Genomic DNA, 57,671 nt, shown 5'->3' with positions numbered 1-57,671 from the left:
AAATCCCCTCGCCCATCTTCGTGCCAGCAAAAGGTAATGAGGATCATTTCGTTTGATCCCCATAAACTCCGCTATGGATATCATAACCGGTATCCCTACCCCAATCGTTGCAAAAATAATATGGAATGCAAAGGTTGTCGACGTAAGCATCCTGCTTAAAATCACACTATCCAAAACCATTCATTACTCCCCCTACCGAATTACTTTTAATCGTAAACAGCTCTTTCCTACTGTTTATCACTTATTGTTCATTATAAAACCTAGGAATGAGTTTGTGAAGTATTGAACATGAATATTTTGTGACTTTTTTCACAAAGTTTTTTTAGCTTTTTCAGTTTTATGATTTATTTTTGCAATTTTCAATACGCAATATCGTCCGATATGCAATTTCCTACAAATACCGCACCCCACCATCACAAAAAAAACCCCACACACCAGTGCAGGGTCTTCAATTCTCTACATCACATCGCGTCCAACATTCTGAACTGCGACTTCACCAGTTCAAAATAGTCTCCCTGCTGTTCCATCAATTCCTCGTGGTTTCCGGACTCTTTGATTCTGCCATTTTCAAGGACAAAAATATTGTCGGACTCACGGATTGTGGATAGGCGGTGGGCGATGATGATCGCGGTACGGCCGTTCAGTAGTTTCTTCAATGCGTTTTGGATCTTGACTTCTGTTTCTGTATCGATGGATGCTGTCGCTTCATCCAGGATGATGATGCGAGGGTTTGCCAAAAGGGCACGTGCGAAGGACAGTAGTTGTCTTTCACCTACAGATAACACATTCCCCCGCTCCTCGACTTCCGTTTCGTAACCATTGGAGAGCTTTTCGATGAATTCGTTTGCCCCGATGGCTTCGGCTGCCTTCAAGACCTCTTCATCAGATGCACCCGGGCGTCCGAATCGAATATTATCCATGATCGTTCCTGAGAAGATGAATGTATCTTGCAGGACAATGCTGATTTGACTTCGTAAGCTTGAAACAGATGCATCCCGTAAATCCACTCCATCAATCTTCACCACGCCATTGGTCGGGTCGTAAAATCGGCTGATAAGATTCGCAATCGTCGTTTTTCCTGATCCTGTATGTCCGACGAGTGCAACGGTTTGCCCGGCTTTCATTTCCAGATTGATGTCCCTAAGTGCTTTACGTTTGGCATCATAAGAAAATTCTACATGTTCGAATTGAATTCTTCCTTTGATATCGGTCAGATTCAAGGCATTCGTCTTTTCGTTTACGATCGGTTGTTCATCCAGGAATTCAAAGATTCGCTCTGATGAAGCCATCCCGATCAACAGCTGATTATATACCTGGCCGAGTCTTGAGATAGGCTCCCAGAACATACCCAGATAGAATGCGAATGAGACGAATTCACCAAGTTCCAGTGATCCATTTTGAATGAGGTGGGCACCAAACCAGATGAGTACGGCAGTTCCAATGGCATTCGTTAATTCCACCAGGGGACGGAACATGGCATTTTTCTTTGTGGCCTCTCTCCAGCTATCGAAAGTCTCTGTGTTGATTCCATCAAAGAAGGCCATATTTTCTTTTTCCTGGGTGAATGATTGTGTCACCCGTATTCCCTGAATGCTTTCATTCAAATGGGAGTTTAGTTTTGATTGCTTGAGCCTTACCACTTGCCAGGATTTGCGTATTTTTTTGCGCAAGCTTGTAGAGATGAAGAACATGATAGGCAAAATAACCATGACTGCAAGCGTCAGTTCCGGACTTAACGTAAAGAGTATCACGATGATTCCGATGAGCAGAATGATGTCCATCAACAGATTGATGACGCCATTTGTGAAAAGCTCCTGAAGGGAGTTGATGTCATTCATGATCCTGACAAGGATGGATCCTGCTGAACGCTGATCAAAGAAACGGTGGGAAAGCCACTGTACGTGACTGAATAAATGTTTTCTCAGGTCATAGATGACCCCCTGCCCCAATTGATTCATCCATTTGATCCTGAGGACATTGGCTATATAATTCAAAACATACAGTCCCGCTATGACTCCCACAAGGGTAAAGAGAAGATTCTCATCTTTTTGCCTGATCGCTTTATCGAGTGTGTACACACCGATGAGGATCGGGATGATCAAACGGACAGCCGTTGTAATCAGAACGGTGATGATGGACAAGGGCAACAGTTTTTTTGAATATGGTTTTAAATAAGTCAGTAACCGATAGAGCTGTTCCCAGTTGAATGGCTTATCGATCACTTGATCAGTTGAGTAATGGAACCTGCTCAGAATGTTTTTATTCACTTTCTTTTTTTCACTCAAACCCTATCACCTACCCTTCCTGAGTTTGTACTATTTTTTTCTGATCTTTGTATTGAATATCATAGATTCGCTGATACGGTCCGTTATTTTTCAATAAGAAATCGTGAACTCCCCGTTCAACCACTTTCCCATTTTCCAGGACGATGATTTCGTCGGCATGCTTAAGTGATGAAATCCGGTGTGCGATAATGAAGGTCGTGCGATCGGACATGACTTCTTTCAGCGCTTTTTGGATTCTGAATTCCGTTTCCATATCCACTGCACTCGTAGCATCATCAAGAATGAGGATCGACGGGTCTGTGCAGATCGCGCGTGCGATGGCGATCCGTTGTTTCTGACCGCCTGAAAGACCCAATCCCCTTTCTCCCAATTTTGTGTCATACCCATCAGGCAATTCCGAGATGAAATCATGTGCCTCGGCACGTCTGGCTGCTTCGATGATTTCTTCCATGGATGCTTCCGGTCTACCATATGAGATATTGGCTTTGATGGTGGAGGAAAATAAGAATGACTCCTGGAGGACAAATCCGATATTTTGACGGAGTGATTTAAGCGAGTAATCTTTTACATCCCTTCCATCAATGAGGATTTCGCCTTCATCCGGTTCATAGAAACGTGTGATCAGCTGGGTGATACTCGTCTTCCCTGATCCTGTGCCCCCGATCAGACCAATGACCTTGCCTGGTTCTGCCTTAAAGGAAATATCCTCAAGAGCAGCTTCGTCATGCACCGTGTAATTCAGTGATACGTGCTTGAATTCCACTTCGCCTTTCAGTCGATCAACATGAATGACCTCATTGTGATCCTTTATCTTCTCATCCACTTCCAGAATCTCCAATAATCGCTCTCCCGACGCCTTGGATTGAGAAAAAAGGTTGATTGTAAATCCAAGATTCATGATCGGCCAGATGATATACCAGACCAAACTGTAAAAAGCGACAAGCTCTCCTGGCTGAAGATTTCCATTCATCACGAGGTATCCTCCATATGCAAGGAGAGTCACGACGCTCACATTCCCTAAGAACTCCATAAGCGGGAAATATTTCGCCCAAATGTCCGAGGTGAAAAGGTACTTATCTTTATAATCACCATTGGACCGGTTGAATTTATTGATTTGAAAATCTTCACGGGACAGTGATTTCACCGTGTTGATCCCGGAAATGTTTTCTTGTACATTCGTGTTCAGCTTTCCGAAGGACTTACGAATACCGCGGAAGGCAGGATGGACCGCCTTATCGAATTTGTATACGGCAATGGCCAGAAAAGGCAAGGAAACCAGGGTGACAAAAGTTAAAGAAGGTGAATAGTAGAACATCACCCCAAAGCTGACCGTCACCAGAAGGAAGAACCTGAGCAATTCTGAGAAACCAAATGATAAGAAAAAGCGGAAAGCTTCTACATCAGCCGTCAAGCGTGACATCAAGTCCCCTGTTTTGGCGTTATCATAATAACTGAATGGGAGGAATTGAAGCTTTTCATACAATTCGTTCCTCATTCGGTAGACCGAAGTGATACCAAAAAGATCCCCATTGTACTGTTGGATGAATGTGGCGATCCCTTTCACGATCATGATACCGATAAATCCGAATGCAAGGTACGGAATCCACTTATATTCCCCTTGGAGAATAACATCGTCAATTGTAATTTGTAAGATTATTGGATATACCACTGTAATGCCTGTAACAAAAATCAAGAAAATCATTGAAATGATAAAATGCCTTTTATAAGGCCAGTAAAAGGCTTTCAATTTTTTAAATGTATCCATAATTTCTCTCCCCTCCGTGTTCCATAAAAAAACAACGTACTACTAAATATATCGGCTTTCGAAATATTTATCTACCCTTTTTTAGAATTTTTTCCTTTTTGTGAATTATCCTTCAAATCTCACTATTCATTTATATTGTAAAAATGAAACCACAAAAAAAGATCGGTCTTTTGACCGATCTCTCCTCCATATTACGTTTGATGCCTATTCGCTTTTTTCCATTTCATCCAGGACTCGGTTCACACGCTTTTCAAGCATCTTCATACCGCTTCCCCCTGCCTGGAAGTGACGAAGGTTTCCATCTTTATCAAATACATAATAAGCAGGGACGTATTGATTTTCAAATGCATCTGTCAATTTGTGCTCACTGTCCACAAAGATCGGCTGAGCGATATCGTGCTCAGCAGCCACCTTTTTGATTTCGTCCAGATTTAAATCCTCCTCTGAACGTGGCATATGAACAGCCATTACGTTCAGTTTATCACTGTATCGGTCACGAAATTCATTTACTTGGGGCATCGCTTCCTTACAGAGGTGACAAGAAATCGACCAAAAATGGATAAGAGTCGGTTTGTCACCAACAAGATCCTTTTTTGTCACTTCTCCATTCAACCATTCAGTAGCGCCGGAGAGTTCCGGCATAGGCGCACGCAGTTTCATAAATATTGCCTCCTTCAATCAGTCTCGATATTTTTTGCTTACAAGATGACTTTGTCCATTTATGGGTAAAAAAAAGACCTAACAAACGGTTAGGCCTTTATTCTTTTTGAAAATTATAAAGTTTTTTGACCTGGCTTCCAGTTCGCCGGGCAAAGTCCGCCGGTTTGAAGTGCTTGAAGGACACGTAATGTTTCTTCAACGTCACGTCCGATATTGTTATGGAATACAGCCTGGTATTGAAGCTCCCCCTCAGGGTTGATGATGTAAAGACCACGAAGAGCCACACCTTCTTCTTCAATCAGGACACCATATTCACGGGATACAGAATGGTTTGTATCTGCCGCTAATGGATAGTTAAGTTCTCCGATTCCATTTGCATTGCGATCGGTGTTGATCCATGCTAAATGGGTATGAATTGTGTCTGTAGAGACACCAATGATTTCTGCATCTAAGTCTTCAAACTCATCGTAACGGTCTGACATTGCTGTAATTTCCGTCGGACAAACAAATGTGAAGTCCATTGGATAGAAGAACAATACTGTCCACTTATCGTTTTTCATATTTTCCTCTAAAGATACTTTACCGAATTCTTTGTTTGGCATTACAGCGTCCATTTCAAAACGTGGAGCCTGTTTACCAACCATGCGTTCTGCCATGAATAAATCCCTCCAATGAGTGTTTGATGAAATAGTGTTTGTGAAAGGATGGCTTTATAAGCCTGTCCATTTCAACTCACAATTTTCATTATATAGGATTGGATTTTTTTAGTCAATTATAATTAATATAATATTATAATAATTATAATTTATTTCCATCATCCCTTAGTTGTTTTGCCCGAATCATATGTAATTTACTCTACCATTTCACTAATCATCTGGCAGCATTAAAGTTTATCATTTATCAACCAGGGAATAATCCAGTATGCTTTTAAAGGGGTATCTCCTTTGACATAACCTATGGAGTATTGTGTATACTAGAATGGTCTTTATTTAATAGGAAAGGATGTTTTGGTTTGGATTACATATTTGGTTTGACTGCTTTAAGTGATCGACTATCCAATTTTAATTGGGGCGGTCTATTAGTGACGATCGGAATAGGCGCACTGCAAATTTTAGCGATTTGGATCGCTTTTATTATTGTAAAAGGTGCTGCGAACAAAGTGATCGAAAGGATTTTTGACAAATATCGAAAGAGAAATGATGTATCAGTTGGTCGTGCTCAGACATTACAAAGTCTTTCAAAGAATATTGTCGGCTATATCCTGATTTTTATTTTCTTCGTTACAATCTTACAAATCTTCGGGATCCAGGTGACAGCGATCCTCGCCGGAGCCGGGATTGTCGGACTGGCCGTCGGGTTCGGTGCCCAAGGGTTGGTAAGTGACGTGGTCACTGGCTTTTTCATTCTTCTTGAAAAGCAGGTTGACGTTGGTGATTATGTGACGACCGGCAGCTTCTCTGGAATTGTGGAAGAGGTCGGTTTAAGGACGACTCATATCCGAGGCTTTGATGGGACTCTTCACTATGTGCCAAACAGGGAAATCACGAGTGTCAGCAATCATTCACGTGGAAACATGAGGGCACTTGTCGATATCGGTATTTCGTATGATGATGACATCGATAAGGCAATGGTCGTACTTCAGCAAGTATGCGATACTATTGCACAGGAAGATGATAACATTGTCGATGGCCCGAATGTGATCGGTGTTCAGACACTTGGTGCCTCTGATGTGGTTATCAGGGTGTTGTGCAAAACAAAGAATATGGAGCAATGGGGAATCGAACGAAAGCTTCGGAAAGCATTAAAGGAAGCCCTCGATCAAAATGGGATCGAAATTCCTTATCCTCACCAGGTTTACATTGAGAAAAAAGAAGACTGAGGTAAGTGGAAAAGAGAAGGCGCTGCCTTCTCTTTCTTTATTTCTCCCTTCTCTTTCTTGCATCAAGAAGACGTTTAAATCGGTCGTCATCATCATTTACTACAGGTGCCTCTTTTTTCTTTTCTCGATTCACTTCCTTGACGGATTCCTTTTTTTCTTTGGCCACTTCCGAAGCTGGCTGCCTGTCAGGTCTTTTCCCCTCATCATACCGGTGCTCCTTTTTGACTTTTCTGCCAAGCTGCTCGATGCTTGTTTTCTCTTTCACCTCATGTGATGTCTTCGGTGGTTTAATCAGATCAAACACCAACTTTATCGGTGCAACACCGAATCTTCTTATAAAAATCTCACAAAAGAATAATAGGAATCCTGCCGTGATCAACATGGTTTGAATGGACTGTTTTTTAAACGAGGGGGAATGCAGCTCCCTGAATGCCCCTTTAACGGAAGAAGCTTTCCTTCCACCCGTCTCTTCTACGATTCTATCAAGTGACTGATATCCCCCCTTGAAAGAGTATTCTTTCGAATAAGGGACTGAGAAACCTGTCTGAAATGAGCCACCTTCCTTTCCTTTTTTGGAAATGTTCATATTGTACAAACCAGGTGATAAACGTTCTTCAAACACGACTTCATAATCACCCGGTGCCTTTATCCTGATCGTTGCGGGAATCATTTTCCCATCTTCAGACAGGACCGCCACCTCAAGTGGCGATACGTTCCCCTCTGAAGATGACAACTTTAGTCGGGTATTTTCATTTTCTTCCTCCACATCGATAGAGAAAGGGTTCGAACGGATATCAGGAAACGAGCGGGTAACAAGCTCATTTAGAAATGCCGGCCATCCCTGCCACTGTGCAAAATCACCCGTCCATTTCCCACTCGTGTCAGACGTAAAGGCGAATGATCTTCCAAGACCGTATCTCCAGGTTGCCAGCACCGGATCGTTCTTTCCACTTTCCAATTCCATCCGGGCCGTCCCTTTCAGCGAGGTTGCAATATAGGCATTCATCTGAGGAACACCGTCTTTAAATAAGGCAGACCAATCGGAGGATGCAACCCTTGGATAAAACGGTTGGTCTTCTATATACGTCCTTGTCGTGATCACCGTCTCCCTCGTTAAGATGCTCGGTATCACACTGGCATCGGTAACATCATAGAATCTTCCTTTTCCCCACTGTGATAAATTGTTCAGCAGTCCCCTGTCCGCCCCTTCTCCGATTGCAACAGTGGATAGGGTGATTTGTTTTTCATGGCCGTCCTCTACAAGTGCCTGGTAACTCCCGGAAGAGGCTGATTGCCCGTCTGTCAAAAGAATAATATGCTTTCTTTTTAATGGGAGATTCAGAAGACTCCCATAAGCCTGCTGCAGGGAGCTGTAGATTTCTGTCCCACCTCCTGGCGAAATGGAACGAATCTTTTCTTCTGCTTTTTTGCGATCAGTGAGTGGCTTCGTTTTGACGATATCCCACGGCTTGTCATCGAATGCAATGACTCCCAGGGTATCTTTGTCCCTTAGTAGGGAAACGGTCCTGGCAGCTGCCTCTTTGGCCAGGGACAACTTTTGGCCGTCCATACTGCCGGAGCGGTCCAGAACGATCACCAGACCGAGAGAAGGCAATTCCTTCTTTCCCTTTACATCCATATCTACGGGAAGTAATCGTTCAATCGGTGTTTTAAAATACCCCCCAAGGGCAAAGCTGTCACTTCCACCGAACATAATGAATCCTCTTCCAAATTCTTTCACGCTTTTTTCCATTAGGAGCATTTTTTCCTCAGGGATGCTTGTAGCTGCTACATTATCAAATAGAATGGTTTGATATTGCAGATAGGATGTCACCTTGTCGGGTAGTTGTTCCGGCTTATATACATCGACGGTAAACCCTGCTGAGTTTAATAACGGTGTCAAGGCACTTTCCTCGCCGGCGTTTTCCACTAACAGGACTTTCGCGGCTCCTTCTGAGCGGGCCAGATGGTAGAGTGTGTTGTTTTCAGGACTCCCATCCCCCTTTGAGAACACTTCTGCCTTATACACCAGTAATCCCGATTCACCCACTACATGCTTGAACTGAAACTCGTTGTTGCCTTCTTGCACCTGAAGGTTTTTCTTTATGATAAGCTGATCATTCAATGTAAGGCGCATTTCAATTTCTTTTTTGGTCGTGCTATACGTATTGACCGTGAGAGTAGTTTCTTCCCCTTCATATTGGATAGATGGAGCAGACACCTCTGTTATGGCCACATCTTCCTTCGTATCGGACGTGAGGGGCACCCAGTCAACCTCAATTTTCTTTCCCTTTAATAGAGGAATGACGTCTTCCCCTGCCCCCATCGTTTCCTTCCCGTCTGTCATGGCGATAATCCTCCCTCCACGTGGAAGAAGATTCGATGAGAATTCCAATCCTTCCTGAAGATTTGTGTTTCCTTCCTTGATTTCTCCCGCAAGCTGTTCTGGATCGTCCCTCTCATCTGAAACGGTATGTTCAATTGCCGCATTTTCACCAAATGAAACAATACCGTATTGATCCCGTTCATTTTTGGAATGTACGCTACGATTGAGAAAATCAAGGATACGGTCCTCTTGCAAGGATACTGAAGCTGAATGATCCGCCAAGAAGATGACCGCCTTTGCCTTTTCAGGTAAAACAATGGACGGATTGGCAAGGGCAAGGATCAGCATGCCCATGGCGCATCCCCTTAATATGGGAATGATTTTCCTTTTCCTATCTATCCCCTGTTTCGCAAAGAGGAAGAGAACAAATCCAAGTGGAATCAGGAGCAATAGCCAGAGGACTTCTTCAAATTCGATTCCCACGCCTGTAAACCTCCCACTCAATAAATAAGATCATGATCGCCAACACGAGAAACCAGGAAGACAGGGTTTGGGGAATGGTTTCTTCCACTTCTTCACCCTTTTCTTCCGTTGGTTCCATTGAAAACGCCTCGCCTCCCGGCTGTTTTTCTCTGTCGTCAAGTACGACGCTGAAGTACTTCATCTTGTCTCCTCGTACTGCTTGATAAACCCCGGGGGTCAGTGGGGCTTTAAACCATTCCCCTTGGTCCCACTCTTCTATAAACTCATCTTCATTTGAATAAATATCCCATTTCCCCGTGGGAAGAGGGACAGTCCTTTCTTCTCCCGGCTGAAAATAACCGATGAACCCTTCATCTTCTGATAAATATTGATAGACGTTATGAAGAAAGATTGGAAACCCGGGATGCAGGGGGAAGTCTGTGTCAGTAAGCTTGAGGTTCAGGACCACCATTTTAGCCCCTTTGTGCTCACCTTTCTGGATAAGCGGTACGGAACCACTTTGAGCGGTGGTATACAGACCTTTCAATTCAATGGAACCTGCCTTTTCAACAAACACTTTTTCAAAGTCAACATGCTTTACAAGCGGGTCATATTTCACTTCCATACCTGTTTTAAGGGCAGTGGACTTGTCCGATGGACCCGGGATGATCAGGGCAGGGTTCTTGATGGATAGCTCTCTCCATTTCTCGTTTGTCGTCACAATGATTTCACCACCTGATTTCAGCTGGTTCTCTTCTATGGTCTTCACATTTACGCCAAGTGATTGAAAACCTTTTAACAAGAATGGATTGATCTCCCCTAGCATAAGGACAGACGGCTTTGAGGTTGTCTGAACGCTGGTAAGGATGTCATCCCCCATATAATCATCCTGAAAATCAATCTCGGCCTTTAGTACAGGGCTTGAAGGTAATTTATCCAGTGGAATGACGACTTCCTTCCCAGCATCGATTTTGAGTCGCTTAGAAGTCACTTTTTGTTTATCATCGTATATGGTGATTGTCCCGGATTGTAACTCATCGCTTTGATTTTCGATTACGGCGACCCCCTTATAGGTAGTCCCCAATTTTTCCACCCCGAAGCTTGTAAGAGAAACATTCGTCGGATCTGGAATGAAATTATGAACCCTGATCGGTGTATGTATCCTTTCTTCTTTAAGATCAGCTTTTAATAACGAATCAGAATAGACATGAATGATCGATTTGGAACCCTCCCCAAGTGCTTCACCCAGGCGAAGAGCTTTCTTCATATCCTCATGATCATTTGTTACTGAAAGATTCTCCAATTGGTTGATCACCACTTGATCGTTTGATTCTTTTGAAACAACGGTTGAGATGGAATTCCCCACTCCTAAGAGGATGACGTCCCCCTCGCTGTCTTGTATCAACGTTTGAATGTCCCTTTTAGCCAGTTCAAAGTGGGAGATCCCGTCCTGTGAGGCATTCATGGAGGCAGAGGTATCCAGTAAAATGATGACATGCTCTTTTTTCTCCAACTCATCGAGAGGATAAGGTTGGACCAGAGCGAACATCAACAAGGTCAGAATGAGAACCTGCAGGAGAAGAAGGAGGTTTTTCTGCAGGCGATGAAACCATGGTGATGCCTGCCATTCTTTCATTACCTCCTCCCATAATAGATTGGAAGGCACAATATAATCCCGGTACCGCTTCCTGAAAAAGTACATTAAAATGACAGCTGCTATAAAAAAAGAAAAGAAAAAAAACATTGGATTTCCTATTCCCATACCCTCACCTCACCTCAGCGGATCCATCCATTTTCTTTGAAATCCTTAAAGAATACTTTATTTAATGATGTAAGGGAGTTTGTACGCAGGTAGCCGAATCCCCATTTTTTGCATAACGATTCAATCATCGAGTTGTGTTCCATTAAGCGTTCCTGATACTTCCCTACTACATTTCGGTTCAATGATACATTCACTTCCTGGTGCTTTTCACTGTCAATTAATTTCACATCACCCTCATACGAAGGTGAGAGCTCTTCTTCATCCAGCAGTTGAATAAAATAGGTCATTTCTTTTTTAATAGACAGCCTTCTAAGGGCACCCTCAATCTCTGAAATAGATTCCATACCGTCCGATATGATAAAGGATACCGAGCTTTTATTCCGGACGCCTTTTATCAGGTCCCCAAAAAACGAAGTGCCCCCCACACTTTCTGCAGAAAGCTGCCTAATATCAAAGAGAATGCTTTTTGCGTCCCGGGATCCTTTTTTCATGAAACTCCTTTGAGCCCCGATACAATGCAGGGTAAGTCGGTCGTCATTCGAAAGGGCAAGGAAGGAAAGGGCTCCTGCCAACTCTCTCGCTCTCTCCCACTTTCTAACTTCGGTTACCATTGAGTTGGTGCAATCCAGATAAATGTGAACATTACATTCCCTCTCATCCAAATATCTTTTAATATAGATTCTTTCGGTTCTGGCATAAACGTTCCAATCGATTTGCCTGACATCGTCACCAAGTTCATAGAGCTGATAATCAGAGAATTCAAGGGAACTGCCCTGGTAGGTTGCCAGGCGGGAGCCTTTATGGTGACCCATTTTCAAGCGGCCCCCGTTGATCCTGTGCCTTTTTAACTGAGCTAAAAACTGGCTGTGAAAGTTCAAAGATGATCACCCTTTTGGACAAAATCGATTATTTCAAGGATAAGGTCATCGGTATGCACATTCATGGCTTCTCCTTCGAAATTCAGGATAATCCGGTGTCTAAGAACGAGAGGGGAAACTTTTTTGATGTCTCCTGTTGACACATGGTATCTGCCTTGTGTCAACGCACGGGCTTTTGCCATTAATATGAGGTTTTGCAGCCCTCTGGGTCCACTCCCATACTCGACATATTGTTTGATTCCTTCGGTTGTTTTCTCACAGGCCGGGTGCGTAGCGTCTATGATATCGATGGCAAAATCAATCATTTCATCCGTCACGACGATTTCTTTGACAAGTCCCTGAATCGTCAGAAGCTCCCCTTGACTCAGCTTTTTCTCAAGAAAGACTTCCTCTGTTCCCGTTGTCCGCTTGATGATTTGTTTCAATTCTTGTTTAGAAGGATAGGAAACAAGCACTTTGCTCATAAAACGGTCAACCTGAGCTTCTGGAAGAGGGTACGTCCCTTCAAGGTCGATGGGATTCTGAGTTGCCAGGACAAAAAACGGCTTTTCTAACGTCATTGTCTCCCCTACCACCGTCACCGTATGCTCGGCCATCGCCTCGAGTAAGGCACTCTGGGTTTTGGGCGTTGATCGATTGATCTCATCCGCCAATACCAGATGATGAAACAATGGGCCTTCATGAAAGATAAAAGGGTGTTGATCATCACGGACTTGCTTCATGACCATTGTGCCAGTTATATCTGTAGGCATCAGATCGGGGGTGAATTGAATCCTTGAGAAGCTAAGATCCATCACATCGGAAAGGGACCGTACGAGCAATGTTTTCCCCACCCCTGGCAGTCCTTCAAGGAGAGTATGTCCTCCCGCCAGAATGGTCCAAAGAACCGCCTCTACAATCTCCCCTTGTCCGACGATGAACCTTTGAACCTCTGCCTTTACTTCCGTTATCTTCTCAGAGGCTTCCTTGAACTGCTGTTCCTTTTCTACTATATTCATCCTCTTCACTCTCCTGGATCAATTTCACTGAAATACGATTCGATGATATGCTCTAAATCTTTAGGAATGGTGGCTCGATCTTTTCCGCTCCGATACGAGGAATAGTACTGTTGATACACCTCTTCATAGGGCCTCAGTGACCCTTTTTGAACCGGTCCATCTGCTTGGAAATGATCTCCCCTATAACCATCTCCCAATTTTCCCGTATCAAGTTCTATACGATTTTTCCCGCCTGTTTTTTCAGGAACTGAGAGCAATTCCCTCGCCCCCTGGCCACGGCCTGCGCCGGTGCCTGTTCCGTTGCCGTTGCTTCCTTTTCCGGTGCCAGAACCCGTCCCGTACCCTTTGCCTTCTTGTCCGGATGAGCTTGGTTTCCCGCTCCGTTTATTAGAAGAAGCAGCCTGCTTACTTGTTTTAGAATGGCTGTTGGGTTGATTGGAAGAAGCAGCTTCCTTTTGATCGGAGAATGTTTTTTGAGCTACTTGTCCGTATTCAGTTGTCATGCTTTTCCCGATTGCATTACCTAAGAGATCGGCTTCCTGCTGCAGCTCCTCCTGAAGGTTGGCTATTTCATTCATTTGACCGGACCCTTTTGTTTCCTTCATTAAATTCGACAATTCTTCCAGGGAATCAATACCCTTCTTTTTCATTGCCCCAAGCAACTGATCTTTCTGTTGGTCTGACAGTTGATTAAACCCTCGCTGAAGTTTATCACTGTCAGTCTCTTGTATGGCTGTTTTTATATGGGGTAAGTCAATTCCGTCCACCTCTTTCTTTACTTCCTGCAGCTTAGCCTGCCGTTTTTCCATCATTTTCTTCTGAAGGTTCAGTTCTTTCACTTTTTTGGTTATTTCTTCATAGCGCTCTGTTGCCGCCTTCTTTTTCTTAAGCTGTTCGTTTTCCTTTAACAGCCTTTCTTTAATAGAAGCATTCTCTTTCTTTTTTGCCTGTTTGGTTATTCTTTTGTCTGATTGGGCAATGATTTCCTTTTCCTTCTCCATTCGTTTTGCTTCTTGAAAAGTGGCATCCCGTTGGGTGAAGATCAGAAAGGATAAGAAAACAAGCAGCACGGTAGAAGTCAGCAACCCGGGATGAATGGTTCTTTTTCGGTACTTTTTCATTTCAGGAGGGGTTTCTTTCATTTTCACAAGGGCATCCCGGATGATCAGCGGTGATAATACATGACCTTCTTGAATACTGCTATAAGCGGCAGTGACTCTATTATCCTCAACGAACCGATCATAAAATATAGCACTTTCCTTCAAGGTTGGTCTTCTAGGAAAAGATACCACCACACCCGAAATCACAATGAAAAAGATCCCACTCCAAAGGATTCTATCCCAATAGGGAATGACGATGATTGATGCTAAAGTGGTCAAGCATAGAGCAAAGGCCCCTGCCAAAACAAGCAGGAGCTGGATGACATACCATAATTGCCTGATCAAGAGCTTTTTTCTTAATTGTTTTAGTAATTGAAGAAATTTTGCGTCCATCTTCTCACCCTTTATTTGTGCTCTTCACCTTCATGCTCGGTCTCAACTTCATAATGCTTAAGGACAGGGAAATCACAGCAAGTATTGAATAGATAATCAAGAATGAGATCCACAACGGAAACTTGATCCCGCTGCGTGAATAAATTTCATCAATCGCCATCGGTTCAAAATGCCCCATGATGACAATGGCAGGATTGAACATGGCTATGAGATAAGGCACCGGAGTGTTCTGATTCTGGTAAGGGCCGTTACCGATTGCCATGGAAAGCATAAAGAGAAACAACGTCCCCCCTACCAGAAATAGAACCGTCGCATAGGTTGTGACCATGGACACAATCGTTTTCCTTATGACTGTTGAATAAAACACGCCGATCGAACCAAATGTAAAGACGAGAAACAAACTGTATCCAAACACAGTGAGTAAATCGGAAGGAGATACGCCGCCGAATAAGAAAACAAAACTGTATAAGGGCAAGCTGGATATTACAAGCAATAACAAATAAGAAACGGATGAAACGAGCTTGCTTAAAATGATGCTCATGGAACTTTGTTCTGTCGTCAGCAACATGCTTAACGTCTGTTTCTCTCTTTCACCGCTGATCACGCCCCCTGTTAAACCCGGGGTGATGAATAATACGAGAGCAAGCTGCAGGAATGAGAGAACCATAAACATCACCCTGCTTTCTTCCGGGCGAAAATAGCCAGTATTCGAAAATCTGGTTTGCATATAGATGAAGCCGATCACCACGATCCCTACGGCAATCAAGTAGCATAACATCCCGATGAACGCTTTAAATGAACGGAAACGAAGCTTGAATTCTTTATTCAACATGGGATTGATGAGTAATTGTTTCATGAAAGGGTCACTCCTTTGGTGATCTCCATAAAGACATCCTCCAGATTCGTCTCGGTTTCTTTGAAACTCAAGATAGGAATATCATTTAGGATGGCTTTTTTGAGTAATTCAGTTTGCCCGGTCTCGTCACCCTTATAGAGAAATTGAAGAGTTCTGCTATCTTCATTCACTTCGATCTTCGAGACAAACGGATCATCTTCGAAAAATGCAACGGCGCTTTCAACCAGTCCCCTCACCTTTACCACGATCAGTTTATCTGCCTGAAGTTGAAATTGGATATCCGATACAGAACCATGGGCCACAAGCCTTCCATTATCGATGACCCCGATTTCATCACACATTTCTGCGAGCTCAGGCAGGATATGGGACGAGATCAAGATCGTTTTGCCCATTTTCTTCAATTCTTTAAGAATTTCCCTCATCTCGATTCTTGCCCTCGGATCCAGTCCCGAAGCAGGTTCGTCAAGTATGAGTACCTCCGGATCATGGATGAGACACCTGGCCAAACATAGACGCTGCTTCATCCCCCTTGATAAAAGATCCACATAGGAATCTTTCTTATGAGTTAGATTCACCAATTCCAATAGCTGAGGGATGAGCTTTTTTCTCTGGTCAGCAGGGATTTTATAGCTTGCACCATAGAAATCAAGATACTCTTCCGCTTTCAATTGATCATACACACCGAAGAAATCGGGCATATAGCCAATTTGTCTCCGGACCAATTTAGGCTCTTTGCTAATATTGAATCCATTCACCGTGGCCGTTCCGGTCGTAGGAGCCAGTAGGGTGGCCAGTATGGAAAACGTCGTGGACTTCCCTGCCCCGTTCTGACCGACAAACCCAAATACGGTCCCTTTTCCAATGGATAAATTCAGATCGTCCAGGGCCAGAAATGACCCATAACGTTTGGATAAGTTGTGAATTTCGATCATGGCTGTACCTCCCCTTTCAAAACAATGGCAGGAAGACGAACGAACGGATCCCCTTGAGAACGTTTTTCAAACTCAAAAACGATTTCCCCATTGTCATTCATATAGTTGTTCACATTCTCTTTAACCTCTATAGCACCTGCCGATGTCTCTTCAAGAGGGATCTTTTCGTCCGTGCGTGGTTCTACAAGTGAGAACTTAAGGACCCCACCCGTATGAAGCGTCATATTTAATGAATGAAGAGTGACCTTTGACAATTCGATTTGTTTAGGTATTTGAATGGCCATTTCATACGTTCCATCCTCCAGTCCCATTTCATCTGCCCCATTATGGGAATAGTGCTCGATGATTTGCCCTTTTACAGGCTTGACATCAAGATCAAGCTGCTCACTCCGAAGGGTAAAGGCTCCCTTATACGTACCAAGAGAAGGAAAATGCTGATAAAGCAGTGAGAAATTATCAGATTTCGATTCTTTATTCTTTATGCTCATATCGAAAATCCCAGCTTCCGTATATCCAAAAATGACGGGAGAGTTATTTTCATTATCGGAAGAAATCATTTGTGATGCGAAGTTTTCCAAGCGTTCTTTCTTTTGCTGCTTTATGCTCTGTTGATTCGGAAACGGTGCCGACATATTGGGATTACCGATCGGTGATGATAAATAGTCAGTCGAAAGCTTTTTATCGACACTAAGTGTTTCCCCTGCCTTCACTTCACCAACCCGGTAGATTCGGGCTCCCGACCATATATAGACATCGGTGAAATCGTAAGGGAAAGCATTTTGTATCTTACCCGAAATAGTTTTATCCTTCATACTTAATTCCGGGATGAATTTCCCCAGGTCCTCTCTTTCACTGGTTCCCAAAACAGTTCTCGTTGACCAGTACTCCACATTCCTGAACGTGATCTTTCTTTGATCCTTATTCAATTCTTCAATGGCGAATTTATACTGATTGCCCCCACCTGGATTATTTCTCATCCTTGCCGGTGTAAGCTCTAAATGATTCCTGTCATAAACAAAGTCGTAGTCCCCGCCTGTGTTTGAAAGGGCTGTGAATGCTGAAATCCCATGAGCACTCTTATCCTCTTCCACCTTCAAGATGTTCATTTGATTTAAATGAGGCTTTGAGATTCTTTCTTTAGCACCTGTTATGAATATTCCCGATGAGACAAGGATCGATATGACAGGGATGATCCACCATGCCTGTTCACGTTTATCCATTTTTCTTAATAGGAAATAAAGGAGTGGCACGATGATAACCAAGTACAGGATCAGAATGATGACTAATGTGCTTATTTTAAAATTTGTCGATGGAAAGAGTTCATTACTATCAGCAACTTCATAATAAATCCTCTCAAGGAAACTTTGGTCACCATTGTTCTGACCAAATAAGAAATATGGTTCTGTTTTAGAAAGCATGTTTGCAAACCAATCATCATAGTGTTCCCACCCGTTCAAAGCAGGATCTCCCAAGGAGAAAGATGTTTGCCAAACTTCACCAAGACCTCTTGCGCTCTTTACGACTAAAGGGATTTCCCCTTGTTCCGCCACCACTTCTGCTTCATGCTTCACTTCCCCTTTATAGATGGTTAAAGAGCTGAAAGAAGCCTTCATGTCTTTCTTTACACTAAAGGAAGACGTATCGGAAAGTGTCGCTTCTTCCTGTTGAGTTAGAGGAGCCATATCGGCTAAAGAACCAAGTGTATCTCTCAGATGAGGGGCAGCCCCTATAAATAGTACCCCTCCATTTTTAACCCAGCTCTTAAGGACCCCCTGTTGTTCCTGACTGAGTTCTGTTACGTTGAATTGGTCTATGACAATATAATCAAGCATCTGAAGACCGCCCTGTTCCTCAGGAAACGTTTCCTTTGTAAGTGTCAACGCCTCGACCCGGTTTCCTCCCATGGTTGAACCCTTGATTCCTTTCAAGCGATCAGGATTCTCACTTAATAATCCAATTGTTGTATTATTGTTATAAATGAAATTAGGTGTTAAGCGTTTATCTCCTTTAAATTTCACTTCTTTCCCATTTTCCCATGATCCATCAAACAGATGAATGGTCTGGAGATTTGAATTGTGTCTGATCTCATCATTGAATCCCGGAATGGAAAATGTGTATGTACGGACTGAGTTGGCAGGAACATCGATGGACAGCGCCCTCGCTCCCCCTGTCTGATAGGATGGCGCATAATCAAACAAAAGGTCGCCTTTGAAATCGGAACCTGTATTTTCTACGGTGACTTTAAGAGGAAAGCCCCTGCCTTCCTTTACTTTTCCGTCGATTCCTTCTTCTACTGAAATTTTTATTGGTCCTTTTGCAAGTGTTGTATCCTGTATGAACAGGAACATCAATAAGCCTAAGAACACAACGAATAATACTTTCCCCCACCTATTCACATGCATTCCCCTTTCTCTTTCTCTTTCTCTTTCTCTCTAGAACATAGACGAAATGTAACAGGAAAAAGTTTCTTTTTATTTTTCCTAAATTACCCAACTTCCACAAGTGTAATTTTACACTATTCTCACGTATTCGCAAGACCGTTTTTGAAATTAATGCCAAGTATTTTCTTTTGGGTGGGTTGAAAGCAAAAAAAATCACGGAAGGTATCCAAGATACGTTCCGTGATAAAGATGGATTATTTTAATGAACCGATAAAATCCGCAAGAAGGGTGATGGCAAAGTCAATGGCATCTTCGTTCGGGTTTAATCTAGAATGATGGAGTCCGTATGGTGAGTCGACACCGAGCCAGAACATAAAGCCGGGTATTGCCTCAAGCATATATCCAAAGTCTTCTCCAGTCATCGCTTCTTTGCAGATGACAAGATCCCGGTTGGTTTCCCTCAGGAAAGACATAAAGTGGTTTGTCCATTTGCGATCATTAAACACCTGCCGGTACATGCTGCCATAACTCACTTCGATTTCACAGTCATAGCTGATTCTCATTCCTTCGATCAATGCTTCCAACCGCTCTTTCACACTAATCATCGACTGGGGTGACAGGGTACGGATGGTCCCTTCCAATCTTGCCGTTTCTGCAATGATATTCTGGACAGTACCACTTTCCATTTTTCCGACTGTAATGACCGCACTGTCCAATGGATCAACATTCCTTGAGACGATCGACTGCATTTGGGTGACAAAAGAAGAAGCCACGACAATCATGTCCTTGGTATGATGGGGGTAGGCAGCATGTCCTCCTTTACCTTTAAAGTCTATGAATAGTTCAGACGTATTGGCAAATAGCAGCCCTTCTTTAACGGCAACCGTCCCCACTTTATATTCCGGGGCAATGTGCAGGGCAAATATACAATCCGGCATCCATTCCTTCATGATTGCACTTTGGAGCATCGGCTCTGCCCCACCTGGTCCTTCCTCTGCGGGTTGGAAAATGAAGAGAAGGTCATCTTCAATTGGATGGTGAACAAAATGGGTGAGAACCCCCAATTCGATTGTCATGTGAAAATCATGTCCACAGGCATGCATCTTCCCTTCATGTGAAGAAGGGAATTCAAGCCCCGTTTCTTCCTGGATCGGCAGGCCATCAATGTCCCCGCGGTACCCGATCATCTTCGTAGGTCTTGTGCCATGAACCTTAACAAAAAGGCCCGTTTTCCAAGTCTTGATCTCTAATCGGTCAGCAGGAAGGGTGCTCAAATAATTCATTATGTATGCTTGAGTTTTAAACTCTTGAAACCCAAGTTCCGGAATTTGATGGAGATCTCTCCTGATTGACTTAAAGTCTACTGTTGACATGGGAATCCTCCTTATAGGGAAAATAGAATGATGGATAAGGAAAACCGGAATCTACAAGAAAAGAACAGACGATAACCGTCCGTTCTTTCTTCATCCTCTATGATTGAATGAATTACAGTTGACGTAATTCTTGTTTGATTTCTGTCTTTGATTTTGTTTTGTCATCAATGTCTTTCAATTTCTTCGCAGGGGTACCTGCCACAACCGTGTATGGAGCCACATCATCCACCACAATCGCTCCGGCGGCCACAACAGCCCCTTTTCCAACCGTTACACCTTCGAGGACAACGGCATTGGCACCAATGACGACATCGTCTTCAATAACCACAGGTCTAGCAGATGGCGGCTCAATGACTCCTGCAAGCACTGCACCTGCCCCGATATGACAATTCTGTCCTACAGTTGCACGTCCACCCAGTACAACATTCATATCGATCATCGTTCCTGCGCCTACGACAGAGCCTATATTGATCATCGCCCCCATCATGATGACCGCATTGTCACCGATTTCGACCTGGTCGCGAATAATGGCACCTGGTTCGATCCGGGCCTTCACTCCTTTAAGATCAAGAAGAGGAATCGCAGAATTTCGACGATCATTTTCCACTACATAGTCTTCGATTTTATCTTTATTCTCTTCAAGAATAGTAGAAAGCTCACTCCACTCTCCGAAAACCACCCCTGAAGTTCCTTGAAGGAACGTTTGGGCAGAGCCGAAGTTGATTCCATCCAGATTACCTTTTACATAGACCTTAACAGGAGTCGATTTAGTACTATTTTGAATAAAAGAAATAATTTCGTTTGCATCCATCATGTTCATGAGAATTCCCTCCGTAATTATGTATATATTCAGAATTCGTTTCTTGAATTACTTTATCAGATTAAAGGGTGGAAGACAACCCATAAGGTTGAATCCTATGAGTTTTCATGGATGAATTCGTTTACAACTTTCACAAATGCTTCCACCTGCCGTAATTGAAAGGCAGACTCGTAACCAAGTAACCATGTATCACGGTGGATGAATGAATCATGCTCATCGATGAGGGGGATTTTATAAATGTTTTCTTCCATGCCGTCCAATGTGATGGCTGGCAGGATGGCGTAACCGATTCCGTTTAAAGTCATCTGCTTACACGTTTCAATTTGATCCACAACAATCGTCCGCTTAGGAGTGGTCTGGAATTGGCGATGCCACCAGTCTTGTATTTCCTGATAATAATTCGAATCACTTTTAAATTGGATAAAGGGACGATCCGTTTTCATGACTTCCTCTATGGATTGGATTTCTCTATCCACCAAGTACAGTGTGTCCTGAAATAAATGGTGTTTTGGTCCTTTCCAATCCGGCGTGCCCCGGATGATCCCGATATGTACTTCGTCTTCATAGATTGCTTTAAGAATTTCACTGCTCCATCCGGTCATCAAAGATATCTTGGCATGTGGATAGGTCTCCACAAAGCGCTTAAGAACCTTCGGAAGCCAATTTTGTCCTACGATCGACGCACAGGCAATCTTCAACGTTCCGTGCACTTTAAATTCAAGTGCCTGTATCCGCTCCCTCACACTTTCTTCCTTCTGCAGCATCTCATCGGCAAGCTCCACGACAAGTTCTCCAGCGGGAGTCAGTGAAAGGCCTTTTTGGGAACGGATAAATAATTTCGTCCCCCATTCCTTTTCAATCGTCTGCAGTCTCTGGGACAAAGCAGGCTGAGACACAAATAACCGTTCAGCTGCTTTCCTCATATTCATTTCCTGGGCAAGTACATGAAGCAGCTGATATTCCGAAAATGCCATTATGTTCACCTTCATAAGTTTTTCTTATATTATATCTTAACTTATATAAAATTTCATTATTAGCTGAAGTCGAATATATTGAGAGTAGATAGAAAAGAGGTGTGGCACTAATGGAAGTGATATTATTTTTTACAGGTTTGATTGTAGCTCTTATCGGGACGCTTGCCGGAAGCGGCGGCCTGATCGGTATGCCAGTCATGCTCCTAGTGGGGTTACCGATTCATACCGCGATTGCAACTGCTAAATTTTCAAATATTATCAGTTCATCTTCGAGTTTTATTTACCTGGTGAGGGAACGGAAAATTACATGGAAGGAATGTTTGCCCATTCTTCCCATTGCACTCGCCGGGGGGCTGTCAGGGGCCTTTCTATCGAATAAAATACCCGCTTCCCTCCTTGAATGGATGGCTTTCTCCTTCCTTCTCTTTGCCCTGGCATTAAGCCTGCTAAAGGGATTCCAGCCAAAGGAAAGAACACAGAAACACTACAGGGTCTACGGGCTTCTGTATTTCATAAGTACGTATGACGGATTGTTCGGACCAGGGCAGGCTACGATGCTCATGTACACATATTTATTTCATGGACTGTCTTATTTAAAATCAGTCGCCCTTACCCGTTTTCAAACGTTTGTCAGTTGCTTAGGGGCATTCACTGTCTATTGTCAAAATGGTCATGTTGAATGGGGTGTCGCCATTCCGTTTGCATTGGGGGCCCTAATAGGAGCTCAGCTGGCAGTAAGACTCGCATCAAGGCTTTCTATGAAACACCTCCGGATCCTTTTAAACATTTTGACATTCATTTTGATCTTGCAACTCGGTAAGAACTTGTTTCTTTAAGGAAGGTCCATAGAACAGCATAGAAGAAATGAAGCTAACGGTAGCTCTACCTTATCTAATGAAAGAACAAAGAGGATGACAAGTGTGCCATCCTCTAACATTTTCCCGGTATGTAACTGCCATAAAGGTTTTAATCCCTTTTAAACAGCTGTCGTTGAAGCTGCTTTAACACAACTCTTCTTGTCATGATTCCTTCAAAATAGCCATCGTCGGACAACACGCATAAGAATGGGTGGTCGACTAAAAAGTCCAAAGCTTTCTTGAAATCTGCTTGTAAAGAGATAATCGGAAAATCTGTTGTCATGACTTCCTCTACCTTTTTCGCTTCAAGTTTTTCAAACTCAAAACGTTCGAGACCCAGAATTGAATCGGTAATTAAACTTGAACTGATCAATCCCTGGAAACGGAACGATGGATCAAGGACAGGGATGGCTGAGTAACCGCTCTTTGTGAGTAATAGTAACGCATGTTCCAGGGAATTCCCCATTTGAACATGAGCCACCTTCTCAGAAGGAATAATGAAATCCTTAATATTCGTTTCTAATAACTCCTTGCTACTCAATGAAATCATGTATAACCCCTCATTTAATCAATAAGAATTTGCGTGACGCTTTTAGACAAAAGAAACTGACTCTACCCATTTTAACATACTGGAAGAAAAATGTATGTTAATACGATTGGTTTAAAGACTAAAAAAGATAACCGGATGGTTACCTTTAGCTTGTTTTAATCTTGTTGGGCTTCCTGTAGAAGTTCGAAAATTTCAATGGCTGTAATGTCTATGTTATCAAAAGGAAAGCTGTTTCCTTTTTCATTCATGACTTCAATCTCGAATGTATCCTGCTTGGGAAGATACTTCACCTCACAGATCTTCTTACCATTGTATTCAAAAAATCGTTGTTGAGTTTCCCCTTGTTCACCTTGTTCTTGTAATGATTTTAATCTTTGTATAATTCCAAGAAGCTGAGACATAATCACTCTCTCCTTTCCTGATCTAATTCTTGGTCATAGCTTTTGCATTGTACCAGATTCTATCCTGTGAAATCTAATGTTTTGTCCTTTTCTACTTAAATTCCTTTATAATGAAAGGTGATTACTATCTTCTCTCAATGAAAGGATTGATTCGATGAGTATTTACCGTATAGATTCCCGAATATCATTAGTTGATCTAATGGATTTATCCTTAAAGGAACGCACAGGCAGTTATATAATAAACGAAGAGGCACTGACCATTATCGAAACATCCGCCAGTCCTTCAATCCCTCATCTAAAAAAAGGTCTCTCTAAGTTAAACATTAATCCTGAAGATATTCAATACATAATTTTAACCCATATCCATCTTGATCATGCTGGAGGCGCAGGTCTTTTTCTAAAAGAGTGCCCAAACGCAAGTATCATAGTCCACCCGAAAGGAAGGCGTCATCTCATCGATCCCACCCGGTTGATTTCAGGAGCAAAAGCGGTTTATGGTGAAAAATTCGATGGACTATTTGACCCGATCGTACCGATTCCTGAAGAGAGGATACTGGTGATGGCTCATGAAGAAAAGCTGAGTCTCAGTGATACGTGCACGCTAACGTTCTATCATACCCCGGGACACGCCGATCATCACCTCAGTATCCTTGATTCCACTTCAAATGGGATATTCACAGGTGATACGTGTGGAATTCAATACACCATTGGGTCGAAGCGTTTTTATTTCCCTTCCACCTCCCCCAATCAATTTGATCCTGAAAAAATGAAGAATTCCATTCGCCTGTATAGAAGCCTTCATCTCGACCGGTTGTACTTCGGTCATTACGGGGTAAGCGAGGAAGTATCTTTTGCCCTTTCAGAAGTAGAAAAATGGCTGGATCTTTTCATAACAAAGAGTGAGGAACAGTACTCCTCCCATGTTACAATGGAGGAGAACGTAAGAACCATCACTTCTCTATTAATTGAACTTACAGGAAGGGAATTGGTGCAAAAAGGAATCGATCCAAATAACCCTATTTTCTCATTGCTGGAGTTGGATATGAACGTTTCTGCAATGGGGATCGTAGATTATTTCATAAAACAAAAAGGAGACCGTTCATCATGAAGGAAGTCACACTATATACTCAACCCGAATGCCCACCCTGCGAAGTGGTCAAAATGTTCTTGAAAGAACATAATGTGAACTATAAAGAAATCAACATAAAAAAAGACGAACAAGCAAGAAACTATCTTATCAATCAATTGAAGTCTTACTCCACCCCTACCGTCACCATTGATTCGGTAGTCATTTCAGGCTTCAACCTCGAAGCCCTGTCTGCTGCCTTAAACATATAGTTCCCTATATTAAAAAGGTGGCCCCAAGATGCTTTCAATCCTTTAAGCATCCTTTTGGGCCACCTTATCCTATTAGTGTGATTGTTGAGCCGATTCCGGTAATTCGTACGTTATCGAGGAAACCTTCCATGTCCCTTCTTCTTCACTCAACACGACGGCTTCGATGCCGTTTGTGCTGGAAACCGGCCCTTCCTCATCTTCTGTTCTTTCTTCCCAGACATACCATTTCCCATCTATGTATTGTGCCTTGGTGGAATCATCATAATGGAAATATGGTACATAGTGCGAAGCGAAATCAGAACCGAAAGTAATGTACCCACCGTCTACCTCATATACGTTTTCCTTCATAAAACCTGCTGTCAGACTATGTGTTAGATACTTTGACAGCTTCTCCTCAATTAGATTCTTCGATTGTGGTTTTTCACTCAAGGACACTTGAGTTTTAAAAGTTTCCTTAACAAGGGCTAAGGCATTCTCCTTCGTGAATCCGGATGCCTGTATTTGACTGGCCTGCCCACAAGCTGCTGTTACGAGGACTAAAATGAAAAGTAATAGCGATAATTTTTTCTTCCCCATGTATTTTCACTCCTATTCCAGTAGATTAAATTATTGTAGCAATAGAAAAATGTCGATAGCATACCATTCTTTCGCTAAATCATAACAATGACTGACATATTTTTTGGTTTGATTGTAAAATTCCCCCTGCCAGTGGCGCTTAAACACATTTATTGATGGTACAATTAACCAAAAAAAGGATGCCACATGATATTCATGCAGCATCCTCCATTTATTATGATAAATAGCGTATGGACCAATAAATGATGAATAATGTAATCAGAATGGTACCAATCAGGATGGATAAAAACACGGGATTGCGGATGAACGGGTGCTCTTTTACGACGTCGGGAATGTCCGTGTCAAAGTCACCTTTCAACCGTTTTTCCTGCCCCGCCAATCTAAAGGTGTACACAAGTGAATAACCAGCAAGCGCCAAAACAATCAACGAAAGCACAATCATAAATATACTCAAAATAGCCCCTCCTTACAAAATGTCCTTTAGAATAATTTGTCCCAACAACAGGTGGCTATTCAAGAAATGCATGCTAAAAAAGCAAACCGTCTTCTTCGAATAAAAATTCATACGAGAGATCCATGAAGAGATAAAGTCCATTTCCGAAAGGGTAGGAATACGTACGGATGGATTCTCCAGAATCGATGTCACTATAAATATCAGAAAGCAAACCTTTTTTATCGATTCTCATCCGGATGATATTTTCAAGGAAGTACGGACGCCAGCTCCAATTTTTCCCTTTATACCTTGGTTCAATCGTCCAAATTTGATCGGATTTCACTACGTTACTCGTGACTTGAAACCCATTTTCGTCACACATATAAGCCCGAAAACATTTATCCGTAAAATGCCTCGCCACCTCAAAAAGCAGATCATCGAATTCCACCGTTTGTTTCTTTAAGGTCATTAATTTTTGACTAATTTCTCTATGAAGGACGTCAGCGAATTCATAGCCTGCTTCCAGGTGCTTCTTTTCATATCGGATATAGTCCTGGCACTTTTCTTTCAGCTTTTCTTTTAACAGATCAGGTTTGAGAAAGGAGTCGGAAGGATGCTTTAGATAAAAGCCCTGGTAATACCTGCCCCCATTCAGCCAGGCAAATTGAAGCTGGTAATTGATTTCGATATTTTCGAACAACAGGGATGCCCCGATCTTTCTGGCAAGCATCGATAAGCTATATAAAATATCTTTATACACTTTATTCCCCGCATCATTACGAAGTTGATATAAATCCACTTTCAGTATATCCGGCGAATACTGTGAAAGCCGATCCAGTTGACCGCTACTACCACCGATATTATCGATGGCAATTTTTATTCCATATGTTTTGTAATAGAGGAGAAGGTGAACCAATTGATCAAAGTCCCCTATAAACGTTTTTTCTGACAACTCGATTACTGTCCGGTTTAAGACCAAACCCTTCTTTTCATATTCCAGGAGAAGCTCAAGGAAGGACTGACCATGATCCAGCATAAGTAACCTGGCATCCCGGTTCAAGAATATGAACCCCTCTTGTTTCTCTTCTAAAAATTTTCCGAGTGCAAGACGTGTGACACGTTCATCCACTTCGATTTTGTATTCATCAGGTATCTCATCGTCACAGAAGAATGGGCCAAGACTTTCGACCCCTTTATTCCCCAAATCCATTCTTCCAAATACCTCGTAACCAATGATTTTATGTTCATCTGCACTGAAGATCGGTTGAAAGTACGGAATCACTTTTTCTATATTGGATAATATCTCTAATGCGTCCATTCGCACTCCCCCACTATCACTCATATTTTTTTGCATAATTATAACACAACTATTCTGATGAACTAAAAGAGAAAAACCCAAAAAGCTTTCCCTTTCCTGTCAGTTGAACAGGAATGTGGAAAGCTTTTTTTAGTATTAACGCCTTTTATGAACATGTCAGATCAAAATGGAAACGGGTTCAGCCATTGGCCTCCATCCATCGTGATGCATTCTCCATTAATATAGGCAGCTTTTTCAGAGGCGAGGAAAAAGGCAAGGCCTGCAATTTCTTCCGGTGTACCCAAACGTTTTAATGGTACACTGTCGATGGTCCTTTTAGCAGCTTCTTCCGAGATCCACAGCTTCTCTGCTCCTCCGGTACGTTCGATCGGTCCCGGGGCAATCGCATTCGTGCGGATACCATACTTATGTCCCCACTCAACTGCCAGGGTTCTTGTCAACGATAAAACCCCGGCTTTAGCCGCTGCTGAATGAGCGACACCAGCACCCGCATTCCAAGCATATGTTGCTACCATATTGATGATGGATCCCTTTTGATCATTTTCGATCCAATAGTTCCCAACTGCATGTGAACATAGGAAGGTTCCATTCAAAACGATGTCAATGACGGACTTCCACCCATTGGGAGTGAGCTTTTCTACAGGACATATAAAATTCCCGGCTGCATTATTGATTAGAACATCAATTTTGCCGAATTTTTCTGCCGTAAACCCGACCATGGCCTTAACATGTTCCTGCTCCCTTACGTCCATTTGGAATACTTCGATTTTCCCTTTGAGAGAAGAGAATTCCTCCTTCACCGATTGAAGCCTCTCCTCATTCCTTCCCGTGACAACGACGCTGGCACCTGTTTCAGCGAAGTGCTTTGCCATATATTTCCCCATTCCATTCGAACCGCCTGTTACGATGACAACTTGTTCTTCTCCCATATGTAACTCCCCCTAGTAATGAATGAATACTCACTCATATTTTACCATACAACCATACTCTACAACCACGATTACCGTAAAAAAAGACTGATTTTTAAGAAAACATCTTTTTCTTAAAAATCAGTCTTTAGTGCTAACCATCCGGATTATTCACGATGAGCTCATGTAATTGGGCAAGTGCCTTAATAATTGTTTTATTTCGCTTATATCCTTTTGCTTCAACTGAAACATCATTATAAGAAACAACTACCTGACCTAAAGATCGAGGAGATTTAAAGCCGTATACATACACTCTGATCGTTCCTCTTTCGGTAGGGAGAAAGAGGATTTCCATACGTTTTGTCTTTTTCATAATCCCTCTCCTTCATAAAGCATTAGGAACCGTGATTCAATTTTGTAAAGGGATCCTTCCCTTATCCTTCTATGAACCTATTACTCTCCTCACTTTAAAATAAGTCATAGGAATTACTCTGTCAAACATTTAAGGTGATACTCTGTATTACCTGCATATCCTTACCTTGCAATTACATAAGGACGAATTGCTGCTGCTCAATTTCTTTTGGCCCTATCGGTTTACTAAAAAAGTAACCTTGAGCCTTCTGACAATTTGCCTTCTTCAAGAAGTCGACTTGACCCTCGCGCTCCACTCCCTCTGCTATGACTTCAAGACCCAGACTGTGGGCAAGATGGATAATCGTTGTCGTGATGGCTGAGTCTTTATGATTCATCCCGATCTCCTTGACGAACGATTGATCAATCTTTAAGATGTCGATGGGAAATCGTTTTAAATAATGAAGGGAAGAGTAACCCGTACCGAAATCGTCCACAGATATGAACACTCCAAGATTTTTCAGTTTCCTCAGCATTTTCAAGGTTTGCTGAGTATCTTGCATAGCTCCCTCCGTAATTTCAATTTCTATGCAGCAAGCGGGGATCGTATACGTTGATAAATAGAAATCGATTGTTTCCACCAATTGCTCCTGCAGAAATTGCTTCGGGGAAATGTTGATAGCGACCCGCACTGACCTGTATCCCTTGATCCTCCACTTTTGCAACTGAATACAAACCTGCTCCAACACCCATTCACCAATCTGATGAATCAGACCTGTTTCTTCTGCAAGCGGAATGAATTGGGCAGGTGACACGAATCCGAATTTTCGATTATTCCAGCGAATCAAAGCTTCGAAACTGTCGATGGTTCCAGTCGATAAATTGACTTGTGGTTGATAATGAACATACAACTCGCCTTTTTCTATCGCTTTTCTCAAATGAGATTCCATAATGATATAGTTTGGAAAACTCGATTTCATATGGGTTTGGTAAAAACGATAATGTGCCCTTCCTTTTTCTTTCACCTCAAACAGAGCCTGGGCGGCCTTTTGAATGAGGGAATTGGAATCATAGCCGTCTGCAGGATAACGACTGATGCCGATGGAGGGGGATATATAAAATTCCTGATTGTCGATTGTAAAAGGGTCGATAAATAACGCCAGGATCTCTTCTGCTTTTGTCTTTGTAACTTCAAAGCTGCTATTTTTCAAGAGGAAGATAAATTCATCTCCACCTTGCCTGTACAGTAAGCAATCCTCATTGGTGAGAGTGATCAAGCGCTCTGTGATGCTTTTCAGAAAACGGTCGCCACCCTTTAGCCCCAATGTGTCATTCACAAATTTAAACCGGTCCAAATCCAGATATAAAAGGGAAAGTTCTACTCCCCTTTCTTCCATGTTGTGAATGATCAAAGGGATATGATCATCGAGAGCCTTTCTGTTCCATATTCCCGTCAATTGATCATGAAGGGCCATATAATGGATCATTTCACTTTGTTCATGATGCTTGGTGATATCTTTCACGATGATATAACATCCGTCACATTTTTGGTTTACCACGATGGGGACCATTTTCAATTGAGTTATTCTTTCTTTGCCTTTTTCATTCAAAAGAAGACAATAATCAATGGAAGACGGAGCTCCCGATAACGTTTGGAAAAGGGCATCACCCAATGCCTTATGGTTCTGAGCCTTAATTAAATCAAAGATATTCATGTTGACGAGTGCGTCTTTTTTATATCCTGATAGTAAACATCCTGCTCTATTAGAGTCCTTAATGACTCCTTGTGAGTCCAAAATAAAAATTGCATCCAGATTATGTTCTATGATGGACTTGTATCGTTCCTTGGCTTTTTTCAATTTCATTTTTTCTTCTATTGAAGGTGTAATATCCCTAGTAATGGAGACGACATACTCAACTTTTCCACCTTCATTCGTAATTGGTGTCAAAATGGACTCATTCACTACTTGATTTCCATTTATGGCTTCAAAAGCGTCCTGATAGGTAATGCTCTCACCCATCTCCACTAAATCCGTATATCTCTTCTGTAAGTCGACTGCCACATCCAAAGGCATCACATCCTCCAATAGGCGCCCCATATCCTCCTGTTGGATGGATGTGTACCTCATAGCAGATTCATTGACATAGGCGTACCTGAAAATGTTTCCTTCTTCTACCTTCATAATGAAGATCATATCGTGTATATGGTCTAATATTAATTCTTTCAAGACTGTGTCGAGGCACTTCTGATCTTGACTGATGGTGGTGGTCAGGTCTTTCCATTTCATGGATTCTTCATCCTTTTATGCTTATGTTTTTATCTGTATCATGCATCCTGCTTCCATTTTACTCATTCACCTTTGATTTTCCTACATTCTTGTAAGAATATTCGTTGTATTTCCTGAGAGTCCATTTCTTTATGCCTGCTGCTTCCCTTTCATATGCCCAATATATTCGGGACAGGCGCACAGGTTGATCATAAACCATAGAATAATTAGAGAGAGGAGGTTTTCTTTAATTATGTACCAATATGCATATTACCCGCATCGAAGCTATCTGCCTTACAGGGGGGGCGATCAGCGTTTCTTCCCATTCTTTGGATTACCATTTTTAGCAGGAGGTTTAGCAGGATTGGCCATCAGTCCTTTGCTTTTCAATAGACCTTGCTACGGACCGGCATGCTACCCGCCTTATCCGCCTTATGGAGGGTATCCTTATCCTGCCTATCAACAACCCTATGGTGTCAACAGTTTTCAATCTTCACCGAATAACTTTACTGAGAATATTAATATATATCCCGGACGATAATCGCAAGGCTCTCCTGAAAAATGTACCCTTACATTGTTTAGGTAGAGCCTTTATTGTCCTTCCTCTCAATTCTCCCCATCGCACGGCCTGCGACCTTTACCATTAAACTCCCCTCGGTACCCTTTCCAATCTTAGGGAAAGGGGGTATAATAGAGATGAATACACTAGAAAGGAGCCAATAACTTGAGAAACACTAGTAAATCCACCCCTTCTTCCACATCTGTCATTACCCTCTCTCAAGCTATTTTCACTGTGAATCGTCATGCGAAAACAGCAGGTAACCCAAAATACTTATATTCATTAAAAAAACGAGCCTTAATGAAAATGATCAGGGAAGGCAAGGCCAAAAAAGTGGGACTTCACTTCTCTAAAAACCCAAAGAACAGCCAACAACAATCTGATGTCTTGATTGATTGCGGAGAATATACGTTCCATCTCCCTCCTGCAAAAGAAGATTTCAAAGAGCTTCCACATTTGGGATCACTCGATCAAAGCCTGCGAAACCCGAAATGTAAAATGGGGTTACAACAGGCAAAAGGAATTCTGGAACAGTATACAGGAATGTCAGATCATACCGATCAGATGCGAAAGACGGGAAAAAATCAATATCAAAAGCCTGTATTCAAAAAATTGGGCGATAGCTTCTTTTAATACCCACTGATTTTAGTACAGCAACGCATATATCCTCTAAAGGGTTTTGACAATGGTCAAAACCCTTTTTTAGTGGGATTACAGAATGTATTGATCGATTTTTAAAACAAGCTCAGCGATTTCGGGTTTGCTGATCTGATCTTCCGCCCCTACCTTCTCGCCTTTATGCTTTAAATCATTTGTAATAAGAGATGAAAAGATGATGACCGGAAGTCCATTAAGCTTTGGATGATTTTTGATTCTTTTTGTCAAATGATGCCCATCCATCTGTGGCATTTCAATGTCCGTCAGAACAAGTTGTACGCTTTCTTTCACGTCCTGATCCCCATCCACAATGGATTCTAAATATTGAAAGGCATCGGCTCCGTTTTCAAAGAACTCTACATCCTCATATCCAGCTTCTTTCAGAGTGTCGTTCAGCAGCTTCCGAAGTAATGGGGAATCCTCCGCTGCAATAATTCTCTTGTTCCTTCTCTCTCTTGGACCTAATTTTTTCACTTGATCTACGCGGATTCCTGTTTCAGGATTAATCTCTAGCATGATGCTCTCAAAATCCAAAAGTAGAATCATGGTTTCTTCCCTCTTGATCACCCCGATAATCCCCGAATGGATACCTGAATACATTTCAGAAGGTTTCTCGATTTGATTCCAGGAAATGCGATGGATTTGAGTGACGTTTTGGACATGAAAGATGACCTTCTGCTGATTGAATTCAGCTACAATATATTTTGACTTCGTTGTTTCCTCTTCTTCCGCCCCAAGTACCCTCGCCATATCCACGACCGGCAGTACTTCCCCTCTTAATTGAACTAGTCCCTTCACATGGGGGTGTGAGTGGGGAATCGGTGTCACCGCAGTAGGCTGGATGATTTCCTTCACTTTAATGACATTAATCCCAAATTTATTGTTTTGAACCTCGAATTCAACGATTTCTAGTTCATTTGTACCACTTTCGAGAAGTATTCCGTTTGATTGATTCAATGATTTTCGTCCTTCCATACATTATTGCCCTCCCTACTTATATCGAACAAACCAGGAACTTCTTTACATGCGGGCAAGAAAAAAGTCGGTTCGGGGATAACTGTTAGATGACAGTAGATAAAGATGTTTATAATTTGTTCTATCTAAGATGAGATAATAGTGAATACAAGGACCGTTCCTTTCCGCTCCAGGCACTTGCTTTCCGGAGGGGAGGAGGCTCAACTCACGCCCCGCGGAAAGCGAGCACCTGAAGCGGAAATCAACCAACCAGCACACGCATCGTTATAAGCAGTAAAGGTAAAGAAGACTAGAATTGAATTCCTAATCCATACTAAGGACAGGAGGTGTTGTTATGACGGATCGTAGAGGTTATGAAGGCAGGGGCCTGCCTGATTTTGATGATATTAGTGACCATATTCTGCCTGCACAGAATAATCTTCCCTTGATTGCTCTCGGGAAGAATGCAGAGGGCAAGGATGAACCGGATGAACTTTCGTATATTGAAGGACAAAAGCGCAGGAATCAGTCGGATGAAGATACCATGCCTTGATTGGGTCAAGCCAATAGAAAAAGCGATTGTATGGGAGCCCATCAATCGCTTTTCATCCTACACCCCCCGCTTGTTCCCCCATACCAATGTATGGAGCTGTGGTAGCACACGAACATTATTTAATTCTTTTCTTTCACACACTTTATCTATGAGTGTTTCATAATCCAACAGTAAATCGGAAACCAGCTTGGCTGTGTCACCTTCTGCAACGGCAGGATTGCCCGTTTGGATATAAAATGGTACACCGGGGTAGCGATGATGGATGCGTGTGGCATATTCTAAATCGGAATCGTCAAACACCACCACTTTTAAACTGAACTGTGAAGAGTTCTCCCCTAATCGATGAACAATCTCATCAAGTTTCTCATAGTCCGTCACCATGCCTGAACTTGGCGGCTTGGGAGATATGGTCAGATCACTGATATCATAAAACCAGTCCTGCCACTTGCTTCCCTGTGTTTCAAGGGCTGAATCTATGCCATTCTCCTTGAAAATGTCAATAAGTTCCTTCAAGCTGGCAAGTAGAGCAGGATTCCCACCTGAAATCGTTACATGAGAAAATTTATCCCCCCCTATTTCCAGCAATCTATGCCAAATATCTTCTGCCGTCATGAGCATGATATCTTCTTTGGCAGACCCGTCCCATGTAAAGGCTGAGTCACACCATGCACAGCTGTAATCACATCCGGCAGTCCTGACAAACATTGTTTTTTGGCCGATGACCATCCCTTCCCCTTGAATGGTTGGACCGAATACTTCCAGTACGGGAATTTTCTTCATGAGCGTTTCCTCTTTGGTCTGTATATACAATAGCTGGTAGGGGTTTCCCTTAAGAACACTTGAAGACACTGTGGCCGGTGGGGAAGCGTGTCTAAATGTTCCTGGATGATTTCCCACATGACTTTCGCCACTACTTCTGTCGTTGGAAATTCCGTCCCTCTCTCTGAAGAAAATCGTTCATCCTCATTGATCATCGTATGATCAAATCGTTTATGGATCAGTTTTTTTATATGTTGGAAATTAATGAGGAATCCTGAATCATCGAGTTGATCTCCTCCAATCGTAATATTGGCAAAGTACGTATGACCATGAACCTCCTGGCAGCTTCCTGCTTCCACATGAGGAATATAATGTGCAGCAGCAAAATGCATATCTTTATTTAATTCAAATTCATATGGATGATCGGGAACAGGGTATATCTGTTGAATCATGATCCCTTTCCTTCTTTCTTGCCACTCATATATTCATCCAATCCCCTTTGTCTCAGTTCACAAGCAGGACATTCCCCACAACCGCTCCCTTTCAAACCGTTATAACATGTAAGGGTATTTTCCTGAATATAATGGAACGCTCCTAAATCGTCGGCCATTTCCCACGTTTGGGCTTTATTGATCCACATAAGGGGGGTATGAATGACAAACTGTTCATCCATAGATAGATTGAGGGATACATTCAATGATTTCACAAAGATATCCCTGCAGTCTGGATACCCGCTGAAATCCGTTTCACATACACCCGTCACAATATGTTTCGCACCGATTTGCTTGGCTAAAATGCCGGCAAATGATAAGAATAATAAATTTCTTCCAGGAACAAATGTGGAAGGTAATTCCCCCTCGTGATGGGTAATTTCTTCATCCGTTCTTGTAAGCGCACTTGGCGCCAGTTGATTTAACAAACTCATATCTAATATATGGTGAGGTACATTCAGATCCTCAGCGATTTCTTTAGCACAGTCAAGCTCTGCAACATGTCTCTGTCCATAGTTGAAAGTCACTGCTTCTACTTCATTAAATGCTTTCTTTGCCCAAAACAAACACGTTGTACTATCTTGACCTCCACTGAATACGACTAACGCTTTCTCTGTGTTCATATAAGGTTCTCCTTTCTCTTCTACAGGCTTTTGCCATAAAAAGAAGAAAGAGATTCTGTCAGACTCTATAATATAGGCTTTCGCTTGCCACTAACAAAAAAATAACGACACCTAAGGATGCCGTTTTCCTTAGTTTTTTATAGAGGGTTGTGCTAGAACCTCTCGGGTATCGTATATATAGACCCAATTCTTCTTCTATTGTCTTCAATGTCCTCAACCAATATAACGTTTTTTCACAAAAAAATCTACAATTCACTAGCATATTTTTCGAAAATAAGTGGAAGATCAGGTGCCTGACTATTTTAAACGAAGGAGCCTTCTCCTCTTCCTTCTCTTTTTCGACCCGAAACGCAGCCAGCCTATTTTCAAAAAGGCCCCAAACATGATCAGTGCTATGAGTCCCATCACTCCCAGGACGATGAAATAACCATTGGGCTCATCGAGTTCAGGCATGTTGACAAAGTTCATCCCATATAAACCTGCAATAAAGGTAAGGGGCATGAAAATCGTCGTGATGACCGTCAATGTCATCATGATGTTATTCATTTTATCTGAATTGATCGATAAATAATTATCACGTATATCCGATGAGAATTCCCGATAAGATTCAAGCATTTCTACAAGCTTTATTAAATGATCATATACGTCATTGAAGTATAGCTGCTCTTCCTTCAGTGCATTCAATCTGCCCGAATTACTGATGCGATACATTAGATCCCTCATCGGCACCAGGGTGCGACGGAGCTTTGACATGTCATGTCGGATATCAAATAACTCATCCATTAGATCACTGTCGGCTTCTTCATTCGTGTTATCTTCAATCCTATTGAGGCGGTCTTCTATCTTATACACAAGGGGAAAATAATCATCCACGAGCCGGTCAACGATTCTATGCATGACTTTAAACGGGCTGAGCTCGCCCCCTTCTTCTTTCATTTCTTCCCATATTTGTTTTAACTGACTGACAGGTTCTTTATGGAACGTAACGATAAATCTTGAATTCACAAACATATTCACCTCATGGGAATCAAGGGTTTTTGAATTGATTCCGTGCATGAGCACAAAGATGTATTGATCATAAAAATCAAGCTTGGGACGTTGACTGAAATCATCCAAACAATCCTCAATCGCAAGTGGATGAAATCGAAAATATAACTTAAGCAATCTGATGTCCTTACTTGAAGGCTCAGAGAAATCCACCCAGTACCATTTTACATCTTTTTCCTTTATTCTTGATAAGGGAACATCACTTTGAATTTCCCCGTTTTCCATGATTATACTTGTTCGAATCATATGGCTCTCCCTAACTATCTTTTTTCATTTTTTATCCTTTCCCTTTTTCTCCTCGATCCAAACAAAACCCCTGCGTAACCGTTCAATTTAATGTTAAAATATGAATCAAACAATCAAAGTAGGTGTACATATTGGAACAGCACATTAACCCAAGGGTCAGGGACATACAAATTTCTGGTATACGACGATTTTTCAACATGGTGTCAGACATCGACGATATGATTTCCCTTACAATCGGTCAACCTGACTTCCCTACCCCTCAACATATTAAAGACGCAGGAAAAGCGGCCATTGATGGAGATTTCACTTCTTATACCCACAATGCGGGATATATCGAATTACGTGAAGCAGCTGCTTCATTCGTAAAAGAAAAATATCATGTAGAATATGACCCTGCAACAGAAGTTATTGTCACAAATGGTGCATCACAGGGAATCGACGTGATTCTGCGGACGATTCTGTGCCAGGGTGACGACTGCCTCCTTCCAGGACCCGTATATCCTGGATATGAACCCATCATCAAACTATGTGGTGCCAATCCGGTCCATATCGATATTACCCAAAATGAGTTTAAATTAGATGCAGCATTGATCGAGGGCAGCCTGACCCCTTCAACCAAATGCATCATTCTTCCTTACCCCTCGAATCCAACAGGGGTAAGCTTATCAAAGGAAGAACTGAAAGAAATTGCTGAATTACTCAAGAGCCGGGACATTTTTGTATTGGCTGATGAAATATATAGTGAACTTACCTTTGATGGTTCTCATCATTCCATTGCAGAGTATTTAAGAGAGCAAACGATCATCGTGAATGGATTATCAAAGTCACATAGCATGACAGGTTGGCGGATTGGCCTGATCTTCGCTCCTGAGGCCATTTCGAAGCACCTTTTGAAGGTACACCAATATAATGTGTCCTGCGCTTCGTCAATCTCCCAAAAAGCAGCTTATGAAGCTCTGACAGCTGGAAAAGACGACGCATGGGATATGAAGGAAGAGTATAAAAAACGAAGGGACTATGTATACGACAGACTTATTGATATGGGATTTGAGGGAATCGTCAAACCCCACGGTGCCTTTTACTTTTTCGTGAAAATACCGGATAACGTACTGTTAAGCTCATTTGATTTCTCCCTGGCCCTGGCTCAGGAGAAAAAAGTGGCTGTCGTTCCTGGTGATGCCTTTTCCCCACTAGGAGAAGGATATTTCCGACTATCTTACGCCTGTTCCATGGATCAACTCACAGAAGGACTCGACCGGCTTCAATCCTTCATCCAATCCTAATGAGAGGGACGGACCTTGCAACAAGGTCCGTCCCTCTTTGTCAATACCCTTTATTGTTCTTTTGATCCACTTAATTGATCAGCATATACTTATTATTCATCTTAAGTCCTATTTAATGGACAAACAACAAAAAAAAGAACCAACACAGTTACCTGAGTTAGTTCAATAAAAAAAGGAAAAGGGGGTGTTAGTGAGAAATTAATCTCCAATTTCATGCTTAGTAATAGAATACCCGCTTTTAAAGATGATAAACCGTCTTTCTACTTTTTTATAAAAAAATTTTTATTTATTACGAAACCCTCTACACTGAAGAAAATCGTCATCTAATGCAGGTTCAAACACAGCGGGTGTCCCAAAAAGTTATTTTAGTAAAACACTTTAAAAAAGCGCTTTCATACAGTATAATAAACAAGTGAATTCGGGTAATGAACTGAACGTGGTTTGTAAAATGAGAAATTCCCTTTGAAATAGAAAAAGGGATTGAAAGAACCAAGCGTTCCTTCAATCCACAAGAAAGGGGGAAATGAGAATAAAAAGGCCCAAAGGGTGTGTGCCTTATTCTTCTTAGATATATTACCCTCATTTCCACCATTTAAACCTACATTTATTCCATTGATGTCGCTTTTTTCACTGCAGAAATGACCGCATCATTGGTGTCTAATTGTAATGCCTGTTCAGCCAAATCTTTCATTTCAGCACGATTCAACTGACGGATTTGAGAACGCGCCTTCAAAATGGACGTTGCACTCATTGAGAACTCATCCAAACCTAATCCAAGCAGGATCGGTACGGCAATCTCATCTCCAGCCATTTCTCCACACATACCTGCCCATTTTCCTTCTTTATGAGCCGCATCGATCACCATTTTTACAAGACGTAAAATGGCAGGGTTATACGGTTGATATAAGTAGGAAACGCGCTCGTTCATGCGGTCGGCAGCCATTGTGTACTGAATCAGATCATTAGTCCCGATCGAGAAGAAATCAACTTCCTTGGCAAATACATCCGCCATGACAGCAGTTGAAGGAATTTCCACCATGATTCCCACTTCAATGTGATCAGCTACCGTTGTCCCATTTTCAAGAAGGGCTTTCTTCTCTTCTTCCAGGATCGCTTTCGCTTCTCTGAACTCTTGAAGATTTGAAATCATCGGGAACATGATTTTCAAGTTTCCGAATGGACTTGCCTTTAATAACGATCTAAGCTGTGTACGGAAGATATCCTGTTCATCTAAACAAAGACGGATTGCACGATACCCAAGGAAAGGGTTCATTTCTTTCGGCAGATTTAAGTAAGGAAGCTCTTTATCCCCACCGATGTCAAGGGTACGAACCACCACAGGTTTACCTTCCATTCCTTCTAAGACAGCTTTATACGCTTCATATTGCTCATCTTCTGACGGTAATTCGTCACGACCCATGTATAGGAATTCTGTACGATACAGTCCTACACCTTCTCCTCCGTGATTCTTTACCCCTTCAAGATCCTTAGGTGTCCCGATATTGGCAGCAAGTTCAACATGCTCCCCATCTTTGGATACCGTCGGTTCGTTCACGAGCTTCGCCCATTCAGCCTTTTGTTCCTCATAACGGGCATGTTCTTTCTTGTACTCTTCGATGACTTCCGGAGTCGGATTAATATGTACTTCTCCATTTAATCCGTCAACGATGATCATATCACCATTTTCAACAGAGGAAGTAATGGATTTCGTCCCCACTACAGCCGGGATCTCCATTGAACGTGCCATAATGGCCGAGTGTGATGTCCTTCCACCGATATCCGTTGTGAATCCTTTAACGAATTCACGATTTAATTGTGCCGTGTCAGAAGGAGTTAAATCCTCTGCAATCACGATCACTTCTTCTGTTACCATGCTTGGGTTTGCAATCTGCACGCCCAAAAGGTGAGAAAGGACACGTTTCGTCACGTCACGGATATCCGCCGCACGTTCCTTCATATACTCGTTATCCATGGATTCAAACATGGATACGAACATATCCGCTGTTTCTTTAAGGGCGAATTCAGCGTTTACATTTTCTGATTTTACTTTGTCTTCGATAGGTGTCAGTAGTTCTGGATCGCTTAAGACAAGAAGATGCGCTTCAAAGATTTGAGCTTTGTCTTCGCCTAAATCAACTCTCGCTTTATCACGGATCGCTTCAAGCTCTGATTTAGATGTCGAAATGGCATCCTGGAAGCGTGAAACTTCCTGTTCAGCATTGTCTACGCTTTTCTTTTCGAAATTCAGATCAGGTTCGACCAAACGATACGCTTTCGCTATGGCAATACCATTTGATGCCGCAATTCCTTTTAAGAGACTGGACATTACTCAGCTAAACCTTCTTTGTTCAATGTTTCCTGTAAGCTGTTTAACGCTTCTTCCTCGTCACTACCTTCAGTAATGATTGTGATTTCTGCACCTTTACCAACACCTAAAGACATAACACCCATGATTGATTTTAAATTTACTTTCTTTTCTTTGTATTCTAGATGTACATCGCTGTCGAATTTGCTTGCCGTTTGAACTAGAAGAGTTGCCGGACGAGCATGAATTCCTGTTTCAGCTGTAACTGTAAATGTTTTTTGTGCCATGTGAATCGACTCCTTCAATTATCTTGTTTTTAGTTGCTTCATAAAAGTAAAGGATTATAAAGAAAACGTCAACTATTTCTAGTGATTAATCCAATATTCCTATAAAGCTGTTCAATAAAAAAGAATAGCATGCTATGAGGATATACACAATTGTAAAGCTTGATTTTTTTAGTATTTCATAAATTTGCCACTGTTATGAACCTTATTATGTAAAATTTGATGATTTATTGTAAGCCTCATAGAATTAAACGTTCCGAAGACTCCATATCCATCCGATATGGAGTCCTTAGTATGAGCCAGTCCTTCCGTTGTCATACTATTCTTTTTCAACTGCTTCAGCCTTCATGAGGTTATAGCCGATCTTTGCTTTTATGACCGTTCCTTTCAATGTTATTTCATGATCTTCTGAGATATTTGAGTATACATTGACCAAGTCACAAATACATCGGGAGAATAATTCTGACAGCTGCTTTAGTTCTTGAACGCTATGCTTCCTGTCTTCTTTCATTAATTCTTCCATCACATCGATGGCAAGGCTTTTCACCCGCAGTGCCTGCTCTATTTCGTATTTCAAATGGAACCCTCCCCTTTCTATCATTCTTTCTCTAGCATATGCCGTGGAAACTAGATTAGAACGGGAGAGCTATCAAATATTCAATTGGGCATCCTTTGTAAATAGTCGCTTATACGCCATTATAATAAATAGGACGACAGTCAATGCAACGCTTCCGACAATTCCTAACAGAATGGCAATCTGATATTCAATGGCCACCAGGGGGCTTACTCCTGAAAGGATTTGACCTGTCATCATCCCAGGAAGAAAAATGATGCCCATCCCAAGCATATTATTCAGAGTGGGGAGAATGGCAGAATCAAATGCACTATCCAAATAAGTCTTAGAGGCTGCTTTAGGGGTTGCCCCGAGCATCAAAGCTCCTTCTACTTTTTCTCTCTGATCTATCAATCCTCCGAGGAGGGTATTGATTCCAAGTGTTATGCCCGTCATCGCGTTCCCCACTATCATCCCTGCAATCGGAATGAAATATCTTGGTTCATACCATGGGGAGAAATGGATGACAACCATATTGAAATAAAACAAGCTGATCAGTGTTCCTGCGCTTAATGAGATAGCTGTGATAAATTTCAGCTTTTGATCCATTTCATACTTGACCTGCTTGAATATATTCCTGATAGCAAATAATTCCATTACGACTATGATACTTAAGGTTAGCCAGGGGCTGGGATGATCAAAAATATACGTTAATATGTATCCCGCGATAATCAATTGTATGGTCATCCGGAAAGAAGCGAGTATGATTTGTTTTTCCCTTGAGATACCCCTCCATTTCACGATGAATAACAAGAGGAGGACAAAAAGATACGCTGCAATGAATCTCCATAATTCTATATCGATAATTCCTTTTTCCAATGTCGAACTCTCCTTCTGCTATTTTGAAATCCTAATGATTTCTTCGCCGTACTCGTTAGCTACATTGGTAGAATGGGTAACCATGATGATGGTCCCTCCATGCCCTTTTGCACACGTAATAAAACTCTTCATCACTTCAATCTCTGTTTCTTCGTCAAGAGCCGACGTAGGTTCATCCAATAAATAGACAGCAGGTTTCATTGCTAACACCCTGCCAAGGGATAATCGCTGGCGCTCACCGCCAGACAGCTGTTCTGCAGGAGTCTCCAATGGTTTATCCAGCTTGACAATGGTCAATATCTTCAATAGTTCCTCCCGGTTTGCCAGGGTCTTTTCTGAAAAGACCAGCCCTTTCTGAAGATTTTCTTCCACTGTTTCTCCAAACAGAAGAGGTGTTTGAGAAATCATGACAGCTTCTCTCCTATGCTTCACCGGATCCACCTTTTCCAAGGAATTCCCTTTATAACGGATATGTCCCCTATCTGGTATATTCATTTTATTCAACAATTTCAACAGAGTAGATTTCCCGGCACCACTTTCCCCTACAAGGCAGGTCGTCTGGTGCTCGGAAATGTCCATCCCCTTAATATGTAAAATATCTTTATAATGCACATCTCTTAATTCATACAACATATAACGATTCCTCCTCTTATTTATCATACCCTACCGAACAAAATATAAAGAAGCTAATGCTTACAATGAACGATGCATGTAAGCACTAGCTTCTTCTATTGATCTTTCCGTTCTTTCAATTCACCAATATGATGTTCAATTTGATTTGTGAAGTAATCGACTTCTTGCTGATTTGGAACGGATTGACCGTATCTAACGCGTTCATAAAGAGAGAAAAAACGTTCAGATTCACTGAGGCCGATTCGGTTGAACCATAATTGAACGTTCTCATTCTGGTTTCTTCCTGCCTCCCTCCTGTGAGCTTCCCCCTCGAACTTCTCCATCGATAGCCGGATTACGTCTCTTGCTTTTGAATAAGAAATTCGTCCTATATCAGCATCCTCGTCAGGGGTTACAATTTTTTGAGTCATCATGGTTGGAGAGTTTTGTTCTTCCTTCGACATGTCAAAGGAGGATTTTCGTTTCTTCACCAAATAGATGATGACTGCAATGACCAACAACCCCAGTAGAACCTCATTCACCCAGGAAAATGATAATCCCTGGCTAAGTTCATAATCCGGAGTCTCACCGAAATCCTGTTTTTGAACATCGTTTTCAGTTCCCTTTTCGGCACCATTCGAGCCCGTGAGCATGTTTTGTATATTTATTATCAGATTATAAATTGGATCCACCAAGAAAGAAAATACCCAAAACACCTTTTCTGCTCCCCAATAGATCCCTTTACTAGCCAGCGAGCTGAATACCGCCAGTAGACCGCCTGCCACTGTTACTAAGAACCAAAGTCCCATTGGTTTCAATAGCACTTTTTTATGTCCGTTTTTCACATCGCCAAGCATCCTTTGAATTGGCGTGAGCGTGATGATGATTGAAAGCAAAATAAATAACAGACTGTAGATGATATTCGTATTTTCCAGGTCTCTTATGGAACCTGTCAATAATGAACCCGACGCGATAAATAAAAATATCAGGACCGACCCGCTGCTCACTTCTATGGATGCATCTTTACTTTTAGTATACGACGTGATCCTCCAATGTAAAAAAACCAATACAGCCAATATCACCCACCATGCGGCAGAGAAGAAGTAGATACTTAATACCAGAGAAATAGCAAGTGCCGCTAAAAATAGTTTAAATATCCATGGTCTCAACGTACTTACTATGAGAAATGTCATGACTATGATAAATACGATACAAAGGGACGGGACGTAGCTGCTAAATAGAACTTCTTTGGAAAAAAGGAATGTGATCATCAATAGGGCGAACAAAATATCGATGCCGACATAGAGCCCCATTTTCACCATGAGCATTTGTTTATGTTTGGTCAAGAAGGAACTTTCAGCGTACGATTCCATAATGTGACGACTCCTTGTTCTTGATCTGATTTCAACTTGTAAACTTGGATTTTCTGTTTCTCTATCTTTGTCAGTAAAGCTTCTTCACGAGCCCCCAGTGCCCCTGCAGCAATAAATACAGAAGGAACCAATTGCCTCAGGTGTAAATGCTTCAGAACAATATGGAATGGAATCGTAAACTCATCTGTCGATAGAGTTGAAAGCATTTCCATTCCTCTCTGCCTGTGAACCCTACCTATTCCAGGTGGAAGATAATAGTAAGGAGTTCTCCCCTGGGATCTCACGTTTAAGACAAGGGAGAAAGTGATGTTCTGTTCTACCGCAAGCTTCATCATAAAGGAAGCATACCGGATGATTTCTTCGAGCTGGTTGGTGATGGCATAGCGATCAGATATATTGATGGCTATCATCCACTCTTTTTGAGTAGAAGGCGCATAGATCTTCGTTTGAAGGCTGCCGGTTCTGGCAGTTGCCTTCCAATGAACATCCTGGAAGCGGTCTCCTTGAATGTAATCCCTTGTCCCTACCTGGTGAAAGACATCATGAAATAATGAATGTTGGATGGGGACGTCCCCCTGTTTCCATGTAAGCTGTTGCTCGGCCATCTTCACGGGAGAATCTGCTGGGAATACGATAATGGTGGACGGGACATTATCGAGTAAATCCAACAGCACTTTCCCACTTCCGAATAAATGGGGGATTTCTAACTGCATACTAGTTATCTTGCATAATCCCCTCCTTTTTCCTTTAACGGGAATAGAGATGCTTCCTTCATCGTTTTTACGGATGGAGAAAGGAATGGACACTTCAATCTTGTCCTCCACGCCTGACGAGTAGGGATGCACAGTGGGGATGACGATATCTTTAAATGAGATTTTCAAAGTCGCACCCCAAATAGACATGCCTTTGTTCTGGATTTGAAATTCCCACTTTTGCTCCTCATCGCAATGCAGCCTCAATCTCTTCGTGGTCCTTCCAATGCTGATGCCTTCACCAACTTTCGATAAATACCATTGATGGACTCTGAAATAGAGGATCATCAATAGAAAAATACCTAGTCCTACATAGGAATGTACATAAAAACTTGCTGCCCCGATAATGACAAGCAGGACTAGAGTCAAGGATATATAGGGATCTTCGACAATGTCACGTTTCCACTTCACTAAGCTTGCCTCGCTTCAACAGGAGTAACGGCCATTTCTACAATTTCCTCGATCACTTCTTCGGCTGTTCTGGTTAAGGAAGACTCTATCGTTAATTGGATCCTGTGTTGCAGAACATACGGGGCAACGGCTACGATATCCTGAGGTCTCACAAAATCCCTGCCTTCGAGGAAGGCTTGTGCCTGGGAAGCTTTAAGAAGTGCGAGGCTGGCTCGGGGGCTTGCACCTACCTCTACCCATTCGTGTTCCCTTGTTCCCCTCGTGATTTGAAGAATATACGTTTCAATATCCTCGGATATATGTACTTCTTTAACGAGACGTGTCAATGATTGTAACTCATCCAATCCTAATACTTTGTTGACTGTATTTAATGGTTCAGCTGATTTAAATCGGTTTAATATTCCTCTCTCTTCTTCAAAATCAGGATACGTAAACGGAATCTTCAATAAAAACCGGTCCAGCTGAGCAGCAGGCAGTGGGAATGTTCCCTGTTGGGATTCAATCGGATTCTGAGTGGCGACCACGATAAACGGTGGCTCTAATGGGACGGTTTCCCCGTCTATGGTGATTTGTTTTTCTTCCATTACTTCGAGTAAACTCGCCTGGGTTCTCGGAGTGGCCCTGTTGATCTCATCTGCGAGGAGGACGTTCGTGACTACGGGTCCTGTCCTTAATTCGAATTCCTGTGTTTTCGGATTAAAAAACTGTATACCTGTCACATCACTCGGTAACACATCCGGTGTGAATTGGATCCTTTTAAATGCACCATCGATACAGTGACTGAATGTTTTGGCGAGCAAAGTCTTTCCTGTACCCGGGACACTTTCCAATAGAACATGTCCTTCTTGAAGTAATGCAATTAGCAACAGGTCGATTTCTTTGTCCTTGCCCACTAGCACTTTATTCATCTCTCTCTTGATTGAATCCAATCGATTCATTCTTTTTCCCCCTCATTCACTATATTGATTAAATTTTCTAAATATATATCATTCTATCATAATTCATTGTTAAATTATCCCTTTTTCAAAAAAACTAACCACTTCGCCTGGATGGTTGAGTGGTTGGTTTTTTATTTCCATTAATGTTCATACATCATCTTCCTTGTCATCCCCCCGTCTATCACGATGTTTTCACCTGTAATGAAATCATTATCGGGGTGGGCAAGGAATAAGCATGCCCTCGCAATATCTTCAGGCTCCCCTACCCTGCCGGAAGGGTGCTGACTGTGATCGATGTCCCTCAAGGAATCATAGTCTTCCGTTTGAATCCATCCTGGACTGATGGAATTGACGCGGATCCCCATATCGCTCAAGGTAATGGCCAGTGAATGAGTGAGGCTTACAATGCCTCCCTTTGTCGCTGAATAGGCTTCAGTATCCGGTTCGGACATAGAAGCCCTTGTGGATGCCATATTTATGATGCATCCTCCGCGACCCTTCATTAATGGGGCCGCTTCCCGGCTGCAATAAAATACGCTGCTTAAGTTTGATGATAGAATGCTGTTCCAGTCGTCAGGTTCCATCTCCCAGAAGGATATGAATCTGGAGACACCTGCATTATTTATCAAAACGTCCAGCACCCCATGATCTTCTTTTATTTTATCGAATACGACCTTCACTTCCTCGGGGACACCCACATCTGCTTCATGGAATCGTGTGGTATATCCTTCTGCATTAAGCCTATTGGAATGTTTTCTTCCCTTTTCCACATCCTTATCCATGAATTCAACCATGGCTCCCTCTCTGGCAAATTCTTCAACCAGGGTCCTCCCTATACCGCTGGCTCCTCCTGTGATACATACAATTTTGCTCTTCATTCTCTTCATCTCCCATGAAATGTTTATATAGAAGGATACCCTTAGCCCTGAAGATTCAATCTACTTTAATAGAAAAGGGTTAACCCGGTTGGAATTCTCTTTATAAAATAAGAGGGAGTTCCAAGGGTTAACCCTTTACTAATTATTGAATCATTTCATTATGAGTTGTTTTTTTAGTATCATTTCGCAGATGAATATTGATCAAGGTATCCAGCTCTTTACTCAGTTGAATGGTAGTGGGACTGTCCAACCCTAAACGAAGGCCTGACTCTATCATTTTCCACCTTACCAACTCAATTCGAGCAACAATTGTTCCATTCATCAACATCACCTCTTTTTCTTTTCTCTATTTTACTATTAATCCCACATAGAGGAAAGAAAAAAGATATCCGAACACTCATATATTGTGCACGATCATTCTTATTTTGCGAAACGGTGTTTTCCGATTGTCAGCAAGGTGTCCCTGCTTGTGATCCAGTCACTTGTAGATGTCACTGGATTATAGAAAAAGAGTGAGCCCTTCCCCTGACCTCTGAACGCCAAGGCTTCCTGGACAGCGTCCCTCGCTTCCTGTGAAGGCTCCTGGTTAATTTGTCCATTTTGTACTGGTGAAAAAGCATAGTGTCCATTTGAAACCTGATAGATTACATTTTTGATAGTGTCAGGGAATTCAGCAGAATCCACTCTGTTTAATACGACGGTTGCAACTGCGACTTTACCTGCATATGGCTCACCTTTCGCTTCTGCATATACAAGCTTAGCAAGCAGCTCCCGATCTTCGGCTGTTACATTATTGTCCGGGATTTCGATTGTTTGACCCGGTTGGATTTCATTGGATTTCAAATTATTTGCTTCTTTTAATTGAATGACGGATACGGATTTCTCTTTACCGATATCCCAAAGGGACTCACCCTTTTCTACAGTGTGTTCTCCCCCTGCAGCAAATGTTTGAGTAGAGAATGTAACAAAAGAAAGTGCTGCAATTCCTAAAATAAAGCTCTTCTTAATCATATTTCTACCTCCTAAATAGCGTTCCCCCATAAGATAACAATGAATGGGGAGAATTTCAGCAGGTAATGGTTACCACCAATCGTTCATGCTTCAATACTACATGAAGAAACCCGTTCATATAATGTTTATACACAGCAAGAACCTGATGCCCTCATGCAAACAAAGAAAGCAGAGGATGACCTCCTTCACTTCGTTTAACTTCTCGGTGTATCAAGATATTGAAAAAGGATATTTCCACCTTGTTTAGCTATCCCACGGAACTGTTTAAAATCATCCTGCTTCACCAGCACAGATCGGAAAGCAAGAAAATCTTCCTTCAATACCATTATTTCTTCTACTTCTCTTGTACGCAATGATTGCAACTGTTCAAGAATTTCTGATTCACTCATATCCAAACCTCCATCTTCACTGTTTCTATTGTAGTTTCAAATGGCTAATGAGCTCAAGTCATAAATTTTATATGGAATTTTTAGAAAACTCTTTACCTTTTCGTGACTTTGCGTCAAAATATTAGTAATTGTTTGTAGAAATTTGCCAAAAAGGAGCTGCTTTTGATGAAAAAAGCGGAAATTGGGAATGTAATTGAATTTAGAGAAGGATTAAAAGGAATCGTGGAGAAAGTGAATGAAAATTCAGTAATCGTCGACTTAACTTATATGAAGAATTACCGCGAACTTGAATTAGAAGAAAAGACGGTGGTGAATCATAAAAATTATAAGATTGTAGAGACATAATACTAAAAATATTTTTTCTTATAAGGTGGAGGACTTCCTCCTCCTTTTTTGATGTAGCACCAACATAGAAAGGTTTACGGTGACGGCTTTGAGGTTATTCTGATAGCATACTGTCTCGTAAGGTGGAACCCTGTTATGAACCTGAATATACATATATTGAATAAAGCGCAAAAAAGCTTTTGGTTTGTGCCATTTTTGTTTTCGCTGATTTCTTTACTTCTTTCTCTTGTCACCTTTTATTTTGATTGGTGGTTAAGTCAGCATAACTATCCCATATTTCCAAAGGTTTTGTTCTCTAATTTCAACTTATCCATGACCATCATCAGTACGATTGCATCATCCATCATGACGATGACGACCATTATCTTTTCAACCATCATGGTTGTTCTCACCACATTCCTATCTCAGTATTCACCGAGGACCTTACAGAATTTCATTAATGATCGCCCGACTCAACGGGTGCTTGCCATCTTTGTGTCTGGTGTGGTCTATTGCATAACCCTTCTGGTCCTCCTACAGGATGAATCAGGTCAAGAATTATATATTTCCTCGGCTTTTGCAGGAGTAGTGGCAGTTATTTGTTTATTTGTTTTCGTTTATTTCGTACATCACGTTTCCAATTGGGTGAAGGTGAGTAATTTAATCCATAACATCACCATTAAAACGAATAATAAAATTGATAATAGCTACCTATATAGAAGAAATGCCCTTCAAGAGGAACCATCCACATTCAATGAGTCCTTTTTTAAGGAAACCGAGCCCATAAATGTGTTCAGTGAATCATCCGGATATCTGCAACAGATTGATATTGAGGGGATGATCAAGAAATCCGGGAAGGATAAGAGCATTATACGGATGGTGAAGACACCTGGCGAATACTTACTTGAGGGAACCCCTGTGATGACGGTTTGGACTGAGAAGGAAGAGATTGACGCCGAAGATTACCTCGGCTACCTTGTGCTGGGTCCTGATAAAGAACCTATGGAAGACATTGAACTCGGGATCCGGAAGCTTGTGGAAATAGCCTTAAGGGCCATTTCCCCCGCCATCAACGACCCTAATACAGCCAAGAACTGCATTGAAGAAATCGGGATCATCCTTTCAAAGCTCGCAAAACATAAGATTCCAAGCTCTTATTTGACAGATGACGAGAATCAGTTGCGTATCATTCTGGAGCAGCCGACCTTTGTCGATTATTTATACAAAAGCTTTTATCAATTAAGGCATTACGGTAAAAAAGATGTATCCATCATTGCAGAAATCCTGCGTTCCCTGAGAATGATTGGTGAAAATAACAGCAGTGAAACGAAGCGGCTGGTCTGGACATTCAAGAATTATATACTTGAAGGCATCGACTATGACAGCCTGCAGGACCTTGATATGCAGTACATCATGAGACATTTGGACGAACTCGCAACAGCTTGCGGTAAAGACGATTGGGACAAGGATGAAGTACGAAATAAATACTTCCCCGAGCAATACAAAACCGATGACTCTTATCATCATAATAAAGATTTATAACCAAATTAAAAACGGATGCCCTGTAGCATCCGTTTTCCTTTTATTGCTTTTCTTTCTTTCCTTCTGAGAGCTCCTTGAATGAAGAAACTTTACCGTGAGGATGCTGCTCCTCTTTCCTTACATTCCACTGTCTTTCTTTTTCATGTTTGGACTGTGTCATGTTTGTCACTCCTTTTGATTTACTCTCTATTAACATGAGCAGCAGACACGTTTTTTACTCTTTTTGAACTTCATTTATTCGGCTTCATCCAGAGAAGGATAATGAATAACAAACTCATATAGCCAAATAGAGGGTACAAATAGGATAGGAGTTCACTGTACTCAAAGAAGCTCAAAGAATAAATCATCAGGAAGATTCCGGTAAAAGTCCATAAAGATGAACCTTTCCAATAGTTTCCCAGCTGTTTTTCGAGTCCGAATACGCCACCAATGACGGAAGTGAAAATCTCACCATAAATAATGAGGATATATATAAAGTAGAAGCCTGTTACGAATGACTTCATCACCACGGCCATGGGAATCTGATACTGGGTTACATTCGGGATCATGACCAGCGTGATATGACTGGAGATCAAAATGAGTGTAAGAAAGAAACCGCCAAGATACCCCCCATATTTAATGGTTTCCCGATCTCTCACTTCTCCTGCAACTGGAACGAGAACAGCCTGTGCCATGGCGAGATTGAATGCAACATATGAAAATGGGGCCACGACCGATTTCCAACCATCTTCCGCATGAGGGATCATGAGGAATGCATCCAAAAAATCCGCATTGCGAACGGAATACACCATCAGGAGCAGATTGAAGACAATCATAAGAGGAACGACAAACGTATTCACAGCAAATAAGCCCTTCATACCTACCATCATCGTTAAAAAACCCAATCCGATGGTCAACAAAATGCCTAACTGTTTGGATAATAGGAGCTGCTCCTGAAAAACGGCCCCTGCTCCTGAAAGCATGACGGCTGAAACTCCGATCAGCATGATCATCATGACGATATTCATGATTTTTGAAAACCATTTGCCGAATAAATATTCATTGAATTCCTCGAAGGATTTTGCTTTAATATCATGGGATTTGAGCATGATCTTGGTTCCCATCGTAATAAATAAGTATCCACTTAGTAATATGGCAATAAACCCGACAAAACCAAATCGAGTGAAAAACTCGACAATTTCTCTTCCCGTTGCAAATCCTGCTCCTATGACAGTTCCTACATATACTGCTGCAATCTGAAACGATCCAGCCATTCTTTTCATCCCATCACCTCTGACACCTTCTACTTCACCTTATGTACAAGCACGGGAAATCAGAAGCAAAAGAACAGAATTCTTTAATTAACGAAAAAAAGCAGCCGCATAAAATGCGGCTGTCCTGGTTCATTTATAGGGTTGTATCATCGATTCCATTTAACCATTGCCTGATTGGTTCGATTACTTTCTTGACGGTTCCCTCCTGGAATGGGGAGTCTAGATGGGCCGCTTCCACGAGTGCTGTGAATGAACGGCTTCCACCCAGTTTACAAAGGGAAACATAATCATCCCAAGTCCCTTCCCGATCCTCATTCATTTTCTTCCAAAATTGAAAAGCACAGATTTGAGCTAACGTATAATCAATATAGTAGAATGGTGAATTGTAAATATGGGATTGGCGCTGCCAGAACCCTCCATTTTCCAAATACGAAACTCCATCGTAGTCTTTGTGGGGCAGATACTCTTTCTCGATCTTTCTCCATGCTGCGTTCCGTTCAGAAGGTGTGGCTTCAGGGTTCTCATACACAAAATGCTGGAATTCATCAACCGCTACACCGTATGGGAGAAATTGCAGTGCCTCACTCAAATGAGAGAATTGATACTTATCCGTATCCTCCTTAAAGAAATAATTCATCCATGGCCATGTGAAGAACTCCATGCTCATGGAATGGATCTCACACGCTTCGTACGTTGGCCAAATGTATTCCGGAATATCGAAACCACGGCTTGAATATACTTGGAATGCGTGGCCTGCTTCGTGTGTCAATACATCGATATCGCCAGACGTACCATTGAAATTCGAGAAGATATAGGGTGCTTCATACCCTGCAATATATGTACAATACCCTCCTCCCGCTTTCCCCTTCTTCGCTTCTAAATCCATGAGATTGCGTTCGATCATGAAATCAAAGAATTCCTTTGTCTCAGGGGATAACTCTTCATACATTTTCTTACCATTGTCAATGATCCACTGAGGGTCTCCTTTAGGGGATGCGTTGCCGGATGTGAATTTAAATCCTTCATCATAAAATTTCATGGAGTCGATTCCTATCCGCTTCCCCTGTCTTTCTTTCAGCTCTGTTGAAAGAGGAACGATATGCTCCTTCACCTGACGACGGAAATTCTTTACCATATCAGGTGTATAATCCGTCCTCGTCATGCGATAGTACCCTAACTCAACAAAGTTCTTATATCCTAACGTAGTTGCAATCGTATGACGGACTTTGACTAACTCATCGAATAAACGATCTAATTCTTCCTGATTTTCTTCAAAGAAAGAGACTGTGGCAAAGGCTGCTTCTTTCCTTGTCCCGCGATTTACGGATTGTGTAAAGGGACCCATTTGGGCCAACGTTCTCTCTTCGCCTTCAAACGGAATTTTGGCAGAAGCCACCAGTTTCGTATATTGGGAAGAAAGCTTATTTTCTTTTTGAAGCAGAGTGATAATTTCAGGGGAAAACGTTTTGATTTCACTCTCTGCAAGAGAAAATAACTGCTTTCCCCACTTATCTTCTAATTCCTGACGATATCGGGAATTCACCAGTTCCTGGTAATATTCTGTCACCATGCCCGAAACCTCAGGCATCATATCATCGATATACTCCTGCTCTTCTTTGTAAAAAGCATCATTTGTATCAATGGAATGCCTAATATAGCAAATATTCTGCATGGTGTCGATGGTAAGTCGAATTTCATTGATTTCCTTGATCGCTTCCATCTGTTCTGAAACATTTGAAGCTGCTTTAAATTTCTGGAGCACCTTTTCGAAAGCCGGCTTAATCTCTTCCAGATTTGGTCTTTTATATGTATATTCTTCAAACTTCATACTTTGTTCCTCCTCTTAAATTCATCCCGATTATAGGTATTCGACTTCATAGCCGGAATCTCCTGTTAATATAGGGATCGATTTCATTAAAATCTCCCAAAAATAAAAGCCCCGTCTATAATAGACAGGGCAGATTGATGTGGCCTAGTAGGACAGATCTTTGATGGATAGTCCAAGCTTTTTCAGCATGTGAATGGTTTCTTCTTTTTCGTCTGGAGACAGTGCAGACATCAACTCGTGGATCCGGTTCTCATGGTTAGGGAAAATATCATCGATCAACCCTCTGCCATTTTCAGTAATTTGGGCGTATGTGACCCGACGATCCGTTGGACAGGCAACACGTTTAAGATACCCCTTTTTTTCAAGCTTATCGACTACGTAAGTGATGCTGCCTGAAGCTAACAGGATCTTCCCTCCAATTTGCTGCAGAGGCTGGTCTCCTTTATGATACAGAAGCTCCAGTACGGCAAATTCAGTCGGGTTCAATCCATTTTCTTGTATGTTCTTATTTATCTCTTCGTTTAAAGCTTTAAAAGCTCTGGATAGGACAATGAAAAGTTTCAACGATTGTTTTGTATTTTGTTTTTCGGTCATGGCATTCATTCCTTTAAAGAATATATCTCAGTTTCAAAACATTATACAAATATATCTGATCATTGTCAACTGTCAGAGTCTTTCTGCCGGAGTAAAAAGCATAGGACGGCCCGCTTTTGGCGAACCGTCCTTTACTTTTGAAATAACGACAAATTAGTTTTGTTAATAAGATGTGAATGTGGAAATGAACGGAGATTCTTTTTCATATTTGTCTGAATGATGAGGGAATTCCTGGTGAGTGGTCAAGAAGCAGTGCGTTTCAATAAACTCTTAATGTATTGTCCTAATTCACTTGATGATTCATAGAGTGGCTGGGATCCACCATTATTTATGCACTTCTCATAGTCGTTCAATAACTGATCCAATTGCTGGCTGCATTTGATTGTCTCCTCAGCACATAATCCCAAGTTCACTCCCATCGATACCATTTCCGAGCGCTTCTGGTTAATTTTCAATAATAGCCACTTCTGTTTTAATAAACGACCCATTTCTACTAAACTCCTTTTTAGCTCCTAGTCTTTTTAAAGTAAAATCATTACTTGAGCATTATCCCAATTATTATCAGAAAAGTAAATAGATTCGCAAAACAAGACAAAATAACTAGTATTATTGCTGAATTAGACATTTTTCGCCATACGTTCAAAAAAAAGAATAGACAAATGAAATGACTCTTTGTCTATCCTGATATTATGATCAATAGATTGGTACCCAGCCTTCCTGGGTAACGAAAATGCGGACTGCGACTACTTTTTTATCATCGCTTAAGGTGAAATAATGGCGGATGTTTTCAGGCACGGAAATTAAGTCGCCCGGATTGAGGTGTACCTCAAAGAAATCTCCGTCCCTTCCTTGAATGACGAATACCCCATGTCCATTTACAATAAAGCGTACTTCATCATCCGTATGATGGTGTTCCTGTTGAAAATTCTTTAATAGCTCTTCAAGATTTGGTGTTCTGTCGGAAAGGGAGATCACATCCCGGGCCTGATACCCCCTGCGTGCTGAAATATCTTCTATCTCTTTTTTAAAGGTTGAGAGAATTGCCTCTTTATCATCATCGGTTAATGCGTATCTGTCCCTTAGTGATTCATCCAGCTTTTCAATGTTCCAATGTTCGTAGATTACCCCTTGTTCATTTAAATACTTTACTACCTCTTCTTGATGATCAATGATCTGATTTTTCCCCTGAATGTGTATCGTTGTCATAATTTGACTCCTCCCCTGGAAATGGATTTTGTAGTTGTTAATGATAATAGTGTGAGTTGGTATTGGAACAGGAACTCACACGCTTCCAATAGTTTCTTAGCTTCAAATCCTGTACGCCCCCAAACCGTAATTCCATGATTGCGAATGAGCACGGCCCCTTTATCTTCTTGAATGTGTGTGTGGAGGGAATCCGCTAAGGTTGGGATATGCGCATGATTATGAATGATCGGGATTGACAGGGAATCATCTTCACCCCATTTATCCCAGGCTTTAATCAGTTCCTGGCTTCTGAATGTTATGACACCATCATCCCCATACAGTTCACTGATCACATTATTGGCAACAGTATGGACATGCAAGCTGCATCCTGCTGAGCTCCCATTGAATATATGACTATGGAGCAGGGTTTCAGCTGATGGGCGCAGTTGGGTTTGCTCCAATGCCTCACCATGTGCATTCACGAGGAGGAAATCCTCTTTCGTATGCTTTCGCTTATCCTTTCCACTTGCCGTAACCAGGAAAGATACAGGAGTTGATCCCACACGTATCGCCAGGTTCCCACTGGTTCCCATAAACCAGTCCCTGTCTGCCAATTCTCTTTTGATATCAGCGAGCTCTTCCCATTCGGATTGATATGACTTCATATTGTCACTCCTTTTTCTATCACTTTTATGCAATCGTGAAATGTTTCAAAAGGATGATATGGGATTCCCTTTTCATTACATGTACGTGCCAGATAGTCCCTTGCGAGTACTGTATCGCCAAGCTTCGCCATCTCGATGTCTGTAACAGAGTCCCCTATTACAATCACCTCATGATTTTCTAGGGATAATGCCCTCAGGATGGAAGGCTTACAGCATCCACATCCTTTGTTTTCACAGTGCACGTCACATGGATATGGCCAATGAATCGTTATGGTCGAATCGTTAAAGATAGCTTCGTTACAATATACAGCCTTAAAAGGCCCGAATTCTTTCAGTAACGGGTGAACAAAGAAGTCTATTCCCCCACTCACAATATACAGCGGAATCCCATTGACTTTTGTATAGTCCACGAATTCCTTGAAACCTTCACGAATAACCGCTGTTTCCATTAAATACTGGATCATCTCGTCTTTCTGTGAAGAAGGAATGAATGAGAACATATTGCTTACACCTTCTTTGATCGAGACCGACTGGTTTAAAATGTCCTCTTTTATAGGTTCCCATTCTGGTGGGGCATAGGCTTTCATCAAAGAAATGATATTATCTGTTTCTGTGATCGTCCCATCGAAATCACAGAATATGACCGGAAGACACATTACACCTTTACCTCCACTCCCCATAGGGACAGGGCTTTCTGCAGTTCTTCATGGGTTTTGGCTGCCTCCTGGAGTGACGTTCCGTATAAAACAGCATCGATCGCTTGACCGAATGCCCTTCCTCCCCCACTTGCACCGTCAGGGTGACCGTGAATGCCTCCTCCGGCATTAATGACACAATCTGTCCCAAAGTCTTTTACCAATAGGGGTACAATTGCAGGGTGTATGCCTGCTGATGGAACTGGCAATGTTCTCTTCAAATGGTCGTCATCCTTTGTTAATTCATGGCGTATGGACAGGACGTTGCTCCTCTCTAGTGCCACACTTCCGTACGGAGATGGAAACAATGAAAAATCAGCCCCGGCCATTCGCAATAATTTACCCAACCATAAAGAGTAGCTCACTCCATATATTGGAGATGCTGCAACAGCCCCGGCAAAGGCAGGATGAGCCATGATTGGCAATGAAATCTCAGGGTCCTCTCTCAATTCCTGCAGAACATCAAGACCGTATGAAAATACATTGAATAAAAGAGCGTCTGCCCCAAGCTCCCTGGCTTTTCTTGCTTTGTCCCGCAATTGCGAGGTTTTCCCTGACAGATTTACGGCATACAAGGTTCTCTTACCCGTTTCCTCAAATACGTCGTGCAGCACTTTTTTTCCTAATCTCACTCTTTCAAAAAAGGGGGTCAAGGAATTATCAAATAATATTTCATCATCTTTTACGACATTGACTCCGCCGAGGGCCTGAGCTCTTAACTGATTTTCAAGGAACGTGAGATCCCTGCCGATCACCCCTTTAAATATGCTCATTAACAACGGTCGACCATGAACACCTGTTAATTCCCTGATGCCCTCTACCCCAAAACGTGGACCGGGAAATGACTTTTTCAAGTCTTCTGAGAACTCCAGATCCAGTAATTTCACTTCACCATCGAGTGAAAGCTTACCGAATACTGTTGTAAGGATAGCCGGGATATCATTGGAAAAATTATGACTCGGATACCCAATCTTCACCTCCCCCCAGGAGCCTTTCTCCTCCCTCTCTTCCACTGAAACGACTTTTCCCTTGTATTTTCTCAATTGTTCCTGCTCCAGTAGCGGCAAGTCCGTCCATGACCCGACCGTGAGTCCCAAAGCAATCCCTTCTGCTTTTTTCTCGAATGAACCACTCTTTCCCTTTAGTTGATATGTTGCAATCACTTCACTCATTCGTATTACCTCC

60 protein-coding genes and 1 riboswitch (1 of these 61 running past the window's edge) are annotated in these 57,671 nt (G+C 42.0%); of the genes, 10 read left to right on the top strand and 50 right to left on the bottom strand.

Annotated elements, in window-relative coordinates; translation table 11 throughout:
• The 5 genes from AC0VXY_RS08445 to AC0VXY_RS08425 form a co-directional block, all read right to left on the bottom strand.
• On the bottom strand, nt 1-180 hold the beginning of the coding sequence (locus AC0VXY_RS08445) for a cytochrome ubiquinol oxidase subunit I (RefSeq protein WP_475527530.1). 1,158 nt of this gene lie to the left of the window's left edge; the window shows 180 of its 1,338 coding nt (coding positions 1-180); its start codon is at nt 178-180; its stop codon lies off the left edge, out of view.
• A gap of 281 nt (nt 181-461) precedes the next feature.
• Nucleotides 462-2,285: an ABC transporter ATP-binding protein gene (locus tag AC0VXY_RS08440; RefSeq protein ID WP_475527529.1), complete on the bottom strand. Its 1,824-nt coding sequence runs from the start codon at nt 2,283-2,285 to the stop codon at nt 462-464.
• A 10-nt stretch (nt 2,286-2,295) separates the two neighbouring features.
• Entirely contained in the window at nt 2,296-4,050 is a 1,755-nt protein-coding gene (locus AC0VXY_RS08435) for an ABC transporter ATP-binding protein (RefSeq protein ID WP_435991614.1), read from the bottom strand.
• Nucleotides 4,051-4,254: 204 nt separating this feature from the next.
• Nucleotides 4,255-4,710 (bottom strand): TlpA family protein disulfide reductase, encoded by a 456-nt coding sequence (locus tag AC0VXY_RS08430; RefSeq protein ID WP_475527528.1) that lies wholly within the window; start codon nt 4,708-4,710, stop codon nt 4,255-4,257.
• 113 nt (nt 4,711-4,823) lie between these two features.
• Nucleotides 4,824-5,366: a peroxiredoxin gene (locus AC0VXY_RS08425; protein WP_098440909.1), complete on the bottom strand. Its 543-nt coding sequence runs from the start codon at nt 5,364-5,366 to the stop codon at nt 4,824-4,826.
• Nucleotides 5,367-5,722: 356 nt separating this feature from the next.
• Between AC0VXY_RS08425 and AC0VXY_RS08420 the strand changes: the two genes are divergently transcribed.
• Nucleotides 5,723-6,589, top strand: a complete 867-nt coding sequence (locus AC0VXY_RS08420; protein WP_475527527.1) for a mechanosensitive ion channel family protein — start codon at nt 5,723-5,725, stop codon at nt 6,587-6,589.
• A gap of 37 nt (nt 6,590-6,626) precedes the next feature.
• On the opposite strand, the gene AC0VXY_RS08415 is transcribed toward AC0VXY_RS08420, so the two are convergent.
• The 11 genes from AC0VXY_RS08415 to AC0VXY_RS08365 all read right to left on the bottom strand — a co-directional run bounded on the left by AC0VXY_RS08415 (nt 6,627) and on the right by AC0VXY_RS08365 (nt 21,844).
• Nucleotides 6,627-9,398 (bottom strand): VWA domain-containing protein, encoded by a 2,772-nt coding sequence (locus AC0VXY_RS08415; RefSeq protein ID WP_475527526.1) that lies wholly within the window; start codon nt 9,396-9,398, stop codon nt 6,627-6,629.
• Nucleotides 9,382-11,121 carry a vWA domain-containing protein gene (locus AC0VXY_RS08410; RefSeq protein WP_475527525.1) on the bottom strand — a complete coding sequence of 580 codons (1,740 nt, stop codon included), beginning with the start codon at nt 11,119-11,121 and terminating at the stop codon, nt 9,382-9,384. The genes AC0VXY_RS08415 and AC0VXY_RS08410 overlap by 17 nt, the downstream gene beginning before the upstream one ends.
• Before the next feature lie 32 nt (nt 11,122-11,153).
• Nucleotides 11,154-11,951, bottom strand: a complete 798-nt coding sequence (locus tag AC0VXY_RS08405; RefSeq protein WP_475527524.1) for a DUF58 domain-containing protein — start codon at nt 11,949-11,951, stop codon at nt 11,154-11,156.
• 62 nt (nt 11,952-12,013) lie between these two features.
• Nucleotides 12,014-13,015, bottom strand: a complete 1,002-nt coding sequence (locus tag AC0VXY_RS08400; RefSeq protein WP_475527523.1) for an AAA family ATPase — start codon at nt 13,013-13,015, stop codon at nt 12,014-12,016.
• A gap of 5 nt (nt 13,016-13,020) precedes the next feature.
• On the bottom strand, nt 13,021-14,508 hold the full coding sequence (locus AC0VXY_RS08395; protein WP_475527522.1) for a hypothetical protein: 1,488 nt from the start codon (nt 14,506-14,508) through the stop codon (nt 13,021-13,023).
• Nucleotides 14,509-14,512: 4 nt separating this feature from the next.
• Entirely contained in the window at nt 14,513-15,364 is an 852-nt protein-coding gene (locus AC0VXY_RS08390) for an ABC transporter permease (protein WP_435991632.1), read from the bottom strand.
• Nucleotides 15,361-16,296 (bottom strand): ABC transporter ATP-binding protein, encoded by a 936-nt coding sequence (locus AC0VXY_RS08385; RefSeq protein WP_435991634.1) that lies wholly within the window; start codon nt 16,294-16,296, stop codon nt 15,361-15,363. The genes AC0VXY_RS08390 and AC0VXY_RS08385 overlap by 4 nt, the downstream gene beginning before the upstream one ends.
• Nucleotides 16,293-18,698: a hypothetical protein gene (locus AC0VXY_RS08380; RefSeq protein ID WP_475527521.1), complete on the bottom strand. Its 2,406-nt coding sequence runs from the start codon at nt 18,696-18,698 to the stop codon at nt 16,293-16,295. The genes AC0VXY_RS08385 and AC0VXY_RS08380 overlap by 4 nt, the downstream gene beginning before the upstream one ends.
• 233 nt (nt 18,699-18,931) lie before the next feature.
• On the bottom strand, nt 18,932-20,050 hold the full coding sequence (locus AC0VXY_RS08375; protein ID WP_435991637.1) for an N-acetyldiaminopimelate deacetylase: 1,119 nt from the start codon (nt 20,048-20,050) through the stop codon (nt 18,932-18,934).
• A gap of 112 nt (nt 20,051-20,162) precedes the next feature.
• A complete protein-coding gene (gene dapD / locus AC0VXY_RS08370; protein WP_435991639.1) occupies nt 20,163-20,870 on the bottom strand; it encodes a 2,3,4,5-tetrahydropyridine-2,6-dicarboxylate N-acetyltransferase in 708 nt (235 codons plus the stop codon).
• Between the two features lie 95 nt (nt 20,871-20,965).
• Nucleotides 20,966-21,844 carry a LysR family transcriptional regulator gene (locus AC0VXY_RS08365; protein WP_435991641.1) on the bottom strand — a complete coding sequence of 293 codons (879 nt, stop codon included), beginning with the start codon at nt 21,842-21,844 and terminating at the stop codon, nt 20,966-20,968.
• A gap of 110 nt (nt 21,845-21,954) precedes the next feature.
• Here AC0VXY_RS08365 and AC0VXY_RS08360 point away from each other — a divergent pair, with 110 nt between their 5' ends.
• Nucleotides 21,955-22,680 carry a sulfite exporter TauE/SafE family protein gene (locus AC0VXY_RS08360; protein ID WP_475527520.1) on the top strand — a complete coding sequence of 242 codons (726 nt, stop codon included), beginning with the start codon at nt 21,955-21,957 and terminating at the stop codon, nt 22,678-22,680.
• Between the two features lie 130 nt (nt 22,681-22,810).
• Here AC0VXY_RS08360 and cbpB read toward each other — a convergent pair whose 3' ends face one another.
• On the bottom strand, nt 22,811-23,251 hold the full coding sequence (gene cbpB / locus AC0VXY_RS08355) for a cyclic-di-AMP-binding protein CbpB (RefSeq protein WP_435991645.1): 441 nt from the start codon (nt 23,249-23,251) through the stop codon (nt 22,811-22,813).
• Nucleotides 23,252-23,406: 155 nt separating this feature from the next.
• Nucleotides 23,407-23,652, bottom strand: coding sequence for a YkuJ family protein (locus AC0VXY_RS08350; protein ID WP_034756109.1), 246 nt, complete (start codon nt 23,650-23,652; stop codon nt 23,407-23,409).
• A 154-nt stretch (nt 23,653-23,806) separates the two neighbouring features.
• Between AC0VXY_RS08350 and AC0VXY_RS08345 the strand changes: the two genes are divergently transcribed.
• Nucleotides 23,807-24,760 carry an MBL fold metallo-hydrolase gene (locus AC0VXY_RS08345; RefSeq protein WP_475527519.1) on the top strand — a complete coding sequence of 318 codons (954 nt, stop codon included), beginning with the start codon at nt 23,807-23,809 and terminating at the stop codon, nt 24,758-24,760.
• The gene (locus AC0VXY_RS08340) at nt 24,757-24,990 is read left to right on the top strand and encodes a glutaredoxin domain-containing protein (protein ID WP_435991650.1); all 234 of its coding nucleotides are present in this window, start codon (nt 24,757-24,759) and stop codon (nt 24,988-24,990) included. The genes AC0VXY_RS08345 and AC0VXY_RS08340 overlap by 4 nt, the downstream gene beginning before the upstream one ends.
• Before the next feature lie 72 nt (nt 24,991-25,062).
• On the opposite strand, the gene AC0VXY_RS08335 is transcribed toward AC0VXY_RS08340, so the two are convergent.
• The 6 genes from AC0VXY_RS08335 to AC0VXY_RS08310 form a co-directional block, all read right to left on the bottom strand.
• Nucleotides 25,063-25,566, bottom strand: coding sequence for a DUF3993 domain-containing protein (locus AC0VXY_RS08335; protein ID WP_475527518.1), 504 nt, complete (start codon nt 25,564-25,566; stop codon nt 25,063-25,065).
• 214 nt (nt 25,567-25,780) lie between these two features.
• Nucleotides 25,781-26,020, bottom strand: coding sequence for a hypothetical protein (locus AC0VXY_RS08330; RefSeq protein WP_435991654.1), 240 nt, complete (start codon nt 26,018-26,020; stop codon nt 25,781-25,783).
• Between the two features lie 73 nt (nt 26,021-26,093).
• Entirely contained in the window at nt 26,094-27,317 is a 1,224-nt protein-coding gene (locus AC0VXY_RS08325) for an EAL domain-containing protein (RefSeq protein ID WP_475527517.1), read from the bottom strand.
• A gap of 161 nt (nt 27,318-27,478) precedes the next feature.
• A complete protein-coding gene (gene fadH, locus AC0VXY_RS08320) occupies nt 27,479-28,246 on the bottom strand; it encodes a 2,4-dienoyl-CoA reductase (protein WP_435991658.1) in 768 nt (255 codons plus the stop codon).
• Nucleotides 28,247-28,379: 133 nt separating this feature from the next.
• On the bottom strand, nt 28,380-28,598 hold the full coding sequence (locus AC0VXY_RS08315) for a hypothetical protein (protein WP_060670046.1): 219 nt from the start codon (nt 28,596-28,598) through the stop codon (nt 28,380-28,382).
• 172 nt (nt 28,599-28,770) lie between these two features.
• The gene (locus AC0VXY_RS08310; protein WP_475527516.1) at nt 28,771-30,864 is read right to left on the bottom strand and encodes a sensor domain-containing protein; all 2,094 of its coding nucleotides are present in this window, start codon (nt 30,862-30,864) and stop codon (nt 28,771-28,773) included.
• Nucleotides 30,865-31,096: 232 nt separating this feature from the next.
• Between AC0VXY_RS08310 and AC0VXY_RS08305 the strand changes: the two genes are divergently transcribed.
• Together AC0VXY_RS08305 and AC0VXY_RS08300 are read left to right on the top strand one after the other, a co-directional pair.
• A complete protein-coding gene (locus AC0VXY_RS08305) occupies nt 31,097-31,384 on the top strand; it encodes a hypothetical protein (protein ID WP_435991662.1) in 288 nt (95 codons plus the stop codon).
• 183 nt (nt 31,385-31,567) lie between these two features.
• On the top strand, nt 31,568-32,035 hold the full coding sequence (locus AC0VXY_RS08300; protein ID WP_435991664.1) for a YkyB family protein: 468 nt from the start codon (nt 31,568-31,570) through the stop codon (nt 32,033-32,035).
• Between the two features lie 78 nt (nt 32,036-32,113).
• Here the strand turns inward: AC0VXY_RS08300 and AC0VXY_RS08295 are convergent, their stop codons facing one another.
• Nucleotides 32,114-33,034, bottom strand: a complete 921-nt coding sequence (locus tag AC0VXY_RS08295; protein WP_435991666.1) for a chemotaxis protein — start codon at nt 33,032-33,034, stop codon at nt 32,114-32,116.
• A gap of 334 nt (nt 33,035-33,368) precedes the next feature.
• On the opposite strand from AC0VXY_RS08295, the gene AC0VXY_RS08290 reads away from it, so the two are divergent.
• Complete coding sequence (locus AC0VXY_RS08290) at nt 33,369-33,566, top strand: hypothetical protein (RefSeq protein ID WP_475527515.1); 198 nt, start codon at nt 33,369-33,371, stop codon at nt 33,564-33,566.
• A gap of 57 nt (nt 33,567-33,623) precedes the next feature.
• Here AC0VXY_RS08290 and queE read toward each other — a convergent pair whose 3' ends face one another.
• The 4 genes from queE to corA all read right to left on the bottom strand — a co-directional run bounded on the left by queE (nt 33,624) and on the right by corA (nt 36,732).
• Nucleotides 33,624-34,346: a 7-carboxy-7-deazaguanine synthase QueE gene (gene queE / locus AC0VXY_RS08285; RefSeq protein ID WP_475527514.1), complete on the bottom strand. Its 723-nt coding sequence runs from the start codon at nt 34,344-34,346 to the stop codon at nt 33,624-33,626.
• Entirely contained in the window at nt 34,343-34,777 is a 435-nt protein-coding gene (queD, locus tag AC0VXY_RS08280; RefSeq protein WP_435991672.1) for a 6-carboxytetrahydropterin synthase QueD, read from the bottom strand. The genes queE and queD overlap by 4 nt, the downstream gene beginning before the upstream one ends.
• The gene (gene queC, locus AC0VXY_RS08275) at nt 34,774-35,439 is read right to left on the bottom strand and encodes a 7-cyano-7-deazaguanine synthase QueC (RefSeq protein ID WP_475527513.1); all 666 of its coding nucleotides are present in this window, start codon (nt 35,437-35,439) and stop codon (nt 34,774-34,776) included. Before queC ends, queD begins: the two co-directional genes overlap by 4 nt.
• Before the next feature lie 123 nt (nt 35,440-35,562).
• Nucleotides 35,563-35,607, bottom strand: a riboswitch (PreQ1 riboswitch).
• 129 nt (nt 35,608-35,736) lie between these two features.
• Entirely contained in the window at nt 35,737-36,732 is a 996-nt protein-coding gene (gene corA / locus AC0VXY_RS08270) for a magnesium/cobalt transporter CorA (RefSeq protein ID WP_435991676.1), read from the bottom strand.
• Nucleotides 36,733-36,863: 131 nt separating this feature from the next.
• Between corA and AC0VXY_RS08265 the strand changes: the two genes are divergently transcribed.
• A complete protein-coding gene (locus AC0VXY_RS08265) occupies nt 36,864-38,015 on the top strand; it encodes an aminotransferase A (protein ID WP_435991678.1) in 1,152 nt (383 codons plus the stop codon).
• Between the two features lie 604 nt (nt 38,016-38,619).
• Here AC0VXY_RS08265 and ptsP read toward each other — a convergent pair.
• The 12 genes from ptsP to AC0VXY_RS08205 all read right to left on the bottom strand — a co-directional run bounded on the left by ptsP (nt 38,620) and on the right by AC0VXY_RS08205 (nt 48,400).
• Nucleotides 38,620-40,341, bottom strand: a complete 1,722-nt coding sequence (ptsP, locus tag AC0VXY_RS08260; protein ID WP_475527512.1) for a phosphoenolpyruvate--protein phosphotransferase — start codon at nt 40,339-40,341, stop codon at nt 38,620-38,622.
• The gene (locus AC0VXY_RS08255) at nt 40,341-40,607 is read right to left on the bottom strand and encodes a phosphocarrier protein HPr (RefSeq protein WP_034756145.1); all 267 of its coding nucleotides are present in this window, start codon (nt 40,605-40,607) and stop codon (nt 40,341-40,343) included. The genes ptsP and AC0VXY_RS08255 overlap by 1 nt, the downstream gene beginning before the upstream one ends.
• A gap of 316 nt (nt 40,608-40,923) precedes the next feature.
• Nucleotides 40,924-41,181 carry a hypothetical protein gene (locus tag AC0VXY_RS08250; RefSeq protein ID WP_435991683.1) on the bottom strand — a complete coding sequence of 86 codons (258 nt, stop codon included), beginning with the start codon at nt 41,179-41,181 and terminating at the stop codon, nt 40,924-40,926.
• A gap of 72 nt (nt 41,182-41,253) precedes the next feature.
• Nucleotides 41,254-42,036 (bottom strand): ABC transporter permease, encoded by a 783-nt coding sequence (locus AC0VXY_RS08245; protein ID WP_435991685.1) that lies wholly within the window; start codon nt 42,034-42,036, stop codon nt 41,254-41,256.
• Nucleotides 42,037-42,054: 18 nt separating this feature from the next.
• Complete coding sequence (locus tag AC0VXY_RS08240) at nt 42,055-42,669, bottom strand: ABC transporter ATP-binding protein (RefSeq protein WP_475527511.1); 615 nt, start codon at nt 42,667-42,669, stop codon at nt 42,055-42,057.
• A 95-nt stretch (nt 42,670-42,764) separates the two neighbouring features.
• Nucleotides 42,765-44,021, bottom strand: a complete 1,257-nt coding sequence (locus tag AC0VXY_RS08235; RefSeq protein ID WP_475527510.1) for a hypothetical protein — start codon at nt 44,019-44,021, stop codon at nt 42,765-42,767.
• Nucleotides 43,991-45,184: a DUF58 domain-containing protein gene (locus tag AC0VXY_RS08230; RefSeq protein ID WP_475527509.1), complete on the bottom strand. Its 1,194-nt coding sequence runs from the start codon at nt 45,182-45,184 to the stop codon at nt 43,991-43,993. Before AC0VXY_RS08230 ends, AC0VXY_RS08235 begins: the two co-directional genes overlap by 31 nt.
• The gene (locus tag AC0VXY_RS08225) at nt 45,184-46,122 is read right to left on the bottom strand and encodes an AAA family ATPase (protein WP_475527508.1); all 939 of its coding nucleotides are present in this window, start codon (nt 46,120-46,122) and stop codon (nt 45,184-45,186) included. The genes AC0VXY_RS08230 and AC0VXY_RS08225 overlap by 1 nt, the downstream gene beginning before the upstream one ends.
• Nucleotides 46,123-46,262: 140 nt before the next feature.
• The gene (locus tag AC0VXY_RS08220; protein WP_475527507.1) at nt 46,263-47,000 is read right to left on the bottom strand and encodes an SDR family NAD(P)-dependent oxidoreductase; all 738 of its coding nucleotides are present in this window, start codon (nt 46,998-47,000) and stop codon (nt 46,263-46,265) included.
• Between the two features lie 142 nt (nt 47,001-47,142).
• Nucleotides 47,143-47,322, bottom strand: coding sequence for a Spo0E family sporulation regulatory protein-aspartic acid phosphatase (locus tag AC0VXY_RS08215; RefSeq protein ID WP_475527506.1), 180 nt, complete (start codon nt 47,320-47,322; stop codon nt 47,143-47,145).
• 98 nt (nt 47,323-47,420) lie between these two features.
• Nucleotides 47,421-48,011, bottom strand: a complete 591-nt coding sequence (locus AC0VXY_RS08210; protein ID WP_435991699.1) for a cell wall hydrolase — start codon at nt 48,009-48,011, stop codon at nt 47,421-47,423.
• A gap of 194 nt (nt 48,012-48,205) precedes the next feature.
• Entirely contained in the window at nt 48,206-48,400 is a 195-nt protein-coding gene (locus AC0VXY_RS08205; protein WP_435991701.1) for a hypothetical protein, read from the bottom strand.
• 165 nt (nt 48,401-48,565) lie between these two features.
• On the opposite strand from AC0VXY_RS08205, the gene AC0VXY_RS08200 reads away from it, so the two are divergent.
• On the top strand, nt 48,566-48,745 hold the full coding sequence (locus AC0VXY_RS08200; RefSeq protein WP_475527505.1) for a YkvS family protein: 180 nt from the start codon (nt 48,566-48,568) through the stop codon (nt 48,743-48,745).
• Nucleotides 48,746-48,880: 135 nt separating this feature from the next.
• A complete protein-coding gene (locus AC0VXY_RS08195) occupies nt 48,881-50,266 on the top strand; it encodes a DUF2254 domain-containing protein (protein ID WP_475527504.1) in 1,386 nt (461 codons plus the stop codon).
• A 40-nt stretch (nt 50,267-50,306) separates the two neighbouring features.
• Here the strand turns inward: AC0VXY_RS08195 and AC0VXY_RS08190 are convergent, their stop codons facing one another.
• From AC0VXY_RS08190 to AC0VXY_RS08150, 9 genes are all read right to left on the bottom strand, one after another.
• Nucleotides 50,307-50,426 (bottom strand): DUF6254 family protein, encoded by a 120-nt coding sequence (locus AC0VXY_RS08190; protein ID WP_219169248.1) that lies wholly within the window; start codon nt 50,424-50,426, stop codon nt 50,307-50,309.
• 70 nt (nt 50,427-50,496) lie between these two features.
• A complete protein-coding gene (locus AC0VXY_RS08185) occupies nt 50,497-51,528 on the bottom strand; it encodes a YkvI family membrane protein (RefSeq protein ID WP_435991707.1) in 1,032 nt (343 codons plus the stop codon).
• Between the two features lie 124 nt (nt 51,529-51,652).
• Nucleotides 51,653-53,347, bottom strand: coding sequence for a M3 family oligoendopeptidase (locus tag AC0VXY_RS08180; RefSeq protein ID WP_475527503.1), 1,695 nt, complete (start codon nt 53,345-53,347; stop codon nt 51,653-51,655).
• 144 nt (nt 53,348-53,491) lie between these two features.
• Entirely contained in the window at nt 53,492-53,950 is a 459-nt protein-coding gene (locus AC0VXY_RS08175; RefSeq protein ID WP_435991711.1) for a MarR family winged helix-turn-helix transcriptional regulator, read from the bottom strand.
• Nucleotides 53,951-54,183: 233 nt separating this feature from the next.
• A complete protein-coding gene (locus AC0VXY_RS08170) occupies nt 54,184-54,429 on the bottom strand; it encodes an aspartyl-phosphate phosphatase Spo0E family protein (protein ID WP_435991713.1) in 246 nt (81 codons plus the stop codon).
• Nucleotides 54,430-54,634: 205 nt separating this feature from the next.
• Complete coding sequence (locus tag AC0VXY_RS08165) at nt 54,635-55,147, bottom strand: 1,2-dihydroxy-3-keto-5-methylthiopentene dioxygenase (protein ID WP_435991715.1); 513 nt, start codon at nt 55,145-55,147, stop codon at nt 54,635-54,637.
• Nucleotides 55,144-55,791 carry a methylthioribulose 1-phosphate dehydratase gene (locus tag AC0VXY_RS08160; RefSeq protein WP_475527502.1) on the bottom strand — a complete coding sequence of 216 codons (648 nt, stop codon included), beginning with the start codon at nt 55,789-55,791 and terminating at the stop codon, nt 55,144-55,146. The genes AC0VXY_RS08165 and AC0VXY_RS08160 overlap by 4 nt, the downstream gene beginning before the upstream one ends.
• Nucleotides 55,788-56,447, bottom strand: coding sequence for a 2-hydroxy-3-keto-5-methylthiopentenyl-1-phosphate phosphatase (locus AC0VXY_RS08155; RefSeq protein ID WP_475527501.1), 660 nt, complete (start codon nt 56,445-56,447; stop codon nt 55,788-55,790). The genes AC0VXY_RS08160 and AC0VXY_RS08155 overlap by 4 nt, the downstream gene beginning before the upstream one ends.
• On the bottom strand, nt 56,447-57,658 hold the full coding sequence (locus AC0VXY_RS08150) for a 2,3-diketo-5-methylthiopentyl-1-phosphate enolase (RefSeq protein WP_475527500.1): 1,212 nt from the start codon (nt 57,656-57,658) through the stop codon (nt 56,447-56,449). The genes AC0VXY_RS08155 and AC0VXY_RS08150 overlap by 1 nt, the downstream gene beginning before the upstream one ends.
• Between the last annotated feature and the right edge of the window lie 13 nt (nt 57,659-57,671).

This window comes from Rossellomorea sp. QJM3NY_18 (assembly GCF_056173145.1).
Note: the sequence above shows the minus strand (reverse complement) of the source record. Positions and strands in the feature narration are given on the sequence as shown.

What these genes read in the sequence shown, in the direction of transcription:
- AC0VXY_RS08185 (WP_435991707.1), bottom strand. Translation starts at nt 51,528, where the DNA reads ATGAAAAGAATGGCTGGATCGTTTCAGATTGCAGCAGTATATGTAGGA.
- cbpB (WP_435991645.1), bottom strand. Translation starts at nt 23,251, where the DNA reads ATGATTTCATTGAGTAGCAAGGAGTTATTAGAAACGAATATTAAGGAT.
- AC0VXY_RS08435 (WP_435991614.1), bottom strand. Translation starts at nt 4,050, where the DNA reads ATGGATACATTTAAAAAATTGAAAGCCTTTTACTGGCCTTATAAAAGG.
- AC0VXY_RS08345 (WP_475527519.1), top strand. Translation starts at nt 23,807, where the DNA reads ATGAGTATTTACCGTATAGATTCCCGAATATCATTAGTTGATCTAATG.
- AC0VXY_RS08215 (WP_475527506.1), bottom strand. Translation starts at nt 47,322, where the DNA reads ATGAATGGAACAATTGTTGCTCGAATTGAGTTGGTAAGGTGGAAAATG.
- AC0VXY_RS08180 (WP_475527503.1), bottom strand. Translation starts at nt 53,347, where the DNA reads ATGAAGTTTGAAGAATATACATATAAAAGACCAAATCTGGAAGAGATT.
- AC0VXY_RS08390 (WP_435991632.1), bottom strand. Translation starts at nt 15,364, where the DNA reads ATGAAACAATTACTCATCAATCCCATGTTGAATAAAGAATTCAAGCTT.
- corA (WP_435991676.1), bottom strand. Translation starts at nt 36,732, where the DNA reads ATGATTCGAACAAGTATAATCATGGAAAACGGGGAAATTCAAAGTGAT.
- AC0VXY_RS08210 (WP_435991699.1), bottom strand. Translation starts at nt 48,011, where the DNA reads ATGATTAAGAAGAGCTTTATTTTAGGAATTGCAGCACTTTCTTTTGTT.
- AC0VXY_RS08400 (WP_475527523.1), bottom strand. Translation starts at nt 13,015, where the DNA reads ATGAATATAGTAGAAAAGGAACAGCAGTTCAAGGAAGCCTCTGAGAAG.
- AC0VXY_RS08240 (WP_475527511.1), bottom strand. Translation starts at nt 42,669, where the DNA reads ATGTTGTATGAATTAAGAGATGTGCATTATAAAGATATTTTACATATT.
- AC0VXY_RS08335 (WP_475527518.1), bottom strand. Translation starts at nt 25,566, where the DNA reads ATGGGGAAGAAAAAATTATCGCTATTACTTTTCATTTTAGTCCTCGTA.
- AC0VXY_RS08305 (WP_435991662.1), top strand. Translation starts at nt 31,097, where the DNA reads ATGTACCAATATGCATATTACCCGCATCGAAGCTATCTGCCTTACAGG.
- AC0VXY_RS08195 (WP_475527504.1), top strand. Translation starts at nt 48,881, where the DNA reads ATGAACCTGAATATACATATATTGAATAAAGCGCAAAAAAGCTTTTGG.
- AC0VXY_RS08150 (WP_475527500.1), bottom strand. Translation starts at nt 57,658, where the DNA reads ATGAGTGAAGTGATTGCAACATATCAACTAAAGGGAAAGAGTGGTTCA.
- AC0VXY_RS08310 (WP_475527516.1), bottom strand. Translation starts at nt 30,864, where the DNA reads ATGAAATGGAAAGACCTGACCACCACCATCAGTCAAGATCAGAAGTGC.
- AC0VXY_RS08315 (WP_060670046.1), bottom strand. Translation starts at nt 28,598, where the DNA reads ATGAAAAAGACAAAACGTATGGAAATCCTCTTTCTCCCTACCGAAAGA.
- ptsP (WP_475527512.1), bottom strand. Translation starts at nt 40,341, where the DNA reads ATGTCCAGTCTCTTAAAAGGAATTGCGGCATCAAATGGTATTGCCATA.
- AC0VXY_RS08225 (WP_475527508.1), bottom strand. Translation starts at nt 46,122, where the DNA reads ATGAATCGATTGGATTCAATCAAGAGAGAGATGAATAAAGTGCTAGTG.
- AC0VXY_RS08220 (WP_475527507.1), bottom strand. Translation starts at nt 47,000, where the DNA reads ATGAAGAGCAAAATTGTATGTATCACAGGAGGAGCCAGCGGTATAGGG.
- fadH (WP_435991658.1), bottom strand. Translation starts at nt 28,246, where the DNA reads ATGGGAGAAGAACAAGTTGTCATCGTAACAGGCGGTTCGAATGGAATG.
- AC0VXY_RS08395 (WP_475527522.1), bottom strand. Translation starts at nt 14,508, where the DNA reads ATGGACGCAAAATTTCTTCAATTACTAAAACAATTAAGAAAAAAGCTC.
- AC0VXY_RS08425 (WP_098440909.1), bottom strand. Translation starts at nt 5,366, where the DNA reads ATGGCAGAACGCATGGTTGGTAAACAGGCTCCACGTTTTGAAATGGAC.
- AC0VXY_RS08200 (WP_475527505.1), top strand. Translation starts at nt 48,566, where the DNA reads ATGAAAAAAGCGGAAATTGGGAATGTAATTGAATTTAGAGAAGGATTA.
- AC0VXY_RS08360 (WP_475527520.1), top strand. Translation starts at nt 21,955, where the DNA reads ATGGAAGTGATATTATTTTTTACAGGTTTGATTGTAGCTCTTATCGGG.
- AC0VXY_RS08340 (WP_435991650.1), top strand. Translation starts at nt 24,757, where the DNA reads ATGAAGGAAGTCACACTATATACTCAACCCGAATGCCCACCCTGCGAA.
- AC0VXY_RS08405 (WP_475527524.1), bottom strand. Translation starts at nt 11,951, where the DNA reads ATGGGTCACCATAAAGGCTCCCGCCTGGCAACCTACCAGGGCAGTTCC.
- AC0VXY_RS08325 (WP_475527517.1), bottom strand. Translation starts at nt 27,317, where the DNA reads ATGGACGCATTAGAGATATTATCCAATATAGAAAAAGTGATTCCGTAC.
- AC0VXY_RS08375 (WP_435991637.1), bottom strand. Translation starts at nt 20,050, where the DNA reads ATGTCAACAGTAGACTTTAAGTCAATCAGGAGAGATCTCCATCAAATT.
- AC0VXY_RS08380 (WP_475527521.1), bottom strand. Translation starts at nt 18,698, where the DNA reads ATGCATGTGAATAGGTGGGGGAAAGTATTATTCGTTGTGTTCTTAGGC.
- AC0VXY_RS08205 (WP_435991701.1), bottom strand. Translation starts at nt 48,400, where the DNA reads ATGAGTGAATCAGAAATTCTTGAACAGTTGCAATCATTGCGTACAAGA.
- AC0VXY_RS08430 (WP_475527528.1), bottom strand. Translation starts at nt 4,710, where the DNA reads ATGAAACTGCGTGCGCCTATGCCGGAACTCTCCGGCGCTACTGAATGG.
- AC0VXY_RS08155 (WP_475527501.1), bottom strand. Translation starts at nt 56,447, where the DNA reads ATGTGTCTTCCGGTCATATTCTGTGATTTCGATGGGACGATCACAGAA.
- AC0VXY_RS08170 (WP_435991713.1), bottom strand. Translation starts at nt 54,429, where the DNA reads ATGGGTCGTTTATTAAAACAGAAGTGGCTATTATTGAAAATTAACCAG.
- AC0VXY_RS08235 (WP_475527510.1), bottom strand. Translation starts at nt 44,021, where the DNA reads ATGGAATCGTACGCTGAAAGTTCCTTCTTGACCAAACATAAACAAATG.
- AC0VXY_RS08295 (WP_435991666.1), bottom strand. Translation starts at nt 33,034, where the DNA reads ATGGAAGGACGAAAATCATTGAATCAATCAAACGGAATACTTCTCGAA.
- AC0VXY_RS08165 (WP_435991715.1), bottom strand. Translation starts at nt 55,147, where the DNA reads ATGACAACGATACACATTCAGGGGAAAAATCAGATCATTGATCATCAA.
- queD (WP_435991672.1), bottom strand. Translation starts at nt 34,777, where the DNA reads ATGATTCAACAGATATACCCTGTTCCCGATCATCCATATGAATTTGAA.
- AC0VXY_RS08255 (WP_034756145.1), bottom strand. Translation starts at nt 40,607, where the DNA reads ATGGCACAAAAAACATTTACAGTTACAGCTGAAACAGGAATTCATGCT.
- queC (WP_475527513.1), bottom strand. Translation starts at nt 35,439, where the DNA reads ATGAACACAGAGAAAGCGTTAGTCGTATTCAGTGGAGGTCAAGATAGT.
- queE (WP_475527514.1), bottom strand. Translation starts at nt 34,346, where the DNA reads ATGAAGAAAATTCCCGTACTGGAAGTATTCGGTCCAACCATTCAAGGG.
- AC0VXY_RS08290 (WP_475527515.1), top strand. Translation starts at nt 33,369, where the DNA reads ATGACGGATCGTAGAGGTTATGAAGGCAGGGGCCTGCCTGATTTTGAT.
- AC0VXY_RS08385 (WP_435991634.1), bottom strand. Translation starts at nt 16,296, where the DNA reads ATGATCGAAATTCACAACTTATCCAAACGTTATGGGTCATTTCTGGCC.
- AC0VXY_RS08410 (WP_475527525.1), bottom strand. Translation starts at nt 11,121, where the DNA reads ATGTTTTTTTTCTTTTCTTTTTTTATAGCAGCTGTCATTTTAATGTAC.
- dapD (WP_435991639.1), bottom strand. Translation starts at nt 20,870, where the DNA reads ATGAACATGATGGATGCAAACGAAATTATTTCTTTTATTCAAAATAGT.
- AC0VXY_RS08365 (WP_435991641.1), bottom strand. Translation starts at nt 21,844, where the DNA reads ATGGCATTTTCGGAATATCAGCTGCTTCATGTACTTGCCCAGGAAATG.
- AC0VXY_RS08190 (WP_219169248.1), bottom strand. Translation starts at nt 50,426, where the DNA reads ATGACACAGTCCAAACATGAAAAAGAAAGACAGTGGAATGTAAGGAAA.
- AC0VXY_RS08160 (WP_475527502.1), bottom strand. Translation starts at nt 55,791, where the DNA reads ATGAAGTCATATCAATCCGAATGGGAAGAGCTCGCTGATATCAAAAGA.
- AC0VXY_RS08350 (WP_034756109.1), bottom strand. Translation starts at nt 23,652, where the DNA reads ATGTCTCAGCTTCTTGGAATTATACAAAGATTAAAATCATTACAAGAA.
- AC0VXY_RS08175 (WP_435991711.1), bottom strand. Translation starts at nt 53,950, where the DNA reads ATGAATGCCATGACCGAAAAACAAAATACAAAACAATCGTTGAAACTT.